Annotated in this window: 52 protein-coding genes and 1 tRNA gene (1 of these 53 cut by a window edge); 24 read left to right on the top strand and 29 right to left on the bottom strand. The window is 71.0% G+C overall.

The features are described from left to right. Window positions 1-147: 147 nt before the first annotated feature. The 8 genes from ACWDN5_RS01875 to ACWDN5_RS01840 are packed head-to-tail and all read right to left on the bottom strand — an operon-like array spanning window position 148 to window position 8,435. On the bottom strand, window positions 148-1,533 hold the full coding sequence (locus ACWDN5_RS01875; RefSeq protein WP_449673874.1) for an amidase: 1,386 nt from the start codon (window positions 1,531-1,533) through the stop codon (window positions 148-150). Between the two features lie 9 nt (window positions 1,534-1,542). Continuing rightward, window positions 1,543-2,298 (bottom strand): SDR family NAD(P)-dependent oxidoreductase, encoded by a 756-nt coding sequence (locus ACWDN5_RS01870; RefSeq protein WP_310968281.1) that lies wholly within the window; start codon window positions 2,296-2,298, stop codon window positions 1,543-1,545. Beyond that, on the bottom strand, window positions 2,295-3,707 hold the full coding sequence (locus ACWDN5_RS01865) for an aldehyde dehydrogenase family protein (RefSeq protein WP_449673873.1): 1,413 nt from the start codon (window positions 3,705-3,707) through the stop codon (window positions 2,295-2,297). Before ACWDN5_RS01865 ends, ACWDN5_RS01870 begins: the two co-directional genes overlap by 4 nt. Beyond that, window positions 3,700-4,473 (bottom strand): ABC transporter ATP-binding protein, encoded by a 774-nt coding sequence (locus ACWDN5_RS01860; protein WP_449673872.1) that lies wholly within the window; start codon window positions 4,471-4,473, stop codon window positions 3,700-3,702. The genes ACWDN5_RS01865 and ACWDN5_RS01860 overlap by 8 nt, the downstream gene beginning before the upstream one ends. Next, entirely contained in the window at window positions 4,470-5,201 is a 732-nt protein-coding gene (locus tag ACWDN5_RS01855) for an ATP-binding cassette domain-containing protein (protein WP_449673871.1), read from the bottom strand. The genes ACWDN5_RS01860 and ACWDN5_RS01855 overlap by 4 nt, the downstream gene beginning before the upstream one ends. Further along, window positions 5,198-6,004 (bottom strand): ABC transporter permease, encoded by an 807-nt coding sequence (locus ACWDN5_RS01850; protein WP_310968285.1) that lies wholly within the window; start codon window positions 6,002-6,004, stop codon window positions 5,198-5,200. Before ACWDN5_RS01850 ends, ACWDN5_RS01855 begins: the two co-directional genes overlap by 4 nt. After that, window positions 6,004-6,948, bottom strand: a complete 945-nt coding sequence (locus ACWDN5_RS01845) for an ABC transporter permease (RefSeq protein ID WP_449673870.1) — start codon at window positions 6,946-6,948, stop codon at window positions 6,004-6,006. Before ACWDN5_RS01845 ends, ACWDN5_RS01850 begins: the two co-directional genes overlap by 1 nt. Then, on the bottom strand, window positions 6,945-8,435 hold the full coding sequence (locus ACWDN5_RS01840) for an ABC transporter substrate-binding protein (RefSeq protein WP_449673869.1): 1,491 nt from the start codon (window positions 8,433-8,435) through the stop codon (window positions 6,945-6,947). Before ACWDN5_RS01840 ends, ACWDN5_RS01845 begins: the two co-directional genes overlap by 4 nt. Before the next feature lie 66 nt (window positions 8,436-8,501). On the opposite strand from ACWDN5_RS01840, the gene ACWDN5_RS01835 reads away from it, so the two are divergent. Together ACWDN5_RS01835 and ACWDN5_RS01830 are read left to right on the top strand one after the other, a co-directional pair. Beyond that, window positions 8,502-9,248: a FadR/GntR family transcriptional regulator gene (locus ACWDN5_RS01835; protein ID WP_310968288.1), complete on the top strand. Its 747-nt coding sequence runs from the start codon at window positions 8,502-8,504 to the stop codon at window positions 9,246-9,248. A 10-nt stretch (window positions 9,249-9,258) separates the two neighbouring features. Then, window positions 9,259-10,299 (top strand): patatin-like phospholipase family protein, encoded by a 1,041-nt coding sequence (locus tag ACWDN5_RS01830; RefSeq protein WP_449673868.1) that lies wholly within the window; start codon window positions 9,259-9,261, stop codon window positions 10,297-10,299. On the opposite strand, the gene ACWDN5_RS01825 is transcribed toward ACWDN5_RS01830, so the two are convergent. The 6 genes from ACWDN5_RS01825 to ACWDN5_RS01800 form a co-directional block, all read right to left on the bottom strand. Beyond that, on the bottom strand, window positions 10,285-10,887 hold the full coding sequence (locus tag ACWDN5_RS01825) for a class F sortase (protein ID WP_449673867.1): 603 nt from the start codon (window positions 10,885-10,887) through the stop codon (window positions 10,285-10,287). The genes ACWDN5_RS01830 and ACWDN5_RS01825 overlap by 15 nt on opposite strands. Window positions 10,888-10,891: 4 nt before the next feature. Continuing rightward, a complete protein-coding gene (locus ACWDN5_RS01820) occupies window positions 10,892-11,560 on the bottom strand; it encodes a hypothetical protein (RefSeq protein WP_310968291.1) in 669 nt (222 codons plus the stop codon). Window positions 11,561-11,765: 205 nt separating this feature from the next. Further along, window positions 11,766-12,347: a class F sortase gene (locus ACWDN5_RS01815; RefSeq protein WP_449673866.1), complete on the bottom strand. Its 582-nt coding sequence runs from the start codon at window positions 12,345-12,347 to the stop codon at window positions 11,766-11,768. Then, window positions 12,344-13,072 carry a hypothetical protein gene (locus tag ACWDN5_RS01810; RefSeq protein WP_449673865.1) on the bottom strand — a complete coding sequence of 243 codons (729 nt, stop codon included), beginning with the start codon at window positions 13,070-13,072 and terminating at the stop codon, window positions 12,344-12,346. The genes ACWDN5_RS01815 and ACWDN5_RS01810 overlap by 4 nt, the downstream gene beginning before the upstream one ends. 61 nt (window positions 13,073-13,133) lie before the next feature. Then, a complete protein-coding gene (locus tag ACWDN5_RS01805) occupies window positions 13,134-14,174 on the bottom strand; it encodes a trans-sulfuration enzyme family protein (RefSeq protein WP_310968294.1) in 1,041 nt (346 codons plus the stop codon). A 62-nt stretch (window positions 14,175-14,236) separates the two neighbouring features. Further along, window positions 14,237-17,455 (bottom strand): penicillin acylase family protein, encoded by a 3,219-nt coding sequence (locus ACWDN5_RS01800; RefSeq protein WP_449673864.1) that lies wholly within the window; start codon window positions 17,453-17,455, stop codon window positions 14,237-14,239. 141 nt (window positions 17,456-17,596) lie between these two features. Between ACWDN5_RS01800 and ACWDN5_RS01795 the strand changes: the two genes are divergently transcribed. The 3 genes from ACWDN5_RS01795 to ACWDN5_RS01785 all read left to right on the top strand — a co-directional run bounded on the left by ACWDN5_RS01795 (window position 17,597) and on the right by ACWDN5_RS01785 (window position 19,707). Further along, the gene (locus ACWDN5_RS01795) at window positions 17,597-17,971 is read left to right on the top strand and encodes an FKBP-type peptidyl-prolyl cis-trans isomerase (RefSeq protein ID WP_310968296.1); all 375 of its coding nucleotides are present in this window, start codon (window positions 17,597-17,599) and stop codon (window positions 17,969-17,971) included. A 145-nt stretch (window positions 17,972-18,116) separates the two neighbouring features. Continuing rightward, window positions 18,117-18,869, top strand: coding sequence for a S1 family peptidase (locus tag ACWDN5_RS01790; protein WP_310968297.1), 753 nt, complete (start codon window positions 18,117-18,119; stop codon window positions 18,867-18,869). Between the two features lie 106 nt (window positions 18,870-18,975). Beyond that, window positions 18,976-19,707 carry a S1 family peptidase gene (locus ACWDN5_RS01785; RefSeq protein ID WP_310968298.1) on the top strand — a complete coding sequence of 244 codons (732 nt, stop codon included), beginning with the start codon at window positions 18,976-18,978 and terminating at the stop codon, window positions 19,705-19,707. 97 nt (window positions 19,708-19,804) lie between these two features. Here the strand turns inward: ACWDN5_RS01785 and ACWDN5_RS01780 are convergent. Continuing rightward, window positions 19,805-19,887, bottom strand: a tRNA-Leu gene (locus ACWDN5_RS01780). A gap of 130 nt (window positions 19,888-20,017) precedes the next feature. Here ACWDN5_RS01780 and ACWDN5_RS01775 point away from each other — a divergent pair. From ACWDN5_RS01775 to pknB, 7 genes are all read left to right on the top strand, one after another. Next, window positions 20,018-21,250 (top strand): DUF3662 and FHA domain-containing protein, encoded by a 1,233-nt coding sequence (locus tag ACWDN5_RS01775; RefSeq protein WP_310968299.1) that lies wholly within the window; start codon window positions 20,018-20,020, stop codon window positions 21,248-21,250. Between the two features lie 100 nt (window positions 21,251-21,350). Next, on the top strand, window positions 21,351-21,812 hold the full coding sequence (locus ACWDN5_RS01770; RefSeq protein ID WP_003079002.1) for an FHA domain-containing protein FhaB/FipA: 462 nt from the start codon (window positions 21,351-21,353) through the stop codon (window positions 21,810-21,812). Beyond that, a complete protein-coding gene (locus ACWDN5_RS01765; protein WP_310968300.1) occupies window positions 21,809-23,206 on the top strand; it encodes a PP2C family protein-serine/threonine phosphatase in 1,398 nt (465 codons plus the stop codon). Before ACWDN5_RS01770 ends, ACWDN5_RS01765 begins: the two co-directional genes overlap by 4 nt. Further along, the gene (locus tag ACWDN5_RS01760) at window positions 23,206-24,693 is read left to right on the top strand and encodes an FtsW/RodA/SpoVE family cell cycle protein (protein ID WP_310968301.1); all 1,488 of its coding nucleotides are present in this window, start codon (window positions 23,206-23,208) and stop codon (window positions 24,691-24,693) included. The genes ACWDN5_RS01765 and ACWDN5_RS01760 overlap by 1 nt, the downstream gene beginning before the upstream one ends. After that, complete coding sequence (locus tag ACWDN5_RS01755) at window positions 24,690-26,159, top strand: peptidoglycan D,D-transpeptidase FtsI family protein (protein WP_449673863.1); 1,470 nt, start codon at window positions 24,690-24,692, stop codon at window positions 26,157-26,159. The genes ACWDN5_RS01760 and ACWDN5_RS01755 overlap by 4 nt, the downstream gene beginning before the upstream one ends. A 3-nt stretch (window positions 26,160-26,162) precedes the next feature. Further along, window positions 26,163-27,503, top strand: a complete 1,341-nt coding sequence (locus ACWDN5_RS01750; RefSeq protein ID WP_449673862.1) for a serine/threonine-protein kinase — start codon at window positions 26,163-26,165, stop codon at window positions 27,501-27,503. Then, on the top strand, window positions 27,500-29,473 hold the full coding sequence (gene pknB, locus ACWDN5_RS01745) for a Stk1 family PASTA domain-containing Ser/Thr kinase (RefSeq protein ID WP_449673861.1): 1,974 nt from the start codon (window positions 27,500-27,502) through the stop codon (window positions 29,471-29,473). The genes ACWDN5_RS01750 and pknB overlap by 4 nt, the downstream gene beginning before the upstream one ends. 50 nt (window positions 29,474-29,523) lie before the next feature. Here the strand turns inward: pknB and ACWDN5_RS01740 are convergent, their stop codons facing one another. The 4 genes from ACWDN5_RS01740 to ACWDN5_RS01725 all read right to left on the bottom strand — a co-directional run bounded on the left by ACWDN5_RS01740 (window position 29,524) and on the right by ACWDN5_RS01725 (window position 32,001). Next, a complete protein-coding gene (locus ACWDN5_RS01740; RefSeq protein ID WP_449673860.1) occupies window positions 29,524-29,841 on the bottom strand; it encodes an effector-associated constant component EACC1 in 318 nt (105 codons plus the stop codon). Between the two features lie 98 nt (window positions 29,842-29,939). Next, entirely contained in the window at window positions 29,940-30,581 is a 642-nt protein-coding gene (locus ACWDN5_RS01735) for a hypothetical protein (RefSeq protein ID WP_310968306.1), read from the bottom strand. Continuing rightward, window positions 30,569-31,360 (bottom strand): ABC transporter ATP-binding protein, encoded by a 792-nt coding sequence (locus ACWDN5_RS01730; protein WP_449673859.1) that lies wholly within the window; start codon window positions 31,358-31,360, stop codon window positions 30,569-30,571. The genes ACWDN5_RS01735 and ACWDN5_RS01730 overlap by 13 nt, the downstream gene beginning before the upstream one ends. Continuing rightward, window positions 31,357-32,001: an aminodeoxychorismate/anthranilate synthase component II gene (locus ACWDN5_RS01725; protein ID WP_449673858.1), complete on the bottom strand. Its 645-nt coding sequence runs from the start codon at window positions 31,999-32,001 to the stop codon at window positions 31,357-31,359. Before ACWDN5_RS01725 ends, ACWDN5_RS01730 begins: the two co-directional genes overlap by 4 nt. An 84-nt stretch (window positions 32,002-32,085) precedes the next feature. Here ACWDN5_RS01725 and ACWDN5_RS01720 point away from each other — a divergent pair, with 84 nt between their 5' ends. Next, the gene (locus ACWDN5_RS01720; protein WP_449673857.1) at window positions 32,086-33,432 is read left to right on the top strand and encodes an FAD-dependent oxidoreductase; all 1,347 of its coding nucleotides are present in this window, start codon (window positions 32,086-32,088) and stop codon (window positions 33,430-33,432) included. On the opposite strand, the gene ACWDN5_RS01715 is transcribed toward ACWDN5_RS01720, so the two are convergent. After that, a complete protein-coding gene (locus ACWDN5_RS01715; protein WP_449673856.1) occupies window positions 33,429-34,082 on the bottom strand; it encodes a response regulator in 654 nt (217 codons plus the stop codon). The two genes, ACWDN5_RS01720 and ACWDN5_RS01715, sit on opposite strands and share 4 nt — an antisense overlap. After that, window positions 34,022-35,842, bottom strand: a complete 1,821-nt coding sequence (locus tag ACWDN5_RS01710) for a histidine kinase (protein WP_449673855.1) — start codon at window positions 35,840-35,842, stop codon at window positions 34,022-34,024. The genes ACWDN5_RS01715 and ACWDN5_RS01710 overlap by 61 nt, the downstream gene beginning before the upstream one ends. A gap of 169 nt (window positions 35,843-36,011) precedes the next feature. Between ACWDN5_RS01710 and ACWDN5_RS01705 the strand changes: the two genes are divergently transcribed. The 3 genes from ACWDN5_RS01705 to ACWDN5_RS01695 all read left to right on the top strand — a co-directional run bounded on the left by ACWDN5_RS01705 (window position 36,012) and on the right by ACWDN5_RS01695 (window position 37,945). Next, complete coding sequence (locus ACWDN5_RS01705) at window positions 36,012-36,725, top strand: ABC transporter ATP-binding protein (RefSeq protein WP_310968311.1); 714 nt, start codon at window positions 36,012-36,014, stop codon at window positions 36,723-36,725. Next, the gene (locus ACWDN5_RS01700; protein ID WP_449673854.1) at window positions 36,722-37,456 is read left to right on the top strand and encodes an ABC transporter permease; all 735 of its coding nucleotides are present in this window, start codon (window positions 36,722-36,724) and stop codon (window positions 37,454-37,456) included. The genes ACWDN5_RS01705 and ACWDN5_RS01700 overlap by 4 nt, the downstream gene beginning before the upstream one ends. A gap of 96 nt (window positions 37,457-37,552) precedes the next feature. Continuing rightward, entirely contained in the window at window positions 37,553-37,945 is a 393-nt protein-coding gene (locus ACWDN5_RS01695; protein WP_310968313.1) for an SCO5389 family protein, read from the top strand. Between the two features lie 197 nt (window positions 37,946-38,142). Here ACWDN5_RS01695 and ACWDN5_RS01690 read toward each other — a convergent pair whose 3' ends face one another. From ACWDN5_RS01690 to ACWDN5_RS01680, 3 genes are read right to left on the bottom strand one after another with little or no spacing between them, the layout of a single operon-like run. Beyond that, entirely contained in the window at window positions 38,143-38,646 is a 504-nt protein-coding gene (locus ACWDN5_RS01690) for a protein-tyrosine phosphatase family protein (RefSeq protein ID WP_449673853.1), read from the bottom strand. 53 nt (window positions 38,647-38,699) lie between these two features. Continuing rightward, entirely contained in the window at window positions 38,700-38,855 is a 156-nt protein-coding gene (locus ACWDN5_RS01685) for a hypothetical protein (RefSeq protein ID WP_310968315.1), read from the bottom strand. Beyond that, window positions 38,855-39,937, bottom strand: a complete 1,083-nt coding sequence (locus tag ACWDN5_RS01680) for a class E sortase (RefSeq protein ID WP_449673852.1) — start codon at window positions 39,935-39,937, stop codon at window positions 38,855-38,857. Before ACWDN5_RS01680 ends, ACWDN5_RS01685 begins: the two co-directional genes overlap by 1 nt. 186 nt (window positions 39,938-40,123) lie before the next feature. On the opposite strand from ACWDN5_RS01680, the gene crgA reads away from it, so the two are divergent. Then, a complete protein-coding gene (crgA, locus tag ACWDN5_RS01675; RefSeq protein WP_176173814.1) occupies window positions 40,124-40,390 on the top strand; it encodes a cell division protein CrgA in 267 nt (88 codons plus the stop codon). A 127-nt stretch (window positions 40,391-40,517) separates the two neighbouring features. After that, entirely contained in the window at window positions 40,518-40,874 is a 357-nt protein-coding gene (locus ACWDN5_RS01670) for a PH domain-containing protein (RefSeq protein ID WP_449673851.1), read from the top strand. Here ACWDN5_RS01670 and ACWDN5_RS01665 read toward each other — a convergent pair. Both ACWDN5_RS01665 and ACWDN5_RS01660 read right to left on the bottom strand, forming a co-directional pair. Continuing rightward, window positions 40,871-41,830, bottom strand: coding sequence for a rhomboid family intramembrane serine protease (locus ACWDN5_RS01665; RefSeq protein WP_449673850.1), 960 nt, complete (start codon window positions 41,828-41,830; stop codon window positions 40,871-40,873). The genes ACWDN5_RS01670 and ACWDN5_RS01665 overlap by 4 nt on opposite strands. Before the next feature lie 38 nt (window positions 41,831-41,868). Continuing rightward, on the bottom strand, window positions 41,869-42,387 hold the full coding sequence (locus ACWDN5_RS01660) for a peptidylprolyl isomerase (RefSeq protein WP_310968318.1): 519 nt from the start codon (window positions 42,385-42,387) through the stop codon (window positions 41,869-41,871). 90 nt (window positions 42,388-42,477) lie between these two features. Between ACWDN5_RS01660 and ACWDN5_RS01655 the strand changes: the two genes are divergently transcribed. Continuing rightward, window positions 42,478-43,014 (top strand): hypothetical protein, encoded by a 537-nt coding sequence (locus tag ACWDN5_RS01655; RefSeq protein WP_310968319.1) that lies wholly within the window; start codon window positions 42,478-42,480, stop codon window positions 43,012-43,014. A gap of 64 nt (window positions 43,015-43,078) precedes the next feature. Here the strand turns inward: ACWDN5_RS01655 and ACWDN5_RS01650 are convergent, their stop codons facing one another. Together ACWDN5_RS01650 and ACWDN5_RS01645 are read right to left on the bottom strand one after the other, a co-directional pair. Next, on the bottom strand, window positions 43,079-43,531 hold the full coding sequence (locus tag ACWDN5_RS01650; protein ID WP_310968320.1) for a DUF6918 family protein: 453 nt from the start codon (window positions 43,529-43,531) through the stop codon (window positions 43,079-43,081). Window positions 43,532-43,677: 146 nt separating this feature from the next. Next, window positions 43,678-44,211 carry a DUF2020 domain-containing protein gene (locus ACWDN5_RS01645; protein ID WP_449673849.1) on the bottom strand — a complete coding sequence of 178 codons (534 nt, stop codon included), beginning with the start codon at window positions 44,209-44,211 and terminating at the stop codon, window positions 43,678-43,680. Between the two features lie 82 nt (window positions 44,212-44,293). Between ACWDN5_RS01645 and ACWDN5_RS01640 the strand changes: the two genes are divergently transcribed. The 4 genes from ACWDN5_RS01640 to ACWDN5_RS01625 are packed head-to-tail and all read left to right on the top strand — an operon-like array spanning window position 44,294 to window position 48,204. After that, window positions 44,294-44,944, top strand: a complete 651-nt coding sequence (locus ACWDN5_RS01640) for a hypothetical protein (protein WP_310968322.1) — start codon at window positions 44,294-44,296, stop codon at window positions 44,942-44,944. A gap of 1 nt (window position 44,945) precedes the next feature. Then, the gene (locus tag ACWDN5_RS01635; RefSeq protein WP_449673848.1) at window positions 44,946-45,584 is read left to right on the top strand and encodes a pyridoxine/pyridoxamine 5'-phosphate oxidase; all 639 of its coding nucleotides are present in this window, start codon (window positions 44,946-44,948) and stop codon (window positions 45,582-45,584) included. Window positions 45,585-45,634: 50 nt separating this feature from the next. Further along, complete coding sequence (locus ACWDN5_RS01630) at window positions 45,635-46,762, top strand: SMP-30/gluconolactonase/LRE family protein (protein ID WP_449673847.1); 1,128 nt, start codon at window positions 45,635-45,637, stop codon at window positions 46,760-46,762. A gap of 44 nt (window positions 46,763-46,806) precedes the next feature. Continuing rightward, on the top strand, window positions 46,807-48,204 hold the full coding sequence (locus tag ACWDN5_RS01625) for an alpha/beta fold hydrolase (protein WP_449673846.1): 1,398 nt from the start codon (window positions 46,807-46,809) through the stop codon (window positions 48,202-48,204). Here the strand turns inward: ACWDN5_RS01625 and ACWDN5_RS01620 are convergent. Further along, complete coding sequence (locus ACWDN5_RS01620) at window positions 48,182-49,387, bottom strand: cytochrome P450 (protein ID WP_310968326.1); 1,206 nt, start codon at window positions 49,385-49,387, stop codon at window positions 48,182-48,184. The two genes, ACWDN5_RS01625 and ACWDN5_RS01620, sit on opposite strands and share 23 nt — an antisense overlap. A gap of 99 nt (window positions 49,388-49,486) precedes the next feature. Here ACWDN5_RS01620 and ACWDN5_RS01615 point away from each other — a divergent pair, with 99 nt between their 5' ends. Further along, window positions 49,487-51,707, top strand: partial view of a BTAD domain-containing putative transcriptional regulator gene (locus tag ACWDN5_RS01615; protein ID WP_449673845.1) — the 5' portion only. Its footprint extends 860 nt past the window's final position; 2,221 of the gene's 3,081 nt are visible here — the first part of the coding sequence; its start codon is at window positions 49,487-49,489; the stop codon falls past the right edge of the window.

The raw sequence follows: 51,707 nt of genomic DNA, 5'->3' as shown, positions 1-51,707 counted from the left end.
TGCTCTGGGCCCTGCTGCGCGACGGGCGGACCTTCACCCCAGCCGCGCCACAACCCGCTACCGCTGCGGCTTGACACGGTCATTCAGATTCCTTCCCGTCGGCGACAGCTTCACCCCACACTTCGCCGAAGGTCCGGAACTTCTTCCCTACCCGATCGGCCAGGGCCGCTGCGGCGGGCGGAGCCGTTCGTATGCCGCCGCGGCGCGGAGGACGCCGAGGTCGTCGAAGCGGCGGCCGGCGAGCTGGAGGCCGATCGGCCGGCCGTCGTCGGTGTAGCCGCAGTTCACCGACGCCGCGGGCTGGCCGGACATGTTGTACGGCACGGTGAACGCGATGTGCTCGAACGGCCGGGCCGGGTCGTTCGTCGGAGACGCCCACTCCGCCGGCGGCGCCGCGACCGGGCTGGTCGGCGACAGGACGACGTCGAACGCCGAGGTCGCGCGCAGGGCCGCCACACTCATCACGTCGATCTGGGCGAAGCCGCGGTAGACGGCCACGCCGGACGCATCCGCGCCACCCGCCGCCCAGTCCGCGATGTACGGCAGGACCTTGGCTCGGCGCTCCGGCGGCAGGTTCATCAGGTCCGACCAGGCCCGCGTGCGCCAGAAGACGTCGAGGCCTTCGAGCATGCCGCGGGTGAGGAACGGCTCGACCGGCTCGACGACCGCGCCCGCCGCTTCGAAGGCCCGGGCCGCCGCGGTGACGGCGTCGCGGATCGCCGGGTCCACCGGGAGGCCGACCCCGGCGTCGAGCTGCAGACCGACGCGCAGGCCGGCCGGCGAAAGGTCCAGCGAAGCCCAGTCGAGCTCCGCCGGCGGCAGGCACAGGTGGTCGCGCGAGTCCGGGCGCGAGAGCACGCTCATCAGCAACGCCGTGTCGGCGACCGTGCGGGTCATCGGGCCGGCGACCCGGCCCAGGAACGGCGGGACGACCGGCACCCGGCCGAAGCTCGGCTTCAGGCCGGCCAGCCCACACCAGCCCGCGGGCAGCCGGATCGAGCCGCCGATGTCCGTGCCGACGTGCAGCGGGCCGTACCCGGCGGCGGCCGCGGCGCCGGCGCCCGCGCTGGACCCGCCGGGCGTGGCCGAGAGCTGCCACGGGTTGCGGGCCGTGGTGTGGAAGCTCGACAGCCCGGACGTCAGCATCCCGAAGTCCGGCATGGTCGTCTTGGCCAGCAGGACACCGCCGGACTCGCGGATCCGGGCCGCCACCGGGGCGTCGTCGGTGGCCGGCACCAGGTCCGTCACCGCCGTGCCGAGCGGCACCGGCGTGCCGCGGGTGGCGATGTTCTCCTTGATGGTGAGCGGGACGCCGTCGATCGGGCCCAGCGGTTCGCCGGCCGCCCAACGAGCTTCGGACGCCTTCGCGTCTTCGCGAGCTGCTGAAGGGTCGTACGCGTACAACGCGTGCAGCTCCGGCTCTCGCGCTTCGATGCGCGCGACAACGGCTTCGGTCACCTCGACCGGCGAGAGCGTCTTCGCGCGGTATTGCGCGACGAGTTCGACGGCGGTCAGGTCAGGCAGCTCGGTCATGAGCGCTCCTCACGAGGCAGGCGGGTCGAAGCGGCCGTCGACGGCGGTCCAGCCACCGTCCACCGCCAGCACTGAGCCGGTCACGAACGACGAAGCGTCCGAAGCGAGGTACACGACGGCTCCGGCGAGCTCTTCCGGACGCGCCCAGCGGCCCAGCGCCCCCTTCGTCGCGTACGCGTCGTACCACTCTGGGTTCGCCTTGATCTGGGCGGTCAGCGGCGTCTCGACGACGCCGGGGGCGATCGCGTTCACCCGGACCCCGGCCGGGCCGAACTCCGCGGCGGCCGTCCGGAACAGCTGGACGAGCCCCGCTTTCGTCGCCGCGTACGGGCCCTGGCCGGGCTCGACGGTCGTGCCGCGGATCGACGAGAAGCCGATGATGCTCCCCCGCCCGCGCGCGACCATGTCGGCGCCGAAGACCCGCACGACCTCGAACGTCACGCCGAGGTTCAGCGCGAGGACGCGGTCGAACTCCTCCCGCGTGTAGTCGAGGAGCCGCTTGCGGACGTTCATCGCGGCGGTCAGCACGACGACGTCCTGCGGCCCGAGGTCGGACGCGGCCTTGTCCAGGGCACCCGGTTCGAGCAGGTCGAGTTCGTACGCCTCGCCGACGCCCGCCTCCCGCGCGGCTTCGAGGTCGCGGTCGGCGCAGACCACGTCGGCGCCGTGCGCGGCCAAGGCACGCGCGGCTTCGCGGCCGATGCCGCCCGCGCCGAGCACGACGGCCCGCCGTCCGTCGAGCCGGAACAACGTCGAGTAGTTCACGGGCGCAGCACCGCCATCCTCGTCACGGTCAGTTCCTCGACGGCGAACCGCGGCCCTTCGCGGCCGATGCCGGAGTCCTTCACGCCGCCGTACGGCATGGTGTCCGAGCGGAAGCCGGGCACCTCGTTGACGACGACCCCGCCGACCTCCAGTTCGTCGAGCGCGCGGAACGCCGTGTGCAAGGACTTGCTGTAGACGCTGGCGTGGAGGCCGTACCGGGACGCGTTGACCGCGGCGAAGGCTTCGTCCACATCGGACACCGTGCGCACGCAGACGACCGGGCCGAAGATCTCCTCGTCCCAGGCTTCGACGCCGTCCGGGACGTCGAGGAGGACGGTCGGCCGCAACACCGTGCCCTCGACACCCCCGCCGAACCGGCGGCCGCCGGCCTTCTCGATCCACGCGGCTACGCGGTCGGTGGCCGCCGGGTCGATCAGCGCGGACACCCGCGTCTTCTCGTCGCGCGGATCGCCGACGACGACCTCGTCGAGCCGCGCGAGCAGCCGTTCGGTGAACTCCGCAGCCACCGACGAGACGACCAGGACCCGCTGCACCGAGATGCAGGCCTGGCCGGACGCGTAGAACCCGCCGCGCAGCACGGCGTCCACGGCCGCGTCGAGGTCGGCGTCTCCGGCCACCACGAGCGCCGCGTTCGAGCCCAGCTCCAGCAGGGTTTTCGTCGGGGCCGCGTCGCGGGCGATGCGGTGCCCGACCGCGGCCGAGCCGGTGAACGAGACCGCGCCGATCCGGCGGTCCGTCGTCAGCGCGGCACCCACCGAAGCATCGCCGGTGACCAGCTGGACCAGGGCGGGCACGGGCGCGAGCGAGCGCACGAGGTGGACCAGCCGGAGCGTGGCCAACGGCGTCTGGGGCGCGGGCTTGACGATCACCGGGCAGCCCGCGGCGATCGACGGGGCGATCTTGTGGGACGCCAGCAGCAGCGGGTAGTTGAAGCCCGCGATGCCGACGACGACGCCGATCGGCTTGCGCTTCCAAAACCCGACCAGGCCGTCGCCGGACGGCAGGAGGTCGAGCGGCACGGTCTCCCCGTGCAGCCGGGAGACCTCTTCGGCGGCGGCTTCCCAGGTGACGATCGTGCGTGCGACCTCGACGCGGCAATCGACCAGCGGCTTGCCGGTCTCCAGCACGAGCAGGTTCTCGAACTCCTCGCGGCGGGACCGGATCGCCGCAGCGACGTCGTTGAGCAGCGACCGCCGAACCCGCGAAGGCAGCGAAGCCACTTCGCGCGCGACGGCGACAGCCTCGTCGACGGCCCGGCGCGCGAGCGAAGGCGTGCCGACCGGCGCGGTGCCGACCACGCTCCCGTCGTAGGGGAAAACGATTTCTTCGGTATCCACAGTGGACACCCAGCCGTCGCCGATCGGCAGGCCATCGGGGTACTCAGCCATCGTCACCTCCGCGCAGCCGGGCGAGTTCCGCGCGCAGGTTCGGCGCGGCTTCGAGGAGTTCCCGCGTGTAATCGTGCCGGGGCGCGTCGTAGACCTGGCCGACGTCGCCGAGCTCGACGATCTCGCCGCGGCGCATCACCGCGACCCGGTCACAGACGTGCCGGACGACGCCGAGGTCGTGCGACACGAAGATCAGGGTGAGCGCGAACTGCTCCACCAGCGCATCGAGCAGGTCGAGGATCTGGCCGCGCACGGAGACGTCGAGGGCGCTGACCGGCTCGTCGGCGATCAGCACGCTCGGGTTCGGCGCCAGCGCGCGGGCGATCGAGATCCGCTGCCGCTGGCCGCCGGAGAACTGGTGCGGGTAGCGCCCCGCCGTGTCCGCGGGCAGGCCGACGGCGGCGAGCAGCTCGGCAACGCGGTCCGGCTCCCGGCGCCCGAGCGGCTCGGAAACGATGTCGAGGACACGCATCCGCGGGTCGAGCGAGCCCATCGGGTCCTGGAAGACGATCTGCAGTTCCGAGCGCAGGAAGCCGAGGCGGCGTTCCGGCAGGCTGTCGATCCGCCGACCTTGGAACGACACCGTGCCGGCGGTCGGCTTGTCGAGCGCCGCCAGCAGCCGGACCAGCGTCGACTTGCCGGAACCGGACTCCCCGACGATGCCGAACCGCTGCCCGGCCTCGACGTCGAAGCTGACACCGCGCAAGGCGTGCACGTTCCGCCGGGCGTACCGGCGTTCGAGGTCGCGGACTTCGATGATGCTCATCGGCGCGCCTCCAGGTCCGAAGCATCCAGGAGTTTTCGCGTGTAGGCGTGCGACGGCGATGTCAGCACTTCGCGCGTCGAGCCCGCTTCGACGATCTCGCCGTCCAACATCACCAGCACGCGCTCGCACACCGAAGCCACGACAGCGAGGTCGTGCGTGATGAACAGCAACGCGCTCTCGGCGGGCAGTGACGTCTTGATGAGCGCAAGGATCTGGGCCTGCACGGTGACGTCGAGGGCGGTCGTCGGCTCGTCGCAGATCAGCAGCGACGGCTCGTTGGCCAGGGCCATCGCGAGCACGACCCGCTGCCGCTGGCCGCCGGAGAGCTGGTGCGGGTACGCGCGGGCCGTGTCCGGCAGGCCCACCGCGTTCAGGAGGTCCTCGGCGCGGTGCCGGCGGCCGTGGATCCGGCCGGGCTCGGTGACCTGGCGGCCGACGCGCATGGCCGGGTTCAACGCCGTCATCGGCTCCTGGAACACCATGGCCAGCTCGTCGCCGCGCAGCCGGGACAAGTCCTTTTCGGACATTTCGAGCAGCTCGCGGCCGTTCAGGGTCACCGAACCGGACGCCGGCAGCTCCTCGGGCAGCAGGCCCATGATCGACAACGCCGTCAGCGACTTCCCGGAGCCGGACTCGCCGATCAGGCCGACGCGCTCGCCGGCGCCGATCTCGAAGGAGACGTCCCGGACGAGAGAAGAAACGCCGAGGCCACGCACCGAGAGCGTCATACGCGGGCCGCCAATCGGGGGTCCAGGCGGTCGCGCAGGCCGTCGCCGAGGAGGTTGAAGCCGAGCACGGCGACGGCGATCGCGATGCCCGGCACCAGCGCCAGCCGCGGCTGCACGGTCAGCAGCTCCTGGGACTCCTGCAGCATCCGCCCCCACGACGGGGTCGGCGGCCGGGTGCCGAAGCCGAGGAACGACAGGGCCGCTTCGGCGAGGACGGCGATCGCGAACGACACCGACGCCTGCACGATCAGCAGGCCGGAGATGTTCGGCAGCACGTGCCGCACGGCGATGTTCAGCCGCGACCGGCCGCCCGCGCGGGCCGCCAGCACGAACTCGGTGCTCATCACCTGCAGCGTCCCGGACCGGGCGATCCGCGCGAACGACGGGATGGTCGCGATGCCGATGGCGACCATGGCGGTCAGCGTGTCCGCCCCGAACACCGCGCCGAACATGATGGCCAGCAGCAGCGCCGGGAAGGCGAGCACGAGGTCGTTGACGCGCATGACGAACTCGCCGAGCCACCGCGGTGACATCCCGGCCAGGATGCCCAGCGGCGTCCCGATCACCGCGGCGATGCCGACCGCGACGACTCCGACGTACAACGTCGTGCGGGCGCCGACCATGAGCTGGCTCAGCAGGTCGCGGCCGAACTTGTCGGTGCCGAACCAGTGCGAGCCGGTGAAGCCGAGCAGCCGGTGGGCCGCGTCGACCTTCACCGGGTCGAACGGCGTCCACGCGAACGACAGCAACGCGGCCAGCACGACCAGGCCGACGAGCACCCCGCCCAGCACCAGATTGCGCATCACGAACCTCGCAATCGGGGGTCGAGCACGGTGTAGAGGACGTCGACGACGAAGTTGACCAGCAGCACGCCCACCACCAGGACCAGCACGATCCCCTGCACGGTCAGCAGGTCACGCGCGGAGACGGCGTCCAGCAGCATCGAACCGAGGCCGGGCAGCACGAACACGCGCTCGACGACGACCGCACCGATCAGCAGCGTCGCCAGCTGCAGGCCGAGCACGGTGACCACGGGCACCGACGCGTTGCGCAAGCCGTGACGCACCAAGGCCTGTCCCGGGCGGAGGCCTTTGGACCGCGCGGTGCGCAGGTAGTCCTGGCCGAGCGTGTCGAGCACGGCGGAACGCACGTAGCGCGTCAACACCGCGCCCTGCACCAGGCCGAGCGACAACGCCGGGAGGATCAGCCCGCGGACGAACTCGCCGAAGTCCTGGTTCGGCGGTGTCCAGCCCCCCGAAGGCAGCCAGCGCAGCTGCACGGCGAAGATCTGCACGAGGATGATCCCGGCCAGGAACGCGGGGATCGCGACACCGATCTGCGACAGCCCCGAGACGCTCGCGCCCGACGCCTTCCGGTGCTTCACCGCGGCGAACGTCCCGGCCGGCACCGCGATCACGAGTGCCACCAGCATGCCCGCGCCGACGAGCCAGAGCGTCACGCCCAGGCGGTCGAGCAGCTGCGGGCCGATCGCGTCGCGCGTGACGTACGAGCGGCCGAAGTCGCCGCGGAGGACGCCGCCGATCCAGTCGAGGTACTGCGTGACCAGCGGGCGGTCGATGCCGAACTCGGTGCGCGTCTTGGCCAGCAGCTCCGGCGTCGCGTTGACGCCGAGCGCGACCTGCGCCGGGTCGCCCGGCAGCACGGCCATGAAGAGGAACACCACGATCGACGCGGCCAGCACGCTGACCACGAAGATCGCCACCCGGCGCAGCACCCTGGCCGTCATCGCGGCGCCAGCCCGGTGAGGTCGAACGACTCGCTGACCTGGTTCCGGACGAACCCGCCGACCTTGGCCTTCGCGACGATCACGTTGGGGAACAGGAACAGCCAGTCGGCGGCCGCGTCGGTGTTCAGCTGCCGCGCCACCTGCTTCATGTCCGCGACCTGCTGCTCCGGCGTCCCGCTGTCGGCCTCGGCGAGCAGCTGCTGGACGCGCTTGCTGTCGTAGCCCCAGTAGTACTTCGGCTTCCCGAACGTCGTGATGTCCCTGGCTTCGACGTGCTGGATGATCGACAGGTCGTAGTCGTGGTCGGTGAACACCTGCTTGAGCCACACCGCCGGGAAGTCGAGCGGCTCGATCGTGGTCCGGACGCCGACGTCGGCGAGCTGCGATTGGACGACCTGGGCGGCCGAAACCGCGTACGGCAGGTTCGGGATCCGCAGCCGCAGGCTCAAGTTCGTCGCGCCGGCTTCGGACAGCAGCGCCTTGGCGCGCGCGGGATCGAAGCGGTAGGCGTTCGACAGGTCCTCGTACCAGGGGTCGGTCGGCGGGACCATGCTGCCGATCAGCGTGCCGCGGCCGGCCCACGCCGTGTCCAGCAACGCCTTCCGGTCGATCGCGTAGGTCAGGGCCTGGCGCACGCGGACGTCGTTCAGCGGCGGCCGCGCGTTGTTCATGGCGAGGGTGACCTCGGAGTTCGTCGTGCCCTGGACGACCTGGAACCGGTCGTCGGCTTGGAACTGCGGGATCGAGTCGGGCGCGGTGATCGCGGAGATGACGTCGATGCCGTTGCTGAACAACGCGTTGTTCAGCGCGGTCGGGTCCTTGATGTACTTGAGGACCACCGTCGAGTACGCCGGTTTCCGGCCCCAGTAGGCGGGGTTCGCCGTCAGCACCACCGAGTCGCCGCGCTTGCGGGCCGAGACGACGTACGGCCCGGTGCCGACCGGCTTGTTCGCCAGGTCGGCGACGCCGGTCGGGCTGAACATCGCGCCGAGCCGGCTGGTGAGGCTGAACAGCCAGCCGTTGGACGGCTTCGACAGCACCACCCGCGCGTGGTCCGGTGCCACGACGTCGACGTGGTCGACGACGTCCATGGTCGCCTTGATCGAGATCGTCCAGCCGGTCTTCACGCGCATCAGGGAGAACTTGACGTCCTCGGCGGTGAAGGGGGCGCCGTTGCTGAACTTGACGCCTTGCTGCAGCTGGAAGTCGTAGGTCTTGCGGTCCGGGCTGATCGTCCAGGACTTCGCGAGCAGCGGGACGACCTTGCCCTGCGCGTCGAGCTTCACCAGGCCTTCGTAGACGTTGTAGAGCAAGGCCTGCGGGATGGCGGCACCGTCGGTGCGGGTGAAGTCGAAGTTCGCCGGTTCCGCCGTGAAGCCGACGGAAAGCGTGCCCGGACCGGCGGAAACGCTCGCCGACGAGCCGGCCGAGCAGCCGGACACCACCAGCAGCAGCGCCGCTGCCACCACGGGAATCCGGGCTTTCATTCGGCCTCCAGACAAGTACACTGGTCTGACCAGTAGCCTGCACCGAGCGGACGACGAGGTCAAGGGATGCGGTTCGAACCGGTGGCTCCGGTCCGCGCGTACGAGCGGGTCGTCGAGCAGATCGAGCAGGCCGTGGTGAGCGGCGCGCTCAAGCCGGGGGAACGCTTGCCGAGCGAGCGCGAGCTGATGACGCAGTTCGGCGTCGGCCGCTCGACGATCCGCGAAGCCCTGCGCGTGCTGCAGGCGGCCGAGATGATCCGGTCGCGGCCCGGGGACCCGCGCGGCCCGGAGGTGCTGGCCGCCTCGCCCGCCGCGCTGCACCGCTCGATGCACCGGCTCGCGCGCGCCGACCACGTCGGGCTCGCCGAACTGCTGCAGTTCCGGATGATCCTCGACGGCTCGGCGCACCTGCTCGCCGCCGAGCTCCGCACCGAGGACGACCTGACCGGCCTCGACGCGGCCCTGGAGTCGATGCGCGAAGGCGTCTCCCGCGGCTATGCCGAGTTCAGCCGCGCCGACGTCGCGTTCCACGAGGTGATCGCCCGCATCTCCCGCAATCCCCTGCTGGTGGTCAGCGAAGAAGTCGTGCGCGGGGTCGTGCTGGAACTGATCGAGGACAAGCTCGAGCACGCCAGCAACCGGACGTCGCTGATGCGCGCCTGGCTCGCCCACCACGCCGAGGTGCTCGACGCGATCCGCGCGGCCGACGGCGGCGGCGCGGCCCACCTCGCGAAGCAGGCGTTGTACGACAACTACGCCGAATACGTCCCCGCCGGGCAACGGCCCCTGCTCACCCCGTTGCTGCAGTCCTAAACTCGGCCGCGTGGACTCGGCGAAACGGGACGGGGTCGGCCTCGCGCTCTCGGGCGGCGGCTACCGCGCAATGCTCTTCCACGCCGGCGCGCTCTGGCGGCTCAACGAGCTCGGCTGGCTGCCGAAGCTGACCACCGTCTCCAGCGTCTCCGGCGGTTCGATCGCGGCGGGGGTGCTGGCGCACGCGTGGAACAAGCTGTGGTTCGGCGCGGACGGCGTCGCGGAGAACTTCGGCAAGGAGGTCGTGGCGCCGATCCGGAAGCTGGCCCGCACCCACCTCGACGTCCCGGTCACGCTCAAGGCGATGGTCATGCCGTGGCGCAGCGCGGGCGAAGAACTCGCGCGCCGCTACGCGAAGCACCTCTTCGGCGACTGCCGCCTCGCGGACCTCGACCCGGCCGGGCCGAACTTCGTGTTCACCGCGACCAGCCTGCAGGACGGCTCGCTGTGGTGGTTCTTCCGGCAGCCGGGCCCGCACGGGCAGGTCCCGCTCGCCACCGCGGTCGCCGCGTCCTCGGCGTTCCCGCCGCTGCTCTCGCCGGTGGTGATCCCGGATCCGGCCAAGCCGGACCGCAGGATCGTGCTGAGCGACGCGGGCGTGTACGACAACCTCGGTCTCGACCCGATCGAAAACCAGCGGGCGACCGTCCTGGTCAGCGACGCAGGGAAGAAGATGAAGCACGAAGCCAAGCCCGCGCACAACTGGCCGATGCAGCTGCTGCGCGTGCTGACCGTGATGGACAACCAGGTCCGCGAGCTGCGCACCGGCTCGCTGCTGAAGTCCTACGAGGACAAGACGTACGCCGGGACGTACTGGGCGACCTACAGCGACATCGAAAACTTCGAACTGCCGGACGCGCTGCCGGCCCCGGTCGAGCAGACCCGGCGGCTCGCCGAGACGAAGACCCGGCTGACCAGGTTGCCCGAGAACGTGCAGGACAACCTGATCAACTGGGGGTACGCCGTCTGCGACGCGGGTATGCGCCGCTGGGTGTGCCCGGGCACCGGGCTGAAGCCGGAGTTCCCGTACCCGGGCTCAGGCGTCGGCTAGCTTCGCGTAGACGATGACGTTGTCCTTGTAGCTGTGCTCGGCGTGGTCGAACGCGCCACCGCAGGTGATCAGGCGCAACTGCGGCTTGTCGCTGTTGCCGTAGACCGCGTCCCGCGGGAACGTCTCCTTCGGCACCTGCTCCACGCGCTCGACGACGAACTTCAGCTTCTTGCCGTCGCTGCGGTCGACGTCGACCTCGTCACCCGGCGCGAGCTCCTTCAGCTTGAAGAAGATGCCGGGCTTCTTGTCGCCGTCCACGTGGCCGAGCAGGACCGCCGGACCGGTCTCGCCGGGCACCGGCGACATCTTGTACCAGGCCGCCTGCATCGGCGTGTGCACCGACGGGACCGAGATCCCGCCGTCGGCCTTCGGCAGCACCGAGACCAGCGACGACTGCGCACCGATCTTCGGGATGTTCAGCTGCGTCGGGCGCAGGCCGGCGAACGGCTTGGTCACCGGCGGCGGGGCCGGCGCGGACGACGACGGGGCTGCCGCCTGCGGATCCGGGGTCCCGCAGGCGGTCAGGGCGAAGGACAGCGCCAGGGCGGCCGCGAGAACGCGGCCGCCGCGGCGGAACTGCGTGGTCATGCGGTCAGGACCGGGCCGTCGCGCCGCCGCCGGTCTCGACGCCGCCGGCCTTCGGGGTCACCTTGACCTGGCCGCCGACGGTGGCCGAGCCGCCGCCGTGCCCGACCGGGCGGGTGACCGGCTTGCCCTCGCACACCCAGGAGACCTGCGTGTCGTCGGACAGGTGCTTGCCCTCGTTCAGCTGGATGTCGAAGCCCCAGTAGCGGCCGTCCGCGCCGTCCTGGAACGGGCCGGCGGCCACGGTGAAGTCGTTGGCCCGGACGTCCCGCGGCTCGCCCGCCTTGCAGGCGATGACCAGGATGCCGGCGCCGCCGTCGAACTCCCACGCGTACGCGACGTCGTCGATGTAGTCGTCACCGTGCGGGAACGGGTCGGTCGGCTCGGTGGTCGGCGTGGTGGGCTTGGTCGGCTTGCCCGAGGTCGGCGTGCCGGTGCCGGTGGACGTCGGCTCGGACGTCGGCTGGCTCGAGGTCGGCTGGCCCGAGGTGGGCTCCGAGGACGCGGTGCTGGTCGGCGCCTCCGTCGTCGTCGGCGTGCCGCTGGTGGCCGTGGGCGCGGCTTCGGTCGTCGAAACGACCGGAGCCTCCTGCGCGAGCGCGGCCGGCGAAACGGTGAGCGTGAGCAGGGCCCCCGCGAGCACAGCGCCCGCGAGACGGCCCAGGGTCTTCTTCAAGGTGACTCCCAGGGAAGGAAACGCGCAATGACCCCCACTACGCGAGCCGCCCGGTGCTCCGAAGCACAAGATCAGGCGACTCGGACATCCTGCCCCATTACTGGTATGTACCGGAAACCATTTATACGTGAAGAAGACCACTGCGGAAACCGGTAACGTTCGGGCCCAGCGAAATCCACATCGGACAGTGACCCCGGCAGCGCTTTCAGCCCGCGAGCTTCGCGTAGACGACGATGTTGTCCTGGTAGCTGTGTTCGGCGTGGTCGAACGCCCCACCGCAGGTGATGAGCCGCAGTTCCGGTTCGCTGCTGTTCCCGTAGACGGCGTCGCGCGGGAACGTTTCCTTCGGGACCTGGGTGACGCGGTCGACGACGAACTTCAGCTTCTTGCCGTCGCTGCGGTCGATGTCCACCTCGTCACCGGGTGCGAGGTCCTTCAGCTTGAAGAAGATACCCGGTTTCTTGTCGCCGTCGACGTGCCCGAGCACGATCGCCGGACCGACGTCGCCGGGCACCGGCGAGAGTTTGTACCAGGCGGCCTGCATCGGCGTGTGCACCGACGGCACGGAGATCGAACCGTCCGGCTTCACGGCGACCGCGAGCAGGCTGGACTCCGCGCCGATCTTCGGGATCTTCACCGAGTTCGGGCGCAGTCCCTTGAACGGCACGGTCACCGGCACCGAAGACGGAACCGGAGCGGGTGGCGCGGCTTTCGGCGGCTCGGCGGTGCCGCACCCGGCCAGGGCCAGCACCAGGGCGAGCGCGACGCCCGCCCGGCGGACCGTCACCGGGCCGTGCCGCCGAAGCCGGTCTCGACCCCGCCCTTGGGCGCGACCTTGACCTGGGCCTTCGGAGCGGCGTTGCCGGCGGGCGCGGAGCTGGTCGCGGTGGTGACCGGCGCGGTGCTCGACGGCGCCGAGCTGGTCGTGGTCGTGGTCGTCGGCGGCGCCTCCTGCTCGAACTCGACGATCCCGTTGCCTTCGACGCCGGCACAGGTCCAGCTGAACTTGGCGGTGGTCGTGCCGGCCGGGGCGTCGACGACGCGCACCGAGTAGTTCCACAGGCGGCCGTCGGCCTCGTCCTGGTCGGGGCCGCCGGTGACGCTCAGGTACTGGGTGGCCACTCCGCTCGGCTTCCCGGCCGCGCAGGCGATGACGAGGACGCCTTCACCGCCGAGACCGACGAAGCCGTGCCCGACGTTGTCCTGGTAGTCGTCCTTCGGCGGTTCGGCCGATTCCGGCGCCGAGGAAGTGGTCTTCGGGCTCGTCGTGGTGCCCTTGGGCTTCGCCGGGGCCGAAGTGGTCCCGGTGGTCGTGACCGGTGCGGACGGCTCGCTTGTCGCCGTCGTGGTCGTCGTCGTGACCGTGGTGGTCGTGGGCTCCGAAGTGGACGTCGTGGTTTCCGTGGGTGACGTGCTGGTTTCCGTCTGTGCCAGCGCGGCGGGCGTGGCGGCGAAGGTGGCGAGCGCACCCGCGAAAACAACTCCGGCGACCCTGCTCAGCGTTCTGCCCACGATGCCACTCCCAACGCGTTGACCTGCGATGTCGCGACTATCGACGATTCGGCGGCCTGCGTTACTCCGGTAGGGCGATCACCAAGTCGTCCCAAAGGTCGTCGGGATCTTCCAGGCCGACGCTGAACCGGATCAGCCCGGGCGGGACGCGCTCCTCGCCCGCCAGCCAGGCCCGCCGCTCGACCAGGCTCTCGACGCCGCCGAGGCTGGTCGCCGACCGGATCAGCCGGACCGACGCGCAGAAGCGGTCCGCCGTCTCGGCGTCGGCGAGCTCGAAGGCGACCATCATCCCGAAGCCCGGGTAGCGCACCCGCCGGACCGCGGGGTGCCCGCCGAGCCGCTCGGCCAGCAGGGCGGCGGTACGGGACTGCTCCGCGAGCCGGACGGGCATGGTCCGCAGCCCCCGCAGCGCGAGCCAGGCTTCGAGGGCGCCCGGCGTCGACCCGACCCGCGTCCGCGCGCCCTTCAGCTCCTCGGCGACGGCCGGGTCCTTGGCGACGGTGATGCCGAGCAGCAGGTCGCTGTGCCCGCCGATGAGCTTGGTCGCGCTGTGCACGACGACGTCCGCGCCCAGCTCGAGGGGGCGCTGCTGCAACGGCGTGGCGAAGGTGTTGTCGACGACGACCCGGCCGCGCGCGGCGGCGGCGATCGGCTCGATGGCCATCACGTCGAGGGTCGGGTTGGTCGGCGACTCCAGCCAGACCAGGTCCGACGTCGCGGCCTCGGCCACCCAGGCCGCGGTGTCGGTCGGCTCCAGCTCGGTGACGGCGAGCTTGCCGAGCTTCTGCGCGTGGGCGAGCACGCCGCGCGTGACGGCGTAGCTGAACGTCGGGACCACCACCCTGGACCCGACCGGCAGCAGGTCCAGCACCGCGGACAGGGTGGCGACGCCGGACGCGAAGGCCGTCGCGTGGCCGCCTTCCAGCGCTCCGACGGCTTCCTCGAGCGCGTGCCAGGTCGGCGTCCCGTCCCCGCGCGCGTACGCGAAGTCGCCACCGGCCTGGTACGTGCTGGTGGCGACGAGCGGGGTGTTCAGCGGCTCACCGGGACCGTGCGGCCGGCCGGCGGCGATGGCCTTGGTGCGAGGCGTCCAGTCGTCCATGCGCCTCACGATAAGGGGAGGCTGGGGCACTCACGCGTCCGCGAGCGCCCCAGCCGGGCTTTTCAGTGGGCGTACACCTCGAACTCGTACAGCGAGTAGCCGTACTTCGTGCCGCGCTGGACGCCCTGCATCTTGACGAACCGGGCCGTCGTCGTAGCGAACGAGACGTTGTCCCGCCCGCCGTCGCCGTCGGTCACCACGGCCGCGTCCGTCCAGTGCACCGCGTCCGGCGAGAGCTGGATCTTGTAGCTCTTGCCGAAGGCGGCTTCCCAGTCGAGCAGCACCCGCGAAACCTGCTGGACCGAGCCGAGGTCGACGGTGATCGCCTGGTCGTCGCTCCAGTCGCTGGCCCAGCGGGTCGAGGCGTTGCCGTCGATCGCGTTCGACGCCGGCGAGTTGTAGAAGCCGGACTCGGCGCTCGTGGCGCTGACCGTCTTCGCCGCCGCCAGGTTGGCGATGTTGTCGCCGCGGTGCGCCGCGTACTCGACGACCTGCTGGAACGTCGGGCGGTTCTGCCAGCTGATCTTGTCCTGCGTGATGCCGCCGAGCGGGTTCTGGATGATCGAGTCGGCGCACCACTGGTCGCCGGCCGAGCAGTTCGCGTCACCGGGGTAGACGGTGTTCGCGGTCTGGCCGGCGGCCGTGGTCAGCGAGTCGACGAGCGCCTGGCGGCACGCGGTGACGTCGCCGCCGCCGCAGAACGTCTGCGCGAGCGGGCCCGCGACCGGCTGGCCGAGCACCTGCCGGATGTCCTTGCTGACGTACCCCCACCAGCCGTACTGGAACGACGAACCCTTGTGGGGCTGGCCGGTGTGCTGGCCGTTGCCGTTCTGCCAGCCGGACGGGCTCTCGTTGATGCCGAGCACGCTCGTCATCGCGGTGTAGGCGTTGTCACCCATGCCCGGCTTGAACTCCGCCTGGACCAGCAGCGGCCACCAGGCGTCGAAGATGCGGATCGCGTCGGCGTCGGCGTAGGTCTTGCTGCCCGGCGAGGTCTCCTTGCGCAGGTGGCCGTTCGCGAGCCACGTCTTGAGCTTCGCCTCGGCGTCCGCCGCCGCGCCGGTGGTCGGCGTCTTGTCGAGCACCTGCAGCAGCAGCGGCAGGACGCGTTCGGCGCGCAGGTCGGCCAGTGCGGCGTCCGCCATCGCCTGGGTCAGGTTGACCCGGGTGACCTTGGTGCCGCTGGTGATCAGCTGCTTGACCCGCGAGTCGAGCAGGTCGACGCGGTGCACGGCGGACTTGTCCGCACCGGCCGCGGCGTACCCGTTGGCCTGGGCGTTGTTCCAGCTGACGTAGTAGTCCTGGTTGACCGACTGCGGGTGCTGCGCCGCCGGCGTGTAGTTCGCCAGGTTGCCCGCCGGGTTCCAGCCGATCCAGTCGTGGCCCTGGTCGCCCCACACCGGCATGTTCGGGTCCACATCGGACTGCCGGGCCGGGTTGGCGCCGGAGTTGAAGTAGGCGATGTCCTTGGAGTCGGCGTAGAACCAGTTGAACGTGTAGTTGATGTCGGCCGCGGCCTTCTGGAAGTCCGCCGCGGACTTGATGAAGGTCGGGTCGTTCAGCTCCTGGAAGCCGATGAGCGAGTCGACCTCGTGGAAGTAGGACGACCGCAGCGCCGAGTACGCCACCGGCTTGCCGCCGACGGTCGCCCGGCTCTGCACCGGCCCGTACTTGGTGCGGTAGCTGCGCAGGGTGTACGAACCCGCCGCGGTGCCGTCGGCGACCGTCGGCTTCCAGGCGTTCTTCACCTCGACGGTGTCCATCGGGATGCACTTGCCCTGGTAGGTGTAGTAGTTCGAGTCCTTCGTCGGCGTGCCGCCGTTGGGGTCGCACAGCTGCAGCGCGTAGGTGTCGACGATGTCCTGCGCCGACGTCGTCGCGCTCCACGAGTAGTCCTGGCCGCGGCCGAGGAGGGTGTACATGCTCAGCCCGGCGAAGGCCGCGCCGCGCGAGCTGATGCCCGGGCCCTGCAGTTCCTGCAGGAGCAGCAGCTGCGGGGCGAAGTACCCGGTCTGCGGGCCGAACACGGCGACCGGGTGGCCGCTGGCGGTCTTGGCGCCGGAGACGAGCAGCGCGTTGGACATGCCGTGCTTCTCGCTCAGCAGGTTGGCCGGCAGCACGCCGTTCTCGAACATCCCGCGGGCGGGCTCCTGCTCGGCGGGCGCGGCGACGTCCACAGTGGACGGCGTCGCGGTGGCGGCCGAGCCGGTCTTGTCGAACACCAGCTGCTGCGGCGTCACCGAGTTCTTGTCCGGCAGCGCGCGGCCGACGGCGTTGGCCGGCGTCTTGCCGTACGGGAAGGTCTGGCCGTCGTGCAGCGTCTTGACGGCTTCGGGGTCGTCCTCCGAGCGCAGGCTCTGCCACACCTTTTCGCCCTGCACGACGCCGTACTTCTCCTGCAGCGCCAGCTTCGCGATGGCGTTCTGGACCTCGCCGCCGCCGCCCGCGCCGAACTCGGCCCCGACCAGCGAGGCCAGCGCGACCAGGTCGGTCAGCTTGAACGGGTCGATCGAGCCGGCGTTGGTGATCGAGTCGACGTGCCCGGTCAGCACGTACTCGCCCGGGAAGTACCGGCCGTTGTAGGAGTCGGAGATGTACTTGTTGATGCCGTCGACGTAGGCCTGCGCGTCGGCGAGGCCCTGCGCGCCGCGCGGGCCGCTGGCGGCCGTGCGGTCGATCTGCTGCTGCAGCTCGGCTTCGGTGTACGGCGCGTTGGCGAAGAACTGCTGCTCGAGTTCGCGGTTGGCCTCGGCGCCACCGGCGAACGACGTCACCTGGCCGCGGGCGGCGTGCCGCAGCACGTCCATCAGCCACAGCCGGTCCTGGGCGGCCGCGTACCCGGCGCCGAACTCGGTGCCGGCGCGGGTGGTCCCGGTGATGTGCGGGACGCCCAGGGCCTTGTCCCGCACGATGGTGACGTCGGCCCGCGGCTTCGTCGTGCTCGCCACCTGGTCGGCCGGGACGCCGAACGAGGAGTCGTTGAAGTACTGGTTGATCGCGCCGGTGGTCAGCGTCTTGTAGCCGCCGGCCAGCGAGGCGTACTTGCCGAGCTGGTCGGCCGAGTGCGCCGGGCGGGTGCCGAACACCTTGTGCGCCAGGATTTCCGCGAGGGTGGCGCTGCCCTGTTCACCGGGCGGGAGGATGTCGCTGCACTGCCCCCCGCAGTAGTCGTCGGGCGACACGGCCGCCTGAGCGGCCGGCGCGGTGACGGCGACCTGGGTGAGCCCGGCCACGAGGGCCCCCAGTGCCGTTACGGTCAGGGCGCGGATGCGTCGTCGCATACCGGGCTCCCCTCAGTCCAGAAGAGTGACGAAGCGCACGCTACCGAGCAGTAGACTAAGTGTGAAGACTTTTCGCGTTTTTCCCCTCCTTGGGCGTAGTCCGATCGGCGCAGCCGGAACGGCGTGGGTACGGTGAGGCCCATGACCTTGGAAAAGCCCCTCATCGACCGCCCGGACGGACCTGCGCCGGCCGACCTCGAGATCACCGACATCACGGTCGGTGACGGCGCGGAGGCCACGGCGGGCAAGACCGTCACCGTGCACTACGTGGGTGTCTCGCACTCGACCGGCGAGCAGTTCGACGCGTCCTGGGACCGCGGCGAGCCGTTGCGCTTCGGCCTCGGTGCCGGCCAGGTCATCTCCGGCTGGGACCAGGGTGTCGCGGGGATGAAGATCGGCGGCCGCCGCAAGCTGGTCATCCCGCCGCACCTGGCCTACGGCGACCGCGGCGCGGGCGGCGTGATCAAGCCGGGCGAGACGCTCGTCTTCGTCGTCGACCTGGTCGGCGTGAACTAGTTCATTCCCGGCAAACCGGCCCCGGCATCCCCGCCGGGGCCGGTTTTTTGCTCCAAGCAGCGCCTTTGCGGCGCCCGAGCCGTCGCTACCCTCGCAAGTGATCACCGGCAGCCATCGCCGGTGCACGAAAAGGGGGGATCCACCGATGCGCGTTCGCGCAGTGTTTTCCGCTGCCCTGCTGACGTTGGCCGCCGGGCTCGCCACCGCGGCGCCGGCCTCGGCCGTGGCCAACGGCTCCGACGTCCCGGCCGGCCAGTTCGGCTTCGCCGCCAAGCTCACCATGACGAACATCCCCAGGCCCGATGGCACGAAGTACAACAGCGCGTGCTCCGGCGCCCTGATCGCGGCGAAGTGGCTCATCACCGCCGGTCACTGCTTCCACGACGCCAACCGCAACCGCGTCTCCGGCCCGGTGCCGTACCCGACGTCGGTGCTGCTCGGCACGGTGAACCAGAGCACGCCCGGGGTGGTCCGCAACGTCGTCACCGTCTACCAGGCGAGCGCGAACGACATCGCGATCGCCACCCTCGACGCGGACGTCACCGGCATCACCCCGCTGACGGTCAACCGGGTCACGCCGTCGGCCGGCCAGCTGCTGACCCTGGCCGGCTGGGGCAGCCTCACCGCCACCAACCCCACTCCGTCGACGAAGCTGCAGCAGGGCACCGTGAAGGTCGGCCAGGTCGCCGCTTCCACGCTCGGCGTGCAGGGCGTGGCCCCGACGTCGACGACGAGCGCCTGCGTCTACGACTCGGGTGCGCCCTACTTCGTCGCGGCCGGCTCCGGCGGCCAGCTCGTGTCGGTCGAGTCGTCCGGCCCGGACTGCCCGCACAACCAGCTCGAGACGACCTCGCGCGTGGACGTCGTCGCGGACTGGATCGCCGCCCACACCGGCTGAGCCCGCGGCCGGGCGTCACCCGGGTGACGCCCGGCCAGGGAATTCCCAGGACGGGAGGCGCGGCCCTAACGTCGGACGTCGACCACCGACTCGACGAAGGGGAAGAATGCGCCTGCGCGCCCTGCTCGCCGCTGCTGTCTTGACCGTCTCCACCGCTCCCGCCGCCTGGGCCGTCGCCCACGGCACCGACGTCCCACCGGGCCGGTACGGGTTCGTCGCGAAGCTGGCGATGACGAAGATCCCGCGCCCGGACGGCTCGACGTACAGCAGCTACTGCACGGGCGCGCTGGTCGCGCCCGCCTGGATCCTGACGACCGGCCACTGCTTCCACGACGCCCACCGCGACCGGGTCTCGGGCAAGGTCCCGTACCCGACGACGGTGACGCTGGGCCTGACCGACGAGGAGGCGGAGTCGGGCATCGCCCGCAAGGCGACCGAGGTCCTCCAGGCGACGGAGAACGACGTCGCCCTGGTCCGCCTCGACTCCCCGGTGACCGCGGTGACGCCGCTGGCGGTGAGCCGCGCGGTCCCGAAGGTCGGCCAGCAGCTGACGCTGGCGGGCTGGGGCAGCCTCACGGCCGCGAACCCCAAGCCGGCCACCCGCCTCCAGCAGGGCACGGTGGCGATCGCGAAGGTGGACCCGACGACGCTGGGTGTCCGCGGCGCGGCCCCGGAGATCACCACGAGCGCGTGCACGTACGACTCCGGCGCCCCCTATTTTTCGGGCGATCAGCTGGTCTCGCTGGAAGCCACGGGGCCGGACTGCCCCCACGCGGGCATCGAAACGACGAGCCGGGCGGACGTCATCGCGGACTGGATCACCACCCACACGGCGTAACTTCGCCCAGGGCGAACAGGGGGTTCGTGACATACCCCACGGCCTGGTCCAAGCCGTGAAAAAGGGCCCCGGCGGGGAGCCGGGGCCCTTTTCGATGTGGGCGAGGAGGGAGTTGAACCCTCACGTCCTTTCGGACACACGGACCTGAACCGTGCGCGTCTGCCATTCCGCCACTCGCCCGAGTGCTTCCTTGCGGCAGCGAGGAGAAGACTAGCAGGTCGTTTTAACGGCTTTCACCGGGGGCCGTGTAGAGGCTGGCTCACCCGGATAGGATCGGTGCGGAAGCACACGTGTGAGGAGGTTTTCCCCGGTGGGCCGCGCCGAACGATTCGACAGGCGACTCGAGAACCTGGTGGGGAACACTTTCGCGCGCATGTTCGGTGGCAACGTCGTCACGCAGGAAGTGGCGATCGCCCTGGAGCGGGAGAGTGAGGAGAACGTTCGTGAGCTGGCAGGCGGTCGGCAGCTCGCCCCGAATCACTACATCGTGTCCTTGGGGACGGCTGACCACGAGCGCATGGCCGGTGACGAGCAACGCGTCACCCAGGTGCTGGCGAAGGCGGTCGCGGAACACCTCGCCGCCGAGGGCCTGGACACCTATGGTGACGTCGTCGTATCACTCGAGCGCAACGAGGCGCTGCATACTGGACAGTTCAAGACCCGTTCGTCCGTCGATCCCGACGCCCGCCCCTCAGGCGCCGGTTCACCGCGGTCGGCACGACCCAGCAACGCAGGAGACCCAGCAATGAGCCAGCCCCCCGGCTACGGCCAATACGACCAGGGTGACCCGTACGGCCAGCAGGGCCAGTACGGCTACGGACAGCAGGGTGGCCAGCAGCCCGGGTACGACCAGGGTTACGGCCAGCAGGGTGGATACGACCAGTACGGCGGCCAGCAGCCCCAGGGCGGCGGCTACGACCAGTACGGCCAGCCGCAGCAGGGTGGTGGCTACGACCAGTACGGCCAGCAACCCCAGGGTGGCTACGACCAGGGCTACGCGCAGCCCCAGGGCGGCGGCTACGACCAGGGCGGGTACGCGCAGCCTCAAGGTGGCGGCTACGACCAGGGCGGCTACGGCCAGCCCCAGGGCGGCGGCTACGACCAGGGCGGCTACCAGCAGGGTGGCTACGACCAGTACGGCGGCCAGCAGCAGGGCGGGTACGACCAGTACGGCCAGCAGCAGGCGTACGGCCAGCCGGCCGGTGACCCGTACGGCCAGCAGGGCGGCTACGCCCCGCCGGCGCCGGGCCGCGCGCTCGCGGCGAGCCTGCAGCTGGACGACGGCTCGAACCGGACGTACTCGCTGAAGCAGGGCGGGAACGTCGTCGGCCGCGGCCAGGACGCGGACTTCCGCCTCCCGGACACCGGCGTCTCGCGCCGGCACCTGGAGATCACCTGGGACGGCCAGAGCGCGACGCTCGCCGACATCGGTTCGACCAACGGCACCACGGTGAACGGCACGCCGGTCCAGACCTGGCAGCTCGCCGACGGCGACGTCATCCGGGTGGGTCATTCGTCCCTCGTGTTCCGTACACAGGGCTGACTCGGGACCCGGAATACTGTTCCCGCAGAATTGACGTGCGGGGGGACCGCGGCGTACCCGCGTCGCGGCTGCGCGGAAGAGTCGGGAGCGGACACACCAAGTGCCAGAGCTGGTCGTACAACTCACCAGGGTGGGCTTCCTCGTGCTGCTCTGGCTCTTCGTGTTCGCCGCGCTCAGAGTCGTCCGTTCGGACCTCTACGCGGCGTCGGGCATGCGCGTCCAGGTGCCGACCTTCGGGCGCAAGAAGGAGAAGAAGCCGCGCAACAGCAAGTCGCCGCAGCAGCTGCTGGTCACCCACGGCGCGCTGGCGGGGACGCGCATCGCGCTGGACGGCCGGCCGATCCTGATCGGCCGGGCCGACGACTCCACGCTGGTCCTCGACGACGACTACGCGTCGACCCGGCACGCCCGGATCGCCCAGCGCGGCGAGGACTGGTACGTGGAAGATCTGGGCTCGACGAACGGCACCTATCTCGACCGGGCTAAGGTCACTGCACCCCTCCGGGTCCCGCTCGGAGTCCCCATCCGGATCGGCAAGACGGTGATCGAGCTTCGCCCATGACTCTCGTCCTCCGCTACGCAGCCCGCAGCGACCGGGGCCTGGTGCGTTCGAGCAACCAGGACTCCGTGTACGCCGGCCCTCGCCTGCTCGCGCTCGCCGACGGCATGGGTGGGCACGCGGCGGGCGAAGTCGCCAGCAAGGTCGTCATCGCCTCCCTCGCCCCGCTGGACGACGACGAGCCGGGCGACGACCTGCTCGCCCAGCTGCGCGAGGCGGTGGCGAACGGCAACGCCGCCATCGCCGAACTCGTCTCGCAGGACCCGGACCTGGACGGCATGGGCACCACGCTCACCGCCGTCCTGTTCGCCGGCACCCGGCTGGGGCTGGTGCACGTCGGCGACTCCCGCGCCTACCTGCTGCGCGGCGGTCAGTTCGCGCAGATCACCCGCGACGACAGCTTCGTCAACGAACTCCTCGAACAGGGCCGGATCACGCCCGAAGAGGCCGCGGTGCACCCGCAGCGGTCGCTGCTGCTGAAGGCGCTCACCGGGCACGAGGTCGAGCCGAGCCTGACCGTGCGCGAAGCCCGCGCCGGCGACCGGTACCTGATCTGCTCGGACGGCCTGTCCGGCATGGTCAGCGACGAGACGCTGGCCGAGGCCGTGCAGATCCCGGACCCGCAGCAGTGCGCGGACCGGATGATCGAGCTGGCGCTCAAGGGCGGCGGCACCGACAACGTCACGGTGATCATCGCCGACGTGGTCGACGTCGACTTCGGCGAGGACGCGCCCATCGTGGGCGGCGCCGCCGGGGACGGCAGCGACGAACGGCACCAGGGCGACTCGCCCGCGGCCCGGGCCCGGGCGCTGACCCAGCCGCCCCCGCCGCCGCGCCAGGAACTGCCGCAGCCGCAAGAAGACCCGAAGGCCCGGCGCCGGAAGCGGTTCCGCTGGCTGGCCGGAGCGCTGGTGGTCCTCGTCGTGCTCGCCGCGGCCGCCATCGCCACCCGCTACTTCGTGCTGAGTCAGTACTATGTCGGCGAGGGAGCGGACGGGGAGGTCGTGATCTACCGCGGCGTCCCCGGCAGCATTCTCGGCATCGACCTGCACGCCTACGAGCAGGGGTCCTGCCCGCCGAGCCAGGTGTGCACGGACAAGCTGCGCGTCACCCAGCTCCAGGAGGACGCGCGGCTGGCGGTGCAGAACGGCGTCAAGAAGGACAGCCTCGACGAAGCGCGGAAGTACATCGACGACTTCCTGCAGCTGCGCAAGCGCCTGAACAACTGCGCGCCGGCGGGCGGTCAGCCGTCCTCGACGCCGACCCCCACGGCCACGCCGACGACGACTCCGTCGGCTCCGGCCGGCTCCACTGCTCCGTCGTCGGCGAACCAGCCAGCGGGGAGGGACTGCTCGACGCCGAGTTCGACGGCACCGACGACGGGAGGCGGTAACTGATGGGCCAGCCCGTCGCGCGTTCCGCCGAACCGCTCGCCGCGCAGTTCCAGACGAACCCGCCGCGCGAGGTCCCGACCCGCCGCAACACCGAGCTGGTGCTGCTGGGGTTCGCCTCCCTCATCGTCACCATCGCGCTGGTCCTGGTCGAAGCCAACCAGGAGCAGGAGCTGACCTGGTCGATCATCTGGCTCGGCCTCGCCTACCTCGCCATCTTCGGCGCGGCGCACCTGGCCGTCCGCAAGTGGGCGCCGTACGCCGACCCGGTGCTGCTCCCCTGCGTCGCGCTGCTGAACGGCATCGGGCTGGTGATGATCCACCGGATCGACCTGGCCCTGGCCGAGCGCGCCACGCAGAACGGCAAGGACTACACGCCCGCGGTCACCGCACAGGTGCTGTTCACGGTGATCTCGCTCGTGTTCTTCGTCGTGGTCCTGATCGTGGTGAACGACCATCGCACGCTGACCCGCTACGGCTACACCGCCGGCCTGGTCGGCATCGTCGCGCTCGCGCTGCCCGCGCTGCTGCCGTCGAGCCTGTCCGAGGTCAACGGCGCCAAGGTGTGGCTGAAGCTGCCGTTCTTCTCGATCCAGCCGGGCGAGTTCGCGAAGATCCTGCTGATGGTCTTCTTCGCTTCGTTCCTGGTGTCGAAGCGGGACCTGTTCATGGTGGCGGGCAAGAAGCTGGTCGGGGTCGAGCTCCCGCGCGCCCGCGACCTCGGCCCGATCCTGATCGCCGCGTTCGTCTGCATCGGCATCCTGGTGTTCGAGAAGGACCTCGGCACGTCGCTGCTGTTCTTCAGCGTCATCCTGGTGATGCTGTACGTCGCGACCGAGCGGGTCATCTGGGTCGTCCTCGGCCTGAGCTTCTTCGCGGTCGGCTGCATCATCGCCTACAACCTCTTCACGCACGTCCAGCAGCGCGTGGCGAACTGGCTGGACCCGCTGGCCACCTACGACCAGGCCGGCGGCGGCTACCAGCTCGCGCAGGGCCTGTTCGGGCTGGGCACCGGCGGCGTCGGCGGTACCGGGCTCGGCGCCGGCCGGCCGGACATGGTGCCCGAGGCCAACACCGACTTCATCACCGCGTCGATCGGCGAGGAGCTCGGCTTCATCGGGCTGGCCGCGGTGCTGATGCTGTACTTGCTGGTCGCGATGCGCGGCATGCGCAGCGCGCTGGCCGTGCGCGACACGTTCGGCAAGCTGCTGGGCGGCGGGCTCGCGTTCACCATGGTCATGCAGATCTTCGTCGTCGTCGGCGGGGTCACGAAACTCATCCCGGAGACCGGTATCACCGCCCCGTTCCTGTCGAAGGGTGGTTCGTCGCTGCTCGCGAACTACATCCTGGTCGCGTTGCTGCTCCGCATCTCCGACGCGGCCCGCAAGCCGGCCGCGCGCCCGAAGCCGCAGCAGCAGCCGCAGGCCCCGATCGCGGAAGCGCACACCGTGCTCGTGCAGCGCCCGCCGGCGGAGGGGGGCGCGCAGGCATGAACACCCCGCTCCGCAAGGTCGGCATGGCGATGCTCGTGATGGTCGTCCTGCTGCTGGCCAACGCCACCTACATCCAGGTGGTGAAGGCCGACGACTACCGCACCGACTCGCGCAACGCGCGGGTGCTCTACGACGAGTTCGCCCGCCAGCGCGGCAAGATCGTGTCGCAGGCCAACGGCGAGGTGCTGGCCAGCGTCAACCCGTCGAACGACAAGTACAAGTACATCCGGACCTACGCCGACGGCCCGATGTACGCGCCGGTCACCGGCTACTACTCGATCAACTACGGGGCGGGCGGCCTGGAGCGCGCCGAGGACGACGTGCTCAACGGCTCCGACCCGCGGCTGTTCGTGCGGCGGCTGTCGGACATGGTCACCGGCCGCGACCCCAGCGGCGGCAACGTCCGGCTGACCATCGACCCGGCCGTGCAGAAGGCCGCGTACGACCTGATGACGCAGAAGAACTACACCGGCGCCGTCGTCGCGATGGAGCCCAGCACCGGGCGGATCCTGGCGATGGTGTCGACGCCGTCGTACGACCCGAACCAGCTGGCCTCGCACACGTCGAAGGCGCAGACCGACGCCTGGACCGCGAACAACAAGGACCCGAAGAAGCCCATGCTGAACCGGGCGATCTCGGAGACCTACCCGCCGGGGTCGACGTTCAAGCTGGTCACCGCGGCAGCCGCGCTCGAAGACGGCAACGGCCCCGACACCAAGGTCGACACCGCGCCGAATACCAAGCTCCCCGGCACGAACGTCACGCTGGAGAACTACGCGGGCCAGGGCTGCCCCGGCGACACGTTCAAGGACGCGCTCGCGCACTCCTGCAACGTGCCGTTCGCGCAGTTCGCCGGCAAGCTCGGCCCGGACAAGATGAAGAAGACGGCGGCGAACTTCGGCATCGGGCAGACCGACCTGACCGTGCCGATGAAGGTCGCGCCGTCGACCGTCGGCCCGCTCGACTCGCAGGGCGCGCTCTACCAGAGCGGGATCGGCCAGCGCGACGTCCGGCTGACGCCCCTGCAGGACTGCCTGCTCGCGGCCACCGTGGCCAACGGCGGGATGGCGATGAAGCCGCAGCTGGTGCAGTCGGTGCTGGCACCGGACCTGTCGACGATCGAGGACTACAGCCCGACCGAACTCACCGGCACCCCGGCGCTGTCGTCGGCGAACGCCGCCATCCTCAAGGACATGATGGTCGCTTCCGAAGGCTTCACCAAGGGCGGTGGCAAGCGCCCGGACGTCCAGATCGCGTCCAAGACCGGCACCGCCGAACACGGCACGGACTCCAAGAACACCGCACCGCACGCCTGGTACACCGCCTTCGCCCCGGTCGACAACCCGCAGATCGCGGTCGCCGTGATCGTCGAGGACGGCGGCAACCGCGGCCTCGCGGCCACCGGCGGCACGGTCGCGGCGGAAATCGGCCGCGCGGCGATCAACGCGAAGCTCGGGGGTGGATAGCGCATGCTGTCCTCCGGTCAGCTGCTGGCCGACCGCTACAAGCTGACGAGCCGGATCGCCGTCGGCGGGATGGGCGAGGTCTGGCAGGCCAGCGACACCCGGCTCGACCGGACCGTGGCCGTCAAGATCCTCAAGGCCGAACTCTCCGGCGACGCCGAGTTCCTCCACCGCTTCCGCACGGAAGCGCGGATGACGGCGTCCCTGAACCACCCCGGCATCGCCGCGGTGCACGACTACGGCGAGACCATCGCCGACGGCGACCTGTCGATCGCGTACCTGGTGATGGAGCTCGTCGACGGCGACCCGCTGGCCGGCCTGCTGGCCAAGCACGGGCGGCTGTCGGCGGAGTTCACCCTCGACATGCTGGAGCAGGCGGGCAACGCGCTCCAGGCGGCCCACTCGCACGGCCTGGTCCACCGCGACGTCAAGCCGGGCAATATCCTGGTGACCTCCACCGGGCAGGTGAAGATCACCGACTTCGGCGTGGCGAAGGCGGCGGACGCGGCCCCGGTCACCCGGTCCGGCATGGTCATGGGCACCGCGCACTACATCGCCCCGGAGCAGGCGCTCGGGCAGCCGGCCGAACCGGCGTCCGACGTCTACTCGCTGGCGGTGTGCGGCTACGAATGCCTCGCCGGGCACCGGCCGTTCCTGTCCGAGAACGCCGTCACGGTCGCGATGATGCACATCCGCGACCTGCCGCCGCCGCTGCCGCCGGACGTGCCGCCCGCGGCGCGCGCGGTGATCGAGGCGACCCTGGTCAAGGATCCGCGGCAGCGCTACAACAACGGCGGCGAGTTCGCCTCCGCCGTCGCCGCGGTCCGCTCCGGGCTGCCGCTGCCGACGCCGTCCGGGCTGGTCAACGCCACCTACACGACGGGCCAGCAGCCGGTGGTGCCGCAGCAGGTGCAGCAGCCGCCACCACCCCCGTCGATGCCGGTGCCGATCCCGCCGCAGCAGCTGCCCCCGCAGCAGCCGATGCCGGGCGGCCCGCCGTCGCCCGCGATGAACCCGATGATCGCCATCGGCCCGCCGTCCCGCCCCGCTCCGCGGCAGGTCATGCTGCCGGCCGCGCGGAAGAAGACGCAGTGGGGCTGGTGGGCGCTTCTCGCCGCGATCCTGCTCGTTGTCCTGGTGGCGGGCATCGTGCTGGTGGCGAAGATGCTGGGTGCCGGCAACAGCTCGCCGCCGCACACCGGCCAGCCGCAGAGCCAGGTGTTCCCGGGCAGACAGGTGCCCGCGGAGCAGTCCGGCTACCCGGCGGGCACTCCCGGCACGACCGACGATGGCCGGCAAGGCATCATGACCACACCTTGGACGGAATGGAACGGCACCCAGAGATGAGCACACCCAGACTGCTCTCCAACCGGTACGAGCTGGGCGAAACGCTCGGCTACGGAGGCATGTCCGAGGTCCATCACGGCCACGACGTGCGTCTCGGCCGGGAAGTCGCGATCAAGATCCTCCGTGCCGACCTCGCCAGGGACCCGCAGTTCCAGGAGCGCTTCCGCCGCGAAGCGCAGAACGCCGCCGCGCTGAACCACCCGGCGATCGTCGCGGTTTACGACACGGGCGAGGCGAACACCGAGTTCGGGCCGCTGCCGTACATCGTCATGGAGTACGTCGAAGGCCGGACGCTGCGCGACATCGTCAAGACCGAAGGCCCGATGTCGCAGAAGCGGGCGATGGAGGTCATGGCCGACGTCTGCGCGGCGCTGGACTTCTCGCACCGCCACGGCATCGTGCACCGCGACGTCAAGCCGGCCAACGTGATGATCACGAAGAACGGCGCGGTCAAGGTGATGGACTTCGGCATCGCGCGCGCGATGCACGACGGCCAGTCCGCCATGACCCAGACGGCCGCGGTGATCGGCACGGCCCAGTACCTCTCGCCGGAGCAGGCTCGCGGCGAGTCGGTCGACGCCCGCTCCGACGTCTACGCGGCCGGCTGCGTGCTGTACGAACTGATCACCGGCGAGCCGCCGTTCACCGGTGACTCCCCGGTCGCGGTGGCGTACCAGCACGTCCGGGAAGACCCGAACCCGCCGTCGTCGGTGAACCCGGCGGTGGCCCCGGAGCTCGACGCGGTCGTGCTCAAGGCGCTGGCCAAGGGCCCGGCGAACCGCTACCAGTCGGCGGCGGAGATGCGCTCGGACCTGGTGCGCACGCTCTCGGGCCAGCGCCCGGTGGCGCCGATGGTGATGTCCGAGGACGAGCGCACGCAGGTGATGAACGCCGACCGGCGGCAGCCGCAGCGCTACGACGAGTACCCCGAGCCGGACGACGAAGACCCGAAGGCCAAGCGCCGTCGCCGCACGCTCATCGCCGTCTTCGCGGCGATTTTCGTGCTGGGCTCGGTGCTGCTGATCATGTGGCTGTCGAACGCGTTCAAGAGCAACGACGGCGGCACCGTCGCGATCCCGGACGTGACGCACCAGACGGTGCCCCAGGCCCGGGAGACGTTGAAGAGCAAGGGCTTCGACGGCACGATCGAGCAGAAGCAAATCACCTGCGGGGTCACGCCGACCGACGGCAACCCGGAGTGCACCCAGGACGACATCAACAAGGTCATCAAGTCCGACCCGTCGGCCGGGGTCTCGGTCGCGACGAACACGAAGATCACGCTGTACGTCGGCGTCGCACCGGGCAAGGCCAGCGTGCCGGACCTCAAGGGCAAGACGCGCGAGGACGCCGAGAAGCTGCTGACCGAAGCGAAGCTGACCCTCGACCCGAGCGTCGGGGAAACCGAGGTCACCGACCAGAACCAGGTCGGCCTGGTGCAGTCGCAGACGCCGTCCGCGGCTTCCGAGGTCGCCCAGGGCAGCAGCGTGAAGATCACGATCGGCAAGTCGAAGCAGCTCAAGGCGGTCACCGACTTCACCGGCAAGCCGTACTCGCAGGCCAAGTCGGCGCTGGAGGGCCAGGGCTTCACGACGAGGCGGGTCGACCAGGCTTCGGACACGGTCCCGAAGGACACGGTCATCACCCAGAACCCGAACGGCGGCCAGGTGGCGGTGGGCAGCCAGATCACCCTGACCGTGTCGACCGGGCCGGACAGCTCGAGCCAGATCCAGATGCCCAGCCTGGTCGGGATGACCGTCGACGAGGCGCAGGACAAGCTGTCGAGCATGGGCTGGACCGGCAAGCTGAACCAGAAGTCCGACAAGAACAGCAACGCGCCGGAGGGCACGATCACGGGGCAGAACCCGAGTCCGGGCTCGCAGATCAGCAAGGACCAGAACGTCACGGTCAACGTGTCCGAAGGCAGCGGGTTCCCGTTCCCCACCACTTCGAATACCAGACCGACGAATTAGCCAGAGATGAAGGAGGCCCGCACGGTTCGCCGTGCGGGCCTCTTTCGTTGTCAGGGCTTATCGAGAAATCCTTGTACGGCACCGAGAACCTGATCGGCGTCGCTCGCGGCCCCGAAGTCGAGCTCGAGTTCCTCGGCGGCGCCCGAGCGTTTGACCTTCAGCGAGACGCGGCCTTCGCGCCCCCGGGTCAGCCACGCGAACAGCGAACGGCAGAAAACACCGGCGGAGGAACTCGAAACCCCGACCACGACGGCGTCGAATACCTGGACGCGGCCGCGGAGTTCGTCTTCGCCACGCAGCCAGGCGGCGAGCTCCGGAAGCTCGCCGTCGGAGTTTGGCACGGTGATCGCGACGATCCCAGCCGTCACCCGATCTCCCTTCGCCCGGAACCGGAGGCCCCGAACCTTAGTCCGCCCCGCGGTCCGGCTGGAAGCCCGGGCCGGAAATTGAAGATGGCAAATTGCAGTCAGGAGCGGCGGCGCACGAGTTCCGAAACGGCGTAGAAGCTGGCGGCCAGCATCGCCACCGACGTCACCAGGGCCAGCACCAGCGGGCCGCCGACCGGTTCGTCGTCGGTGAGGGCGTGCAGGAGGGGGTGGACCAAGGGAATCTTCGCCAGCAGGACGACGACGAGGGTGATCACCGCCGCCAGGACCGTCCAGCCGATGCGGTGGACCAGCAGCCGCGAGCACGGGAGGGCGATCGCGATGCCGAGCAGCGTGCACGCGAGGTGCGCGAGCAACCCGATGCCGAGCGCCGCCGGCTGGACCTTGAACGACTTGACCGCCGACCACACCTCGGTGATCGCGGTGAGGACCAGCGAACAGGCCAGCACCGTCAAGATCGCGCCGGTGATCATCCGACGCCATTGCCGGGCGTGGCTCAAGGTCACCAGGCGCTGCACCGGATCTTCGATGTCCAGCAGGGCGATCGTCAGCCAGCACGAGACGACCAGCAGGCCGCCGGCGCTGATGCCGAACAGCGGCAGGGGTGGGGAATGCGGGTCGGCGTAGAGGATCACGCACAGCGCGAGGTAGGCCAGCAACGCCGGCAGGTACCGCTGCGAATGGCCGAGCAGCGCCAGGTGGTAGCGGGTCAGGGCGAGCACGGCGCCACCTCCCGCACCGACCAGCCGGCTTCGAGGGCACGCTTCAAGACCGCGTCGACGCGGGCGACCTCGACCGTCAGCACCACCTGGGACCCTTCGGCGACGGCGTGCCGCACGCCCGGCTCGTCGGCCCAGCCGGTGTCGCCGCCGCGCAGCACGATCCGGGTGGTCGGCTCCGCGCTTTCCGCGGTGAGCCGGCCTTCCCGCATCAGGTGGACGACGTCGGCGTGGTCGTGCACCACCTGCGGCCGGTGGTCGGTGAACACGACGCTCGCCCCGCGCGCCCGCGTCTCGGCGACGAGCTCGCCGAGGATCGTGTGCGTCCCGACGTCGAGACCGGACCACGGTTCGTCGAGGATCAGCAGGTCGGGCCGGACCATCACCGCCTGGGCGAGCCCGACCTTCTGCGCGTTGCCCTTGGACAGGGTGCGCAGCGGTGCCGTCGGGCCGCCGACGAGGTCGAGGCGTTCGAGCAGCGGGTCGATCGTCGAGAGATCGGTGAGGCCGTGGATGCGCGCCATGTGCCGCAGGTAGGCGCGGGCGCCCATGCGCTGGCCCGCCGGGAAGCGGTCCGGCAGGTAGCCGATCCGCGGGGTGCCGGTGAGCGTTCCGGTGGTCGCGTGCGAGACGCCGGCCATGATCCGCAGCAGCGTCGACTTCCCGGAGCCGTTGCTGCCGAGGATGCCGACGACGTGCCCGGGCTCGACGGTCAGATCGACGTCGCGCAGGACGAAGTCACCGCGCCCGTACCGCTTGCCGACCCCCTCGAGCCGGATCACGCAACAGCGGCCTTCTGGAGCGCCTTGGTCGCCCGCTCGAGCTCGTTCACGCGGGCCGGATCCACGGGGTGGCCCGCGGTGGCCAGCCAGTTCGCGAGCATCCGGTGGCCGCCTTCGGTGAGCACGGACTCCGGGTGGAACTGGACGCCTTCGAGGGGCAGCTCGCGGTGGCGCATGCCCATCACGATGCCGGACTCGGTGCGCCCGGTGATCTCGAAAACGGCGTCGGAGATCGTGTCCGGGAGCACGGTCAGCGAGTGGTACCGGGTGGCCGTGAACTCCTCCGGCAGGTCCTCGAGGATGCCGGCGCCGGTGTGGCGGACCTGGCTCGTCTTGCCGTGCAGCAGCTCGGGCGCGCGGTCGACGGTCGCGCCGTACACGACGCCGAGGGCCTGGTGGCCGAGGCAGACGCCGAGCATCGGCGTGCGTGTTTCGGCGCACTTGCGGATGACGTCCATGCTCTGGCCGGCGCGTTCGGGGGTGCCGGGGCCGGGCGAGACGAGCACGGCGTCGAACTCCGGCACGCGGTCGAGGGCCACGACGTCGTTGCGCCAGACCGTGCAGTCGGCGCCGAGCTGGGCCAGGTACTGGACCAGGTTGTAGACGAAGCTGTCGTAGTTGTCGACGACGAGAACGCGCATGTACCGAGCTTACCGGCTCCCAGTCCGTGGACCGTACGCCAAATCACATTTCAGGTTAGGTAATCCTAACTTACCGTGGGTCGGGTGAGCCGTTCTCTTCGTGTAGCCGTGGTCGGTGCCGGTCCCGCCGGCATCTACGCCGCCGACATCCTCGACAAGTCCGACGCCGACGTGCAGATCGACCTGTTCGAGCGGATGCCCGCGCCGTTCGGGCTGATCCGCTACGGCGTCGCGCCCGACCACCCGCGCATCAAGGGCATCGTGACGGCGCTCGAGAAGGTGCTCTCGAAGCCGAACATCCGGCTGCTGGGCAACATCGACTACGGCACCGACATCAAGCTCGACGAGCTGCGCGAGTTCTACGACGCGGTGATCTTCTCCACCGGCGCGTCCGCCGACCGCGCGCTCGACATCCCGGGCATCGACCTCGACGGCAGCTACGGCGCCGCCGACTTCGTCTCCTGGTACGACGGCCACCCCGACGTCCCCCGCACCTGGCCGCTGACCGCGTCCTCGGTCGCCGTCCTCGGCGTCGGGAACGTCGCGCTGGACGTGGCGCGGGTGCTGGCGAAGACGGCCGACGAGCTGCTGACCACCGACATCCCGGACAACGTCTACCAGGGCCTCAAGGCCAGCCCGGTGACCGACGTGCACGTGTTCGGCCGCCGCGGCCCGGCGCAGGCGAAGTTCACGCCGCTGGAGCTGCGGGAACTGGACCACTCGCCGAACGTCGAGGTCATCGTCCACCCCGAGGACATCGAGTTCGACGAGGGCAGCATCGCGGCCCTGCGCGCGTCCAAGCAGATCGACATGGTCGTGAAGACGCTGCAGGAGTGGGCCATCCGCGAGCCGGGCACCCGGCAGCGCCGGCTGCACCTGCACTTCTTCCACTCGCCCGCCGAGGTCCTCGGCGAGGACGGCAAGGTGACGGGCCTGCGCACCGAACGGACCGAGCTGACCGGCGACGGGAACGTCCGCGGCACCGGCGAGTTCCACGACTGGGACGTCCAGGCGGTGTACCGCGCGGTCGGCTACCTGTCGTCGCACCTGCCCGAACTGCCCTTCGACCACGTCGCCGGCGTGGTGCCGAACCAGGCCGGGCGCGTGCTGGACCTCGACGAGAACCAGTTGCCGGGCGTGTACGTGACGGGCTGGATCAAGCGCGGCCCGGTCGGCCTGATCGGCCACACGAAGGGTGACGCGGCCGAGACGATCGCCAGCCTCCTGGCGGACGCGGACACTCTCGCCACCCCGAAGTTCGACTCATCGGACGCGATCCTCGACTTCCTCGAGACGCGCGGCATCCCGTTCACGAACTGGGACGGCTGGGGCCGGCTCGACGCGCACGAGAAGGCGCTGGGTTCGGCGGCGGGTCGCGACCGGGTCAAGGTCGTCGAGCGCGACGAGATGACCCGGATCTCGCGCGGCTAGGAACCCAGGTACGCCAGGACGGCGAGCACCCGGCGGTTCGTGTCGTCCGAAGCGGTGATGTCCAGCTTCGCGAAGATGTTGGCCGTGTGCTTGCCGACCGCTCCTTCGCTGAAGTGCAGGCGGGAGGCGATCGCCGCGTTGGAGCAGCCTTCCGCCATCAGCGACAGGACTTCGCGCTCGCGCGGGGTCAGCGCCGCCAGTGGGTCGGAGGCGTTGCCCGCCACCAGTTTCGCGATCACCTCGGGGTCCATCACGGTGCCGCCCGCCGCGACCCGGCGGACGGCGTCGATGAACTGCTCCGCGTTGAACACGCGGTCCTTCAGCAGGTAGCCGATCGCACCGGTGCCGTCGGCCAGCAGTTCGCGCGCGTACAGCTGCTCGACGTGCTGCGACAGCACCAGGATCGGCAGGCCGGGCACCTCGCGGCGGGCGGACAGCGCGGCCTGCAGACCCTCGTCGGTGTTCGTCGGCGGCATCCTCACGTCCACAATGGACACCTCGGGCCGGTGTTCACGCAGCGCCGCCACGAGTTCCGGGCCGGTGGCGACCGCCGCGACGACGTCGAAGCCGTGTGCGGTCAGCAGATGCGTCAGGCCGTCTCGGAGGAGGTACTGGTCTTCGGCGACGAGGGTTCTTGGTCGAGCTGACACAGGATCTCCAAGGTCGCCTTCGTCGGGCCGCCGATCGGGCTGGTCAGCGTCAACCTACCGTCGAAGCCGCCCAACCGGCGCTCGATTCCGCGCAGTCCCGAACCGCGGGCCGGGCTCGCGCCGCCCGGGCCGTCGTCGGTCACCACGACCGTCAGCAGCGCGTCGGCGACCCCCACCTCGATCGTCACCCGCTTGGCGCCGTGCTTCGCCGCGTTGCCGAGCAGTTCGGACACCGCGAAGTACACGCACGACTCCACCGGTTCCTCGGCGCGGCCCGGCAGCGAGCCGGTGACCTGCGCCTTCAGTGGGCTGTCCAGCGCCAGCGCGCGGACGGCGTCCAGCAGCCCGCGTTCGGACAGCACCGGTGGGTGGATGCCGCGGATCAGCGCCCGCAGCTCGGTGAGCGCCTCGGACGACGCCGCGCGCAGTTCCGCCGTCAGCCGTTTCGCCGCCTCCGGGTCGGTGTCCACCAAAGCCTCGACCGCGCCCAGCTTCATGCCCATGGCGACCAGTCGCGACTGGATGCCGTCGTGCAGGTCGCGCTCGATCCGGCGCAGTTCCGCCGCTTGCGTGACCGTGACGTCGGAACGCGTCCGCTCGAGCCGTTCGACGCGCTGGGCCAGCCGGGAGGACTCGGTCGGCCCGAACCACACCCGCGCGAAGCGGGCCTGCTGCCGGGCGAGCCACGGCGCCGGCGCCACGGCGATGACCAGCGCCAGCAGGATCAACGGCGTCTGCGCGAGCGCACCGAGGTGCGTCGACACCTCGGGCAGCGGGGACCACTGGACCCGGGACGACACGAACGGCCGCCACACCCAGAGCAGCCAGATACCGGTCATGCCCCAGCCGAACAAGACGAGCGCCGGTAACGAGCAAGCGAGCGACACGAGGGAGCTCAGTGCGCCGCCGGCCATGTCCCGCCAGGTGGCCCGGTCGCCCAGGATCCACTTCGTGCGGGCGTTCTGGAGCGGCCAGAGCAGTTCGTCGTACAGCTGCCGGCCGACTTGGTAGAGCCCGTCGGGGCGGGGCAGCGGCAACCCGGGCGCCGGCTGGTACGGCCGCGAGATCCGCACCCCGGTCCAGTTTTCGGTTTCGCGGCGCAGCGTGTCGGTGATCGAGCGGCTCCACAGCACGACCGGGGGTGCCAGTGGCGTGGCGAAGGCCACGACCACCAGCTGGACCACCGAAAAGGCCAGCTGCACCACCGAAAGCGCGAGGATGCCGAACTGGTGGCCCAGCGCTTCGAGGTGCCGGTGCGGCCGGCTCTTGCGTGACTCGGCGGGCGGGCGCGGCCCGAGCCACCAGCGCGTCCAGCGGCCGTAGCCGCGCAGCACCCGCGGCCCGCCGAGCAGGACGGCCACCGGCAGCAGCAGCGTGACGAGGGGGTTCACCAGCTGCCAGCTGAATTCGCGCTGCGCCGCCGGGTCCTCCAGCGCCCAGGTGAGGCGGTGCTGCCAGCGGATCCAGAACGCCCGCTTGTAGAGCTGGTTGCCCTCGCGGTACCAGCCGTCGCGCTCGCGCACCGGCTCCGGCGGCTCGGGCCGGTACGGCGCCGCAACTTCGACGCCGCACCAGCGCGCGGCCAGCGTCCGCACCACCGCCGACCGGCCGCGGGACCATTCGACCGCGGGGCCCAGGAAGAAGACGAGCCCGCCGCAGAGCAGCACGAACGCGACCAGCTGGACGAGCACGTCGACCCAGCTGAGCAACGAGAACGCCGCCAGCGCGAACGCCCGGCCGATCGCGCGCAGGTACGTCATCCGGCACCTCCTTCCCCTGGAGATCCTGGCCGGACCGCCCGCGCACCGCACTGCCCGAAGCCCCCCGAAAGGGGTGGGCCCAGCCCCACCCCCGCTTCAGCAAAACGCTACCTGAGCTGGGGATTCAGCGTCATTACCCCGACGGCTCCCGGTTCGTAGTTTCGGAGCCATGCCACTCATCGAAGTCACCGATCTCCGCAAGCGCTACGGCACCCGGGTCGCGGTCGACGGCGTTTCGTTCACCGTCGAGCGCGGCGAAATCTTCGGCATCCTCGGCACGAACGGCGCCGGGAAGACCACCACCGTCGAATGCCTCCAGGGTCTCCGCCGGGCCGACGGCGGCACGATCTCCGTGCTCGGCCTCGACCCGGCGACCGACCACCTCGCCCTCACCCGCCGCGTCGGCGTCCAGCTGCAGGAAAGCCGGCTGCCCGCGAAGCTGCGGGTGCGGGAAGCCCTGGAGCTGTTCGCGTCCTTCTACCCCGAGCCGGCCGACATCGACGTGCTGCTCGACCAGCTCGGCCTCCGCGACCACGCCCGGAGCTACTTCGGGAAGCTGTCCGGCGGTCAGAAGCAGCGCGTCTCGATCGCCTTGGCCCTGGTGGGACAGCCGGAGCTGGCGATCCTCGACGAGCTGACCACCGGGCTCGACCCGCACGCCCGCCGCGAAACGTGGCAGCTCGTCGAAGGCGTGCGCGCCGCCGGCGTCACGGTCCTGCTCGTCACCCACTTCATGGACGAAGCCGAGCGGCTCTGCGACCGCGTGGCGATCTTCGACGCCGGGCGCGTGGTCGCCACCGGCACCCCGACCGAGCTCCGCGCCACGGCCGGAGCCTCCACTTTGGACGATGCGTTCGTCTCGCTGACCAGGAGCGCCCGATGAGCACCTTCACCAAGATCACCGCGACCGAGGCGAAGGTCTTCCTCCGGTCGCCGTTCATGGCGATCGCCGGCGTCCTGCTGCCGACGGTCCTGCTGCTCGCGATCGGCGCGATCCCGGGTATGACCGAGCCCAGCGAGAAGGCGGGCGGGTACCGGTTCATCGACGCGTGGGTGCCGTCGCTGGTGGTGATCGCCCTGGCGATGCTGGCGCTGCAGTCGATCCCCGCCGCCGTCGCGACCTACCGCGAGCAGGGCGTGCTGCGCCGGCTGGCGACGACCCCGGTGCACCCGGCGAACCTGCTGGTGGCGCAGCTGGCGATCCACGTCGCGGTGGCGTTGGCCGGCATCGCGCTCCTGCTCGGCGCGGCCGACATCGCTTACGACGTCCCGCTGCCGAAGCACCCGCTGGTGTTCCTGCTGACGCTGTTGCTCGGCGTGGTCTCGACGTTCTCGCTCGGCCTGATCACGGCGTCGATCGCGAGCACGGCCAAGAGCGCCGGGGCGCTGGCGATGATCCTGTTCATCCCGATCATGTTCTTCGGCGGCGTGTACCTGCCGCGGCCGCTGATGCCGGTCGTGCTGCAGCGGATCGGCGATTACGTGCCGCCGGGCTCGCAGCCGCTGCAGGACGCCTGGGTCGGCACCGGCGTGCAGCCGCTGCAGCTGGCCGCACTCGCCGCTTTCGCGGTGCTCGGGACGGCGCTGGCGGCCCGGTTGTTCCGCTGGGAGTGAGCCTTCCGCCAAAGTGGTGATGATCATCGTTTTCTCTTGTGGCCGGGCCACCCGGCCGGTAGCCAAGAGGGTGGCCCTGCTCAAACTGGAGGTTCGATGTCCCTGGACGTGTCACCCGCGTTGCTGGAGAAGGCCGAGCGCGGGGAGGTCACCGACGCCGAGTTCGTCACCTGCGTCAAGGAATCCCTGCCGTACGCCTGGGAGGTCATCACCGGCGTCATCGCCGACGCCGAGGGCGCGGCGGACGGTTTCGCCGACAACGAGACACCGCCGCCGAGCGAGGCCGCCCGCGGGCAGCTGCTGCGCGCCCTGGCCTCCGACGCCATCCGCGGCGGCCTCGAGCGCCACTTCGGCGTCAAGCTGGCGTTCCAGAACTGCCACCGGGTCGCCGTGTTCCGCCAGTCCGAAGTGGACGGTGCCCGCTACCGCGCGTTCGTCTCCCCGCGCGGCCAGCTGCTCAACCAGAGCCCGGAACTGCGGGACTGCTAGAGGCGCCCTCCGGCGTATCCGGCGCTTCCCCGAGCATCAGCACGTGGGAGACGCGGGTGCGCCGGAGTTTCCAGCGTCCGGACGCAGTGGGCCGCGTCGCCGACCCAGCCCGGCAGGGCACGTGCGCGGCGAGGGTGATCGCGGACGGGCAGACACCGTAGGGCAGGAAGTGGTGCTCGGCGACCAGACGCCGAACCTCAAGCGTCCAGCCCGGCGAGCAGGCGCGCGGTCGGCAGCCCGCTCTCGAGGTACTGCACGAAGAGCCGGTTGCTCAACGCCGACGGCGAGCGCCGCTGCCGGACCCGCTCGATCGCCGCCGGGACCCCGAGACCGAGCTCGACGAGCGCCTGGGCGACGACCAGCCCGGACCGGTTGAGCCCGGCGTGGCAGCGCACCAGCGTCAGCCGGCCGGCGCGGACCGCCTCGGCCGCCAGTGCCGCGAACCGTTCGACGTCGGCGAGCTGCGCCTCGGTCAGCGGCCCGTCCGGCATCTCGGCGAAGTGGTGTTCGATGCCGGGCGCCGGTCCGTGGCCCTCGCGCTGGTACAGGCTCAGCACGAGGTCGAACTCGCGCCGGACGACGACCGGCTCCTCGCCGTCGGCGCCGACCCGGATGTGCCCGCCCATCCACAGCCGCGGCCCGACCTCGTTCCACAAGTCTTCCGGCGGCGGGTTGTGGCGGTCCTTCTGACGTGTCCTCATCGCGGCCCCTCTCCCGAGAAGGGCAACGGATCGCCCGCCCGGCGGGTTCCGGCTCAGTTGACCGCGACCTCGTTGAACCACAGCCGCGGCTCCAGCCACGGGAACACCACGAACATCAGCAGCGCGATCACGCCGAGCACCAGCACGACCGCGAGCGTCAGCTTCGCCGCGAACGGGCCCGGCAGCTTCCGCCAGATCCAGGCGTACATCAGGCCTCCCCGATCTTCGAGAGCAGGTCGCCGTAGTCCTTGACCTGGTTCTTCGGCACCTGCTGGGTCAGCACCGAGGTGATGATGAGCCGCTCGCGGGCGGAGAACTGGGGGTGGCAGGTGGTGAGCGTGAGGAGCGCGGCCTGCTGGGCCTTCGGGAGCACGTCGGCGCCCTTGTACGGCACCGGGTTCACCGCGGTGCCCTGGCTGGGCAGCACGACCTTGCGGCCGAACGTCTCGCTGTACGCGCCGCCGTCTTCGGCACCTCCGTCGCGCAGGGTCGAGACGCCCTTGCACTTGGGGTCGGCGCCCTTGCCGCCGGCCCAGTCCTTCATCTCGTCGTCGTAGGGCAGGACCTTGTAGATGTAGAAGTCGGTGGAGGTCTCGATCACGATCTGGTCACAGGAGGAGAGGTTGTCCAGGTCGTTGAACGGGGCGCCCTTGCCGACGCGGTGGCCGGCCACGGCGAAGTTGCCGGGCTCGCCGGGCAGCGCCGTGCCCTTGTAGTGGCCGGGGCCGACTTCGAGGGCGGCGTCGTCGGTGCCCTCCTGGATGGTGAAGTTGTAGTCGACGCCGAAGCTGGGGATGTGGATGCGGGCGAACGCCTTGCCGTCGATCAGCTCGGGGTGCAACGTGCGGTCGTGCGCCCACTCGCCGTCGAGCTGGTCGCTCGCCTCGGACTGCTTGCCCGCCGAGAACAGGTCGGTCACGTACAGCTCGTAGACCATGAACAGCAGCACGACCAGGCCCAGCGTGATGAGGACTTCGCCGGCGGTCCGGATCGCGACGCCACCCTTGCCGAGCGGGGCCGCGGCGGGCTTCTCCTTGGTCGCGGCGCCGCCCTTCCCAACCGGGGCGAAGACGATCGTCTCGTCGTTGGCGCCGGGCGGCGGGGGCGGGCTGGTGTAGCGGCGGGGCGGCGGGCCCTGCGGCCGCCGGGGCGGCTGGCCTTGGGGACCGCGCTGGGGCGGCCGGGGCGGCACCTGGCCGCGCGGCGGCGTGGCGGGACGGCGTTGGGGCGTGGGTTGACCGTGTCCGGGGTGTCTGCGCCGGTCGTCGTCCGGTCCTTCGCGCGTAGCCACGCAAGCTCCTCTCAAGCCGCGTCGAACCCTGGGTGACGCCGTTGTCACGGTCCGGGAAATCCGACCACTCCTGGCCGCTGCTTTCCTGCGGTCGTTTACGTTAACGTGTGCACGTGGCGCCGGTTGCGCACCCTCAGCGGGACGTCGCCACCAGACGAGCCCGAAGAGCACCGCGAGGAACACACGATGCCCAAGTCCAAGGTCCGCAAGAAGACGGCGTACACCCCGCCCGCCGACCGGCGCACGCCGGTGAAGGTGCGGGCCGCCGGCCCCACCGGCCTCGCCTGGAAGATCCCGATGTTCGGGTTGATGATCCTGGGCCTGGTCTGGCTGCTGGTCAACTACATCGCCGGGGACAAGATCTCCTGGATGGCCGACCTGGGCAACTGGAACTTCGCCGGCGGGTTCGCGCTGATGATCGCGGGTCTGCTCATGACCATGCGCTGGCGCTGATTATTACTCCGATCGGCGGCTTGACGTCGAATTACAGCGGTGTGACTCATCCCCAGTGTGGATAACCCCTGTGGATAACTACCCCACCTCCTGGGCGCCCCGTCAGGCCGTTGTGGTATCGGCCTGGGTGGTCACCGCCTTGCTGCTGGCCGGCGTGGTGACCGACGCGCTGACGGGCGACCGCGGCGGGCTGGTGCTGTTCGCGCTGGCGGCCGTCGCCGTCGGCGCGTTCGCCGCGCACGCCACCCTGGTCCGGCCCCGGCTGGCCGCCGACGCCGAAGGCCTGGTGGCCCGGACGCTCGGCGGCACGCACCGGCTGCCGTGGGCGCAGACGCGCACCCGGCTCCGCACCACCCGGCGGATGGGCCGCGACGGTGTCACGCTCGAAGTCGAGCACGACGAGCAGCTGTACGTCTTCGGGTGGCTCGACCTCGGCGAAGACCCGCGGGACGTCCTGGACGTCCTCAGCACGCTGCGCAGCTAACGGCAGGTGTAGTAGAGGCCCTCGCGGTATTGGACGAAGTCACAGGTCGTGGGGGCCGCCTGCGCACCGCGGTAGACCAGCAGGCCGAGCAGCGCGACGACGATGATCCCGATGCCGATCGCCTGCCACTGCGCCTGCTTGACCTGCGGCGCGTAGAGCAGCGCGACGGTGACCAGCGCGCCGGTCACCAGCCCGCCGAGGTGCCCGAAGATCGAGATGCCCGGGATGCCGAAGGTGATGAACGCGTTCAGCGCGAGCGTGATGATCAGGCCCGTGGGGTTCAGGCGCAGCTTCACCACCGTGACGCCGTACGCGCCCATCAGGCCGAACAGCGCGCCGGACGCGCCCGCCGTGCCGGGGAAGCCGGCCGGGTCGCCGAACAGCAGCACCGCCGTGGACGCGCCGAGCATGGAAACGAAGTAAAGCGCGAGGTAGCGGCCGCGGCCGGTCACCTGCTCGAGCGACCGGCCCATCATCCACAGCGAGAACATGTTGACCGCGATGTGGATCGGCCCGTAGTGCAGGAACCCGTTGGTCAGGACGCGCCACCACTCGCCGTGGCCCATGGTCGCGTCGCCGTAGAGGGCGCCGTGCTGGAAGAGCGACGACAGGTCGTTGTCGTCGAGGCTCTTCGCCTGGACCACCGTGGCCAGGAAGACCAGGACGTTCACCGCGAGGATGACCTGGGTGACGAGCACCGACTGCGAAAGCCGCGCGCCGAAGACGGTGCGCTGGCCGAACCCGGCCTCCTGGTAGCCGCGGTGCTGACGGCGCTGCTGCTGGTTGCCGGTGTGGACGCAGTCGGTGCACTGGAAGCCGACGGGGGCTTCGCGGAGGCAATCCGGGCACGCCGGACGCCCGCACCGGGAACAGCTCAGTCCGGTCGGGCGGTTGGGGTGCCACCAGCACCCGGGCAGCGCGGCTTGTTCGGCGGCGGGGTTCGGCGGTTGGTTCACGATGTCACCAACCTACCGAAACCGCCGCGAAGAAACCGTCAGTGCTCGATGCTGACCTTTTCGATCACGATGTCGGTCAGCGGGCGGTCCGCCGGGCCGGTCGCCGTCCGGGCGATCGCGTCGACGACGTTGCGCGACTCCTGGTCGGCCACCTCGCCGAAGATCGTGTGGCGGAAGTTCAGGTGGGTGGTCGGCGCGACGGTGATGAAGAACTGCGAGCCGTTCGTGCCGGGCCCGGCGTTGGCCATGGCCAGCAGGTACGGCTTGCTGAACTGCAGCTCCGGGTGGAATTCGTCGCCGAACTTGTAGCCGGGGCCGCCGCGGCCGGTGCCGGTCGGGTCGCCGCCCTGCAGCATGAAGCCGTCGATCACCCGGTGGAAGATCGAACCGTCGTAGAAGGGCCCGGAGTTCGTGCCCGCCGCGTTGGGCTGGGTGTACTCCTTGGTGCCTTCCGCCAGCCCGACGAAGTTCGCGACCGTCTTCGGCGCGTGGTCGGGGAGCAGGTTGAGGTGGATGTCACCCTGGTTGGTGTGCAGCGTAGCTTTCACGGGAGCCATCGTGCCATCTGCGGGCGGGCGGCGCGGAAAAGGGGCACGATAGGTTACGGGTAACAGAGCAGTGTCAAAACGAATGATGAGGTGAAGCCCATGTCCCGGGCGACAGCCCAGGCCGTCGAGACCGCCGACAAACTCGTCACCGAGGGTGTCAAGCAGGGGCGGCGCGCGCAGAAGAAGCTCGCGAAGAAGACGGAACTGACCCGCAAGGAGCTCAAGAAGAGCTCGAAGGCCGCTCGCCAGGAGGCGCTCGCGCGCCTGTCCGAGCTGCGCAAGCCGGGTCGCAAGGCGAAGAAGGCCGCCATCAAGGCCGCGAAGGCGGCCGGCGAGTCGAAGCGCCGCGGCAAGAAGGACTTCAAGGCGGCGAAGAAGGACTTCTACGCCGCTCTGTCCGAGGCCAAGTCGGCCGCCAAGGGCACCCGCAGCCGCCGCAAGTGGCCGTGGCTGCTGGGCCTGGTCGTGGTCGGCGCCGGTGCCGCCTACGCCCTGCGCTCGAAGCAGGAGCCGCCGGTCGCGCCCGCGCCGCCGAAGGCCACCCCGCCTGCGCCGAAGCCCGCCGAAGCGGCGAAGCCGGCCCCGCAGGCGAACGGCAAGGCGCCGTCCGCGGCGCCCGCCGAGAAGAAGAACTGAACCAGACGCGAAGAGGCCCCCGGGGGTGCAGCCGGGGGCCTCTTCAGTCGTGCCTGGGAACCGATCAGACGGCAGCGGCGTGCTTGTCGATCAGCTGGCCGAGACGCGGCAGCGCCTCTTCGACGTTCTTCTTGCCGTTCGGGCGCAGCTTCGAGTAGACCTTCTTGATGCTGTCGCGGCTGCTCTTCTCCGCACGCGAGTCGGTGACGCTCAGCAGCGCGTCGGAAGCCTCGTCCGAGCGGCTGGTCAGGTAGGCGCCGAAGTCGTTGCCGCCCTTGGCGCGGTAGTCGCCGTAGAACGGCTCGAGCGCGGTGGCGAAGTCCGGCAGCAGCGTGTCGACGGCCGAGGGGATGATGCCCGGCTTGATCTTCTTGACCGCGGCGAAGCCGGTCTTGACGACGGCACCCGAAACGCCGCCCTTGTCCGAGACCTCGGCGTCCACGAGGGTCTCGAAGTCGGAAACGACAGCCGGGCGACGGCTGGAGTCGAGCAGGATTTCCTTGAGGGTGTCAGCCACGAATCTTGTCCTTTGTCCTTGCAGAGTTGGTGCCCCGCCCCGGGGTGGGGGTCCCCGGTGGCTGCGGTGCGCGAGTCCACGAAGCCTGCGCGTGACGCACAGGGTAATACAAGATCAACATCACTCACCCGTGTGGAGGTCGCTACCTAGAGCTTCAGGGCGGAGATAGTCTTCTTGACCACTGTGCGTGCCTTCACGCTCTGCTTCTGATTGGTCGACGCGATGACCGCCGCGGACCCCTTCGCGACCGCGTAGACGGCGCCGTCGTCGGTGGACAAATAGCCCCCCTTCCAGCCGGACGGGTCGCTCGCCGGGTTGGACGAGTCGACCGGCGCCGCCTTGTTGACCAGCGCCGTCGCCGTCTTCGCGTCCCCGACGTACACCCGGACGGTGAGCTGGACCTTCCCGTCCGGGCGATAGAAGAAGCACGCCGGGTGCGGCTGGTCGGCGGACACGCGCACCTTCGAGACGTGCTGGCCGTTCGACTCGGCCACGAACTCGCTGCCGAGGTACGGGCAGTCCTCCGTCGCGCCCGGTTCGGGGTCCGGGGGCAGGCCGCCGGCGTTGCTCGAGTTCGCGGCCGCCGTCGGCGTGCTGGGCGTCGCGGTGCCGGTCACGATGGTGGCGCTACAGCCGGCCAGCAGGGCCACGGCGGGCGCGAGAAGTACGAGTCGTCGCATAGCGCCGACAGTCAACCACGAAGCATGTGTGAAAACCGCTGGCTGACGACGGCCTGACGCCCGGCCGTGCGACGATGGCCCGGTGCTCACCCCGGAGCAGTACCTCGGCGCGATGGCCGAGCGCATCCAGCGGGCCGGCGGCCGGCTGAACACCGTGCAGATCGGCCCGGCCACGGCCGTCGTCGGGCTGTTCACCGAGTCGGTGATGCTCTCGACGATGAACTACTGCGTGGTCGCCGCGGCCGTTCCCGAGGTCAGCGCGGCCGCGCTGTACGACTTCACCGGCCGCGCCACCCAGCACGCCCGCGCGAACCTGGTCGGCACCATGGGCTGGACGGCGGCGTCCGTCGTCATCGCCGGGCTGGTCGGCGGCCGCGTGTACCCGGACGCCGCGCAGGCCGCGTCGGCGAAGTCGGGCAACCAGTTCGGCGGCGAGACGCGGATGGTCGCGGTGGACCTCTCGGCCGGGCAGATGTACGCGTTCGTCGGCGGCAAGTTCTGGGGCGCCGCGGTCCAGGGTTCGGTCAACGCCAAGCTGACGTACTGCTTCCCGCAGCCCGCCGAGGTCTACCAGCAGCTGCAGTGGCAGCAGGCCCAGCAACAACCGCAGCACCCGATGCCCCCGCCGGCACCGCAGGTGCCGCCTCCGCCGTACGCCGGCCCGGCCGGTCCGCAGCCGCCGGTCTACCCACCGCCGGGGCACGCTCCCCAGCAGGGTCCGTACGGTTACTGACATGGTGCAGTTGCGCGGCTGGCCGTCGTTCCCCGAAGAACTTCCCGGGTTCACGCCGGAGACGGCGCCACCGGACCCTCAGGCGTTGTTCCTCGAGTGGCTGACCGAGGCCGGCGAGCACGTGCTGGCGCCGCACGCCGTCACGCTGTCCACTGTGGATGCCGACGGCGCGCCGGACGCCCGGGTGGTCATCCTCAAGGACGTCGGCCCCGGCGGCTGGGCGGTCGCGACCAGCTCGGAAAGCCCGAAGGGCCAGCAGCTGCGCAAGGACCCGCGCGCGGCGTTGACGTTCTTCTGGCCCGGCCGCGGCCGCCAGGTCCGGCTGCGCGGCCCGGTCTCCCCCGCCGCGCCCGAGGTGTCCGCGGCGGACTTCCTGGCCCGGCCGCCGGCGTCCCGCGTCGAGGCGTTCATCGGGCACCAGTCGCAGGTGCTGCCCGACCCGGCGGACCTCGACACGGCGGCCGCCGAGGCCGAACGCTGGGTCGAGGAGAACCCGGGCGTGGCCCCGGAGACCTGGACGCGGTACCTGGTGGACCCGGACGAGGTCGAGTTCTGGCAGGCCAGTCACGACCGCCGGCACGTGCGGCTGCGGTACCGGAAGTCCGGCGGCGGCTGGGTCCGCGAGCGTCTCTGGCCTTGACGGGCCGGGCGCGGCGGCGTAGGGAGGAATCCGACAAAACGGAGGTTCCGATGCGCCGGACCGTCGTCCTCGCCGCCACCGCCGCCCTGTCCGCCGGGTTGCTGTCCGGCGCTTCCGCGGGTGAAGCCGCCCCACCGCGGCACCCCGCCGTCTTCGAGACGGTGTTCGCGTCGCCGCTCGGCCTGGAGGGCCTGACCACCGACGGGCGGGGCAACCTCTACACGCCGGCGCGCGGTGCCGATCCCTGCCCGGTCCACCGGGTCGCCGCGGCCGGCGGTCCCGCGGCCGTCGTCGGCACGATCCCGGGACCGTGCAACCCCGCCGGGCTCGCGTTCGACCGCCGTGGCCGGCTGTACGTGGCGAACGGCGACACCGTGGTGTCGTTCGTGCCGGACGCGGCGAACCCGCCGTCCGCGACGGTGTTCACCGCGGGTGTCCCCGGCGCGAACGGCCTGGCCTTCGACGCCTCGGGTGCGTTGTGGATCTCCGACGGCGGCACCGGGCAGGGCCGGGTCTGGCGCGCGGGCGCGGACGGCGTGGCCGCCGAGCAGTTCCGGGTGCAGCCGATGGTCAGCGACGTGATCCCCGGCGGGGTCGGCCGGGACGTGCGCGGCCTGCCGCCGGGGACGGTGACGATCACGCCGAACGGCCGGACGGCGGCGGACACCGCGGGCTCCCAGCACATCGTCGCGAACGGCCTCGCCTTCACCGCGGACGGCACACTGCTGGTCGCGGACACGGCCCGGGGTGCGCTCTGGCGCGTGCCGATGGACCGCACGGGCCGCCCGCGCGCCGCGACCGGCTGCGACACCGCTTTTCCGCCGGACACGTTGTGCCTGGACCACGTCGACGTGCAGCACCCGTACCTCGAAGGCGCCGACGGCATCGTCCTCGACCGCGCGGGCGGCGTCTGGACAGCGGTGAACGAGCGCAACGCGATCGTCCTGGCCCGCCGCGACGGCCGCGTGGTGGAGTACTTCCGCAACCCCGCCGACGCGACGTCGAAGCTGCGCAACGGCGGGCCGCTGGAGTTCCCGACCAGCCCGGTGCTGCTGCCGGACGGCCGCCTGTGCGTCACGCAGTCCGACGGCAACCGCCGCGACAACGCCCCGAACACCGCGGGCGAGGCCGCTCCCGCGGGTGCGGTGCGGGCGAAGGTCTCCTGCGTCAAGCCCTGATCGGGGGTATGCGGGTTCCGCGCCGGTGTGCGCATGATGCAGGCATGCGCTCGAAGATGCTGACCGCCGGGCTGGTCCTGGCGCTGACCGCCGCACTCGGGGGTGTGGCCGCGGCCGACGCGCGTCCTGGGGGACGACCGAAGCTGACGGATCCGCACCCGTGCCCGGGCCAGCCGGGTTTCACGTGCTCGACCCTGACCGTCCCGCTCGACCACACCGGCCGGGTGCCGGGCACGCTCGACCTGCCCGTGGCGACCGCGGACAACGCGGACGCGCCCAAGGGGGTCCTGCTGTTCCTCACCGGCGGCCCCGGCCAGGGCGGCGTCGGGACCATCACGCGGATCGCGCAGCAGCGGCTGCCGGAAGTCGCGCGGGACTACCGGATCGTCATGCTCGACCAGCGCGGCACCGGGCCGTCGGGCGCGCTGCGGTGTCCCGGCCTCCAGGCGGAGATGGGCAGTTCGGACATCGCAACGCCGTCGGCCGGCGCGGTGCGGGAGTGCGCGCGCATCCTCGGCGACACGGCACCGCTGTATTCGACCGACCAGAGCGTGGCGGACTTCGACCAGCTCCGGCAGGCACTGGGCGTGCCGAAGCTGGTCGTCGACGGCGTCTCGTACGGCTCTTTCACGGCGGCGCGGTACGCGATCGCGCACCCGGACCACGTCAGCAAGGTCATCCTCGATTCGGTGCTGCCACACCACGCCTCCGCCTCGGCGTCGCTGTACCTGACGGGCATGACGGCGGAGGCACGCGTGCTGCGCGAGGCGTGCGCGGTGGCCCCGGCCTGCGGCTACGACCCGGCCGAGGACCTGGCGTGGGTGGTCCGCCACCGAAGCACGGCGGACGGCGTAAGGATCTTCGACACGGTGGTGTCGTACGAGTTCGCGGACCCGTCCTACCGCAACCCGGCGGCGGGCGACATCATCGGCGCCCTGCACGAAGCGCGCGGCGGCGACCCGGCGCGCTTGGACGGCCTGCTGGAGGCGTACAAGTCCGGCGGCGACGACCCGGCAGCGTTCAGCGCGGGCCTCCACGCGGCCACGCTGTGCGCGGACGGCCGCTTCCCGTGGGGCTCGGCGGCGACCCCGCTCGCGCTCCGCCGCCCGTTGCTTTCACTGGCTTCCCACGCGCTCCCGGAGTCGGCAACCTGGCCGTACACGACCGGAGTGGCGACGCAGCAGGGGTTCATCCAGAGTTGTTTGCCGTGGCCGGCGGAACACCCGGGCTCGAACCCGGCTTCGCGGCTCCCGGACGTCCCGGTCCTGCTGCTCAACGGCGACCGCGACCTGTCGACGCCGTTGGAGTGGGCCCGCGAGGAAGCGGCCCAGGCCCCGCACGGCCGCCTGGTGATCGTGCCGGGCGAGTCGCATTCGATCCAGAACCGCGAGCGCGGCCACGCGGGGAGGGACGCGGTGCTCAGCTTCCTGCGGTCCACGTGACCGGCAGCTCGTGGACGCCGTAGATGTTCATGTCCGTGCGCAGCTTCACCTCCTCGGCCGGGACAGCCAGCGCCAACGTCGGGAAGCGGCGCAGCAACCCCTCGAAGCCCGCGCGCATCTCGATGCGGGCCAGCTGCTGGCCGAGGCACTGGTGCACGCCGTGGCCGAAGGACAGGAGGCCGCGGGCGTTGCGGTGGATGTCGAGCGTGTCCGGGTTTTCGAAGCGGCGGGGGTCGTGGTTGGCGGCCAGGAGCGAGACCACGACCGTCGAGCCCTTGGTGATCGTTTCGCCGCCCAGCTCGAGGTCCTCGGTGGCGTAGCGGAAGAAGATGTCGGCCACCGACAGGTAGCGCAGCAGTTCCTCCACGGCGCCGGGCAGCAGGTCCGCGTCGGCGCTCAGTTCGGCGCGCTGCCCGGGGTGTTCCAGCAGCGCGAACGTGCCCAGGGACAGCATGTTGGCCGTCGTCTCGTGGCCCGCGAGGAGCAGCAGGAACGCCGCGCCCGTCAGTTCTTCGATGGTCAGGTCGTCGTGGCGGGCCAGATCCGACAGGATGTCCTCGCCCGGCTCCGCGCGCTTGCTCGTGACCAGCTCGGAGAGGTAGGTGTTCAGCGCGATGTACGCGCCCATCTTCTCCTCGAGCGTCTGCTCGCGAACCATGAATTGCGCGGAGTTGGCCTGGAACGTCTCGCGGTCCGCGTAGGGCACGCCGAGCAGTTCGCAGATCACCAGCGACGGCACCGGGAGCGCGAACTCCTTGACCAGGTCGACCGGCGGGGCCAGCTTCGCCAGGTGGTCCAGCTGGCGCTCGACGACGTCGGCGATGTGCTCCTCCAGCTGCTTCATCCGCTTGACGGTGAAGGCGCCGGTGAGCTTGCGGCGCAGCCGGCTGTGGTCCGGCGGGTCCATCGCGATGAACATGCCCGGCAGCTGCGGCGACGGCTCGGTGGCGGCGGGCATGCCGGTCTCGTACGGCACGTGGATGACGTCGAGGTCCAGCCGGGAGCTGAACCGCGTGTCGGCCATCATCTGCCGGACCTCTTCGTAGCCGGTGACGAGCCAGCCCTCGTGCCCGTCGGGGAACACCAGCGGGCTGACCGGGCGCGTGTCGCGCAGCCGGGTGAGCGCGCTCGGCGGATCGAAGGGGCCGGCGTCGCGGTCCATGGGGAGTCCGTGCTGGCTCATCGGGTTTCCTTTCGCGGTGGGTACCGACGACGATCGCCGAGCGGGCTGACACGGGCCTGACACGCTTCGGACACCGGCGTTCGTGGCAAGATCGGCCGGGTGCAGATCGGGATCCTGGGGCCCTTCGAAGTGCGCACGGACGACGGCGCGCTCGCCGAGGTGCCGGGCGCCCGCCTGCGGGGGCTGCTGGTCGCCCTCGCGCTCGAGCCGGGCCAGGTGGTCCCGAAGGCGACGCTCGTCGACTGGATCTGGGGCGAGCAGCCGCCCGCCGAGGCGCCGAACGCGTTGCAGCGCCTGGTTTCCCGGCTGCGGAAGGCGCTGCCGGAGGGGGCGGTCGACAGCAGGCCGACCGGCTACCGGCTGGTGGTGGCCCCGGACGATGTCGACGCCGTGCGGTTCGAACGGCTCTTCGGCCAAGCCCACACGGACCCGCGGCGGCTGCGCGAGGCACTCGCCCTCTGGCGCGGTCCGGCCATGCAGGACGTCGAGCTGCCGGAAAGCGCGGCCTTCGGCGCCGCCGTCACCCGGCTCGAAGGGCTGCGCCTAGCCGCACTGGAGGACCGGTTCGACGGCGAGGTCGGCCCGGAGCTCGTCACCGAGCTGACCGACCTGGTGGCCGCGAACCCGATGCGGGAACGGCTGGTCGCCGCGTTGATGCGGGCCCTCGTCGCGAGCGGCCGCGACACCGAGGCGCTGCTCGCGTACGAGCGCACGCGGGAAACCCTGGCCGACACCCTCGGCGTCGACCCGTCGCCGGAGCTGTCCGAAGTGCATGTCGCCCTGCTGCGCGGCGAGCTCGGCCGTCGGGAAGAGAGCCCGAAGACGAACCTGCGGGCCGAGCTGACCAGCTACGTCGGCAAGGACACCGACGTCGCCGCGGTCCGGGAGCTCATCGCCGGGCACCGGCTGACCACCCTGATCGGGCCGGGCGGTTCCGGGAAGACCAGGCAGGCCACGGAAACCGCGCGCACGCTGCTCGGCGACCTGCCGGACGGCGCGTGGCTGGTCGAGCTGGCGGGGATCGGCGCCGGCGACGACGTCGCCCAGGCGACGCTCGGCGCGCTCAAGCTGCGGGACGCGCTCGTCGGCGAGGCACCGGACGCCGAACCGACGGACCGCGTCATCGCCGCCCTGCGCGAGCGGTCGATGCTGCTGATCCTGGACAATTGCGAACACGTCATCGAGGCCGCGGCGGCGTTCGCGCACCGGGTGCTCGGCGAGTGCCGCCGGCTGCGGATCCTCGCGACGAGCCGCGAGCCGCTCGGCATCACCGGGGAGGCGTTGTGGCAGGTCGCGCCCCTGGTCCTGCCCGCGGAGGACGCGGACGCCGCCGAAATCGAGGCCGCCCCGGCCGTCCGGCTGCTGCGGGACCGGGCGGGCGCGGTGCGCAAGGACCTCACGGCGGACGCCCGCACGCTGGCCCGCGTCTGCCGCGCGCTGGACGGGATGCCGCTGGCCATCGAACTCGCCGCGGCCCGCCTGCGCACGATGTCGCTCGACCAGCTCGCGCACCGGCTCGACGACCGGTTCCGCCTGCTGACCGGCGGCAGCCGGACGGCGCTGCCGCGGCACCGGACACTGCGCGCGGTGATCGACTGGAGCTGGGAGCTGCTCTCCGACGCCGAACGCGTCGTGCTGCGCCGGCTCTCGGTGTTCTCCGGCGGCGCGAGCCTGGAGGCGGCCGAGCGGGTCTGCGGCGACGACGACGTCCTGGACTTGCTGACCGCGCTGACCGAGAAGTCGCTGGTGGTCGTGGTCGGCGAGCGCTACCGGATGCTCGGCACGATCAAGGAGTACGCCGGGCAGCGGCTCGCGGAGGCGGGCGAGACGGATGTCGCCCGGCGCGCCCACCTCGCGTACTTCACGGAACTCGCCGAGACAGCGGAGCCGCACCTGCGCCGCGCCGAGCAGCTGACGTGGCTGGCCACGCTCGAGGCGGAGCACGAGAACATCACCGCGGCGATGCGCGGCGCCCTCGCGGCGGGCGAGGCGGCCGAAGCGATGCGGCTCGCGGCGACCGCCGGCTGGTACTGGTGGCTGGCCGGGCACCGGGCGGAGGGCAACGAGCTGGTCATGGCGGCCACCGCCGTGCCCGGCGAGGTGCCGGCCGAGATCCGCGGCCTGGTCTTCACGTTCGTCGTCCAGTTCGTGACGTCCGGGCAGCAGAGCGACGAGTACCGGGCGGAGGACTGGATCCGCAAGGCGTACGAGATCAGCCTGAAGGTCGAAAACCCGCCGCTGGCCCTGCGGTTCGCCGCCGCGCTGGAGCGCCTGCTGCACGGACCGGACGCGGCGCTGACGGCGTTCGAGCCGCTGCTCG

This window comes from Amycolatopsis sp. NPDC003731, assembly GCF_053586895.1.
The sequence above is the reverse complement of the archived record's forward strand: the minus strand, read 5'-3'. Positions and strand labels throughout refer to the sequence as shown.

What these genes read in the sequence shown, in the direction of transcription:
- ACWDN5_RS01875 (WP_449673874.1), bottom strand. Translation starts at nt 1,533, where the DNA reads ATGACCGAGCTGCCTGACCTGACCGCCGTCGAACTCGTCGCGCAATAC.
- ACWDN5_RS01865 (WP_449673873.1), bottom strand. Translation starts at nt 3,707, where the DNA reads ATGGCTGAGTACCCCGATGGCCTGCCGATCGGCGACGGCTGGGTGTCC.
- ACWDN5_RS01860 (WP_449673872.1), bottom strand. Translation starts at nt 4,473, where the DNA reads ATGAGCATCATCGAAGTCCGCGACCTCGAACGCCGGTACGCCCGGCGG.
- ACWDN5_RS01855 (WP_449673871.1), bottom strand. Translation starts at nt 5,201, where the DNA reads ATGACGCTCTCGGTGCGTGGCCTCGGCGTTTCTTCTCTCGTCCGGGAC.
- ACWDN5_RS01850 (WP_310968285.1), bottom strand. Translation starts at nt 6,004, where the DNA reads ATGCGCAATCTGGTGCTGGGCGGGGTGCTCGTCGGCCTGGTCGTGCTG.
- ACWDN5_RS01845 (WP_449673870.1), bottom strand. Translation starts at nt 6,948, where the DNA reads ATGACGGCCAGGGTGCTGCGCCGGGTGGCGATCTTCGTGGTCAGCGTG.
- ACWDN5_RS01840 (WP_449673869.1), bottom strand. Translation starts at nt 8,435, where the DNA reads ATGAAAGCCCGGATTCCCGTGGTGGCAGCGGCGCTGCTGCTGGTGGTG.
- ACWDN5_RS01835 (WP_310968288.1), top strand. Translation starts at nt 8,502, where the DNA reads ATGCGGTTCGAACCGGTGGCTCCGGTCCGCGCGTACGAGCGGGTCGTC.
- ACWDN5_RS01825 (WP_449673867.1), bottom strand. Translation starts at nt 10,887, where the DNA reads ATGACCACGCAGTTCCGCCGCGGCGGCCGCGTTCTCGCGGCCGCCCTG.
- ACWDN5_RS01805 (WP_310968294.1), bottom strand. Translation starts at nt 14,174, where the DNA reads ATGGACGACTGGACGCCTCGCACCAAGGCCATCGCCGCCGGCCGGCCG.
- ACWDN5_RS01800 (WP_449673864.1), bottom strand. Translation starts at nt 17,455, where the DNA reads ATGCGACGACGCATCCGCGCCCTGACCGTAACGGCACTGGGGGCCCTC.
- ACWDN5_RS01795 (WP_310968296.1), top strand. Translation starts at nt 17,597, where the DNA reads ATGACCTTGGAAAAGCCCCTCATCGACCGCCCGGACGGACCTGCGCCG.
- ACWDN5_RS01790 (WP_310968297.1), top strand. Translation starts at nt 18,117, where the DNA reads ATGCGCGTTCGCGCAGTGTTTTCCGCTGCCCTGCTGACGTTGGCCGCC.
- ACWDN5_RS01785 (WP_310968298.1), top strand. Translation starts at nt 18,976, where the DNA reads ATGCGCCTGCGCGCCCTGCTCGCCGCTGCTGTCTTGACCGTCTCCACC.
- ACWDN5_RS01765 (WP_310968300.1), top strand. Translation starts at nt 21,809, where the DNA reads ATGACTCTCGTCCTCCGCTACGCAGCCCGCAGCGACCGGGGCCTGGTG.
- ACWDN5_RS01760 (WP_310968301.1), top strand. Translation starts at nt 23,206, where the DNA reads ATGGGCCAGCCCGTCGCGCGTTCCGCCGAACCGCTCGCCGCGCAGTTC.
- ACWDN5_RS01755 (WP_449673863.1), top strand. Translation starts at nt 24,690, where the DNA reads ATGAACACCCCGCTCCGCAAGGTCGGCATGGCGATGCTCGTGATGGTC.
- ACWDN5_RS01750 (WP_449673862.1), top strand. Translation starts at nt 26,163, where the DNA reads ATGCTGTCCTCCGGTCAGCTGCTGGCCGACCGCTACAAGCTGACGAGC.
- pknB (WP_449673861.1), top strand. Translation starts at nt 27,500, where the DNA reads ATGAGCACACCCAGACTGCTCTCCAACCGGTACGAGCTGGGCGAAACG.
- ACWDN5_RS01725 (WP_449673858.1), bottom strand. Translation starts at nt 32,001, where the DNA reads ATGCGCGTTCTCGTCGTCGACAACTACGACAGCTTCGTCTACAACCTG.
- ACWDN5_RS01710 (WP_449673855.1), bottom strand. Translation starts at nt 35,842, where the DNA reads ATGACGTACCTGCGCGCGATCGGCCGGGCGTTCGCGCTGGCGGCGTTC.
- ACWDN5_RS01705 (WP_310968311.1), top strand. Translation starts at nt 36,012, where the DNA reads ATGCCACTCATCGAAGTCACCGATCTCCGCAAGCGCTACGGCACCCGG.
- ACWDN5_RS01700 (WP_449673854.1), top strand. Translation starts at nt 36,722, where the DNA reads ATGAGCACCTTCACCAAGATCACCGCGACCGAGGCGAAGGTCTTCCTC.
- ACWDN5_RS01695 (WP_310968313.1), top strand. Translation starts at nt 37,553, where the DNA reads ATGTCCCTGGACGTGTCACCCGCGTTGCTGGAGAAGGCCGAGCGCGGG.
- ACWDN5_RS01690 (WP_449673853.1), bottom strand. Translation starts at nt 38,646, where the DNA reads ATGAGGACACGTCAGAAGGACCGCCACAACCCGCCGCCGGAAGACTTG.
- ACWDN5_RS01685 (WP_310968315.1), bottom strand. Translation starts at nt 38,855, where the DNA reads ATGTACGCCTGGATCTGGCGGAAGCTGCCGGGCCCGTTCGCGGCGAAG.
- crgA (WP_176173814.1), top strand. Translation starts at nt 40,124, where the DNA reads ATGCCCAAGTCCAAGGTCCGCAAGAAGACGGCGTACACCCCGCCCGCC.
- ACWDN5_RS01660 (WP_310968318.1), bottom strand. Translation starts at nt 42,387, where the DNA reads ATGGCTCCCGTGAAAGCTACGCTGCACACCAACCAGGGTGACATCCAC.
- ACWDN5_RS01655 (WP_310968319.1), top strand. Translation starts at nt 42,478, where the DNA reads ATGTCCCGGGCGACAGCCCAGGCCGTCGAGACCGCCGACAAACTCGTC.
- ACWDN5_RS01645 (WP_449673849.1), bottom strand. Translation starts at nt 44,211, where the DNA reads ATGCGACGACTCGTACTTCTCGCGCCCGCCGTGGCCCTGCTGGCCGGC.
- ACWDN5_RS01635 (WP_449673848.1), top strand. Translation starts at nt 44,946, where the DNA reads ATGGTGCAGTTGCGCGGCTGGCCGTCGTTCCCCGAAGAACTTCCCGGG.
- ACWDN5_RS01630 (WP_449673847.1), top strand. Translation starts at nt 45,635, where the DNA reads ATGCGCCGGACCGTCGTCCTCGCCGCCACCGCCGCCCTGTCCGCCGGG.
- ACWDN5_RS01625 (WP_449673846.1), top strand. Translation starts at nt 46,807, where the DNA reads ATGCGCTCGAAGATGCTGACCGCCGGGCTGGTCCTGGCGCTGACCGCC.
- ACWDN5_RS01620 (WP_310968326.1), bottom strand. Translation starts at nt 49,387, where the DNA reads ATGAGCCAGCACGGACTCCCCATGGACCGCGACGCCGGCCCCTTCGAT.